The sequence below is a fragment of the Salmonella sp. NW1250 genome (assembly GCF_051812965.1).
GTDB lineage: Bacteria > Pseudomonadota > Gammaproteobacteria > Enterobacterales > Enterobacteriaceae > Salmonella > Salmonella enterica.
In genome coordinates this window covers 1-53,784 of the sequence record NZ_JAMNDD010000020.1, presented here as the reverse complement: position 1 = coordinate 53,784, position 53,784 = coordinate 1, and the positions used below count along the sequence as shown (strand labels likewise).

Annotated in this window: 59 protein-coding genes and 3 pseudogenes; 32 read left to right on the top strand and 30 right to left on the bottom strand. The window is 51.8% G+C overall.

From position 1 onward, the window contains the following. Positions 1-384: 384 nt before the first annotated feature. The 7 genes from NBA72_RS23260 (at position 385) to NBA72_RS23230 (ending at position 3,919) form a co-directional block, all read left to right on the top strand. Positions 385-1,176, top strand: coding sequence for an LPD29 domain-containing protein (locus NBA72_RS23260; RefSeq protein ID WP_439005032.1), 792 nt, complete (start codon positions 385-387; stop codon positions 1,174-1,176). 169 nt (positions 1,177-1,345) lie between these two features. Then, positions 1,346-1,615 (top strand): hypothetical protein, encoded by a 270-nt coding sequence (locus NBA72_RS23255; RefSeq protein ID WP_001108408.1) that lies wholly within the window; start codon positions 1,346-1,348, stop codon positions 1,613-1,615. Positions 1,616-1,656: 41 nt separating this feature from the next. Next, a complete protein-coding gene (locus NBA72_RS23250) occupies positions 1,657-1,857 on the top strand; it encodes a hypothetical protein (RefSeq protein ID WP_000668241.1) in 201 nt (66 codons plus the stop codon). 54 nt (positions 1,858-1,911) lie between these two features. After that, positions 1,912-2,409 carry a MucR family transcriptional regulator gene (locus NBA72_RS23245; protein WP_063131941.1) on the top strand — a complete coding sequence of 166 codons (498 nt, stop codon included), beginning with the start codon at positions 1,912-1,914 and terminating at the stop codon, positions 2,407-2,409. A gap of 780 nt (positions 2,410-3,189) precedes the next feature. After that, positions 3,190-3,396, top strand: a complete 207-nt coding sequence (locus NBA72_RS23240) for a DUF905 family protein (RefSeq protein ID WP_000809161.1) — start codon at positions 3,190-3,192, stop codon at positions 3,394-3,396. Between the two features lie 22 nt (positions 3,397-3,418). Next, on the top strand, positions 3,419-3,673 hold the full coding sequence (locus NBA72_RS23235; RefSeq protein WP_000705249.1) for a hypothetical protein: 255 nt from the start codon (positions 3,419-3,421) through the stop codon (positions 3,671-3,673). Between the two features lie 63 nt (positions 3,674-3,736). Beyond that, positions 3,737-3,919: a hypothetical protein gene (locus tag NBA72_RS23230; RefSeq protein WP_000170167.1), complete on the top strand. Its 183-nt coding sequence runs from the start codon at positions 3,737-3,739 to the stop codon at positions 3,917-3,919. A 58-nt stretch (positions 3,920-3,977) separates the two neighbouring features. On the opposite strand, the gene NBA72_RS23225 is transcribed toward NBA72_RS23230, so the two are convergent. The 4 genes from NBA72_RS23225 to stbA form a co-directional block, all read right to left on the bottom strand. Beyond that, positions 3,978-4,328, bottom strand: coding sequence for a hypothetical protein (locus NBA72_RS23225; RefSeq protein ID WP_014014961.1), 351 nt, complete (start codon positions 4,326-4,328; stop codon positions 3,978-3,980). 61 nt (positions 4,329-4,389) lie between these two features. Next, complete coding sequence (gene stbC / locus NBA72_RS23220; protein ID WP_000360828.1) at positions 4,390-4,758, bottom strand: plasmid stabilization protein StbC; 369 nt, start codon at positions 4,756-4,758, stop codon at positions 4,390-4,392. Positions 4,759-4,760: 2 nt separating this feature from the next. Next, complete coding sequence (stbB, locus tag NBA72_RS23215) at positions 4,761-5,477, bottom strand: StbB family protein (protein ID WP_000861579.1); 717 nt, start codon at positions 5,475-5,477, stop codon at positions 4,761-4,763. Between the two features lie 8 nt (positions 5,478-5,485). Further along, the gene (stbA, locus tag NBA72_RS23210) at positions 5,486-5,917 is read right to left on the bottom strand and encodes a plasmid stabilization protein StbA (protein WP_063131940.1); all 432 of its coding nucleotides are present in this window, start codon (positions 5,915-5,917) and stop codon (positions 5,486-5,488) included. 415 nt (positions 5,918-6,332) lie between these two features. On the opposite strand from stbA, the gene NBA72_RS23205 reads away from it, so the two are divergent. The 8 genes from NBA72_RS23205 to NBA72_RS23170 all read left to right on the top strand — a co-directional run bounded on the left by NBA72_RS23205 (position 6,333) and on the right by NBA72_RS23170 (position 19,025). After that, on the top strand, positions 6,333-6,809 hold the full coding sequence (locus NBA72_RS23205) for a hypothetical protein (RefSeq protein WP_001238978.1): 477 nt from the start codon (positions 6,333-6,335) through the stop codon (positions 6,807-6,809). Beyond that, positions 6,809-8,341: a type IV secretion system DNA-binding domain-containing protein gene (locus NBA72_RS23200; protein WP_000139145.1), complete on the top strand. Its 1,533-nt coding sequence runs from the start codon at positions 6,809-6,811 to the stop codon at positions 8,339-8,341. Before NBA72_RS23205 ends, NBA72_RS23200 begins: the two co-directional genes overlap by 1 nt. Before the next feature lie 4 nt (positions 8,342-8,345). Next, a complete protein-coding gene (mobF, locus tag NBA72_RS23195; RefSeq protein WP_024561907.1) occupies positions 8,346-11,564 on the top strand; it encodes a MobF family relaxase in 3,219 nt (1,072 codons plus the stop codon). Beyond that, complete coding sequence (locus tag NBA72_RS23190) at positions 11,561-12,226, top strand: DUF6710 family protein (protein ID WP_000971716.1); 666 nt, start codon at positions 11,561-11,563, stop codon at positions 12,224-12,226. The genes mobF and NBA72_RS23190 overlap by 4 nt, the downstream gene beginning before the upstream one ends. After that, positions 12,219-12,629 (top strand): hypothetical protein, encoded by a 411-nt coding sequence (locus NBA72_RS23185; RefSeq protein WP_000504460.1) that lies wholly within the window; start codon positions 12,219-12,221, stop codon positions 12,627-12,629. Before NBA72_RS23190 ends, NBA72_RS23185 begins: the two co-directional genes overlap by 8 nt. A 405-nt stretch (positions 12,630-13,034) precedes the next feature. Continuing rightward, positions 13,035-14,591 carry a type I restriction-modification system subunit M gene (locus NBA72_RS23180; protein WP_000202812.1) on the top strand — a complete coding sequence of 519 codons (1,557 nt, stop codon included), beginning with the start codon at positions 13,035-13,037 and terminating at the stop codon, positions 14,589-14,591. After that, a complete protein-coding gene (locus NBA72_RS23175; protein ID WP_148636102.1) occupies positions 14,588-15,781 on the top strand; it encodes a restriction endonuclease subunit S in 1,194 nt (397 codons plus the stop codon). Before NBA72_RS23180 ends, NBA72_RS23175 begins: the two co-directional genes overlap by 4 nt. A gap of 121 nt (positions 15,782-15,902) precedes the next feature. Continuing rightward, positions 15,903-19,025: a type I restriction endonuclease subunit R gene (locus NBA72_RS23170; RefSeq protein WP_148636101.1), complete on the top strand. Its 3,123-nt coding sequence runs from the start codon at positions 15,903-15,905 to the stop codon at positions 19,023-19,025. 497 nt (positions 19,026-19,522) lie between these two features. Here NBA72_RS23170 and intI1 read toward each other — a convergent pair whose 3' ends face one another. Beyond that, on the bottom strand, positions 19,523-20,536 hold the full coding sequence (intI1, locus tag NBA72_RS23165; protein WP_000845054.1) for a class 1 integron integrase IntI1: 1,014 nt from the start codon (positions 20,534-20,536) through the stop codon (positions 19,523-19,525). On the opposite strand from intI1, the gene NBA72_RS23160 reads away from it, so the two are divergent. Next, positions 20,466-21,713, top strand: coding sequence for a glycerophosphodiester phosphodiesterase family protein (locus tag NBA72_RS23160; RefSeq protein ID WP_439005031.1), 1,248 nt, complete (start codon positions 20,466-20,468; stop codon positions 21,711-21,713). The two genes, intI1 and NBA72_RS23160, sit on opposite strands and share 71 nt — an antisense overlap. A 201-nt stretch (positions 21,714-21,914) precedes the next feature. Here NBA72_RS23160 and NBA72_RS23155 read toward each other — a convergent pair whose 3' ends face one another. The 4 genes from NBA72_RS23155 to NBA72_RS23140 form a co-directional block, all read right to left on the bottom strand. Continuing rightward, positions 21,915-22,538 carry a recombinase family protein gene (locus NBA72_RS23155; protein WP_003155741.1) on the bottom strand — a complete coding sequence of 208 codons (624 nt, stop codon included), beginning with the start codon at positions 22,536-22,538 and terminating at the stop codon, positions 21,915-21,917. Positions 22,539-22,599: 61 nt separating this feature from the next. Continuing rightward, positions 22,600-23,817 (bottom strand): TniQ family protein, encoded by a 1,218-nt coding sequence (locus NBA72_RS23150; RefSeq protein WP_006122485.1) that lies wholly within the window; start codon positions 23,815-23,817, stop codon positions 22,600-22,602. Next, positions 23,814-24,365 (bottom strand): TniB family NTP-binding protein, encoded by a 552-nt coding sequence (locus NBA72_RS23145; protein WP_439005030.1) that lies wholly within the window; start codon positions 24,363-24,365, stop codon positions 23,814-23,816. Before NBA72_RS23145 ends, NBA72_RS23150 begins: the two co-directional genes overlap by 4 nt. A gap of 48 nt (positions 24,366-24,413) precedes the next feature. Next, positions 24,414-25,985, bottom strand: a complete 1,572-nt coding sequence (locus NBA72_RS23140; RefSeq protein ID WP_039026336.1) for an ATP-binding cassette domain-containing protein — start codon at positions 25,983-25,985, stop codon at positions 24,414-24,416. A gap of 426 nt (positions 25,986-26,411) precedes the next feature. On the opposite strand from NBA72_RS23140, the gene NBA72_RS23135 reads away from it, so the two are divergent. Both NBA72_RS23135 and NBA72_RS23130 read left to right on the top strand, forming a co-directional pair. Next, positions 26,412-26,972 carry a recombinase family protein gene (locus NBA72_RS23135; RefSeq protein ID WP_039022047.1) on the top strand — a complete coding sequence of 187 codons (561 nt, stop codon included), beginning with the start codon at positions 26,412-26,414 and terminating at the stop codon, positions 26,970-26,972. Positions 26,973-26,975: 3 nt separating this feature from the next. Beyond that, positions 26,976-30,008 carry a Tn3 family transposase gene (locus tag NBA72_RS23130; protein ID WP_039022048.1) on the top strand — a complete coding sequence of 1,011 codons (3,033 nt, stop codon included), beginning with the start codon at positions 26,976-26,978 and terminating at the stop codon, positions 30,006-30,008. A 22-nt stretch (positions 30,009-30,030) separates the two neighbouring features. On the opposite strand, the gene NBA72_RS23125 is transcribed toward NBA72_RS23130, so the two are convergent. The 3 genes and pseudogenes from NBA72_RS23125 to NBA72_RS23115 form a co-directional block, all read right to left on the bottom strand. Beyond that, positions 30,031-30,438, bottom strand: a complete 408-nt coding sequence (locus NBA72_RS23125; protein ID WP_439005029.1) for a TniB family NTP-binding protein — start codon at positions 30,436-30,438, stop codon at positions 30,031-30,033. A 2-nt stretch (positions 30,439-30,440) separates the two neighbouring features. Then, positions 30,441-32,120 (bottom strand): Mu transposase C-terminal domain-containing protein, encoded by a 1,680-nt coding sequence (locus NBA72_RS23120; RefSeq protein WP_000179844.1) that lies wholly within the window; start codon positions 32,118-32,120, stop codon positions 30,441-30,443. A 74-nt stretch (positions 32,121-32,194) separates the two neighbouring features. After that, a pseudogene (locus NBA72_RS23115) lies at positions 32,195-32,263 on the bottom strand (EAL domain-containing protein); the annotation flags it as partial. Between NBA72_RS23115 and NBA72_RS23110 the strand changes: the two are divergent. Together NBA72_RS23110 and NBA72_RS23105 are read left to right on the top strand one after the other, a co-directional pair. Beyond that, positions 32,237-32,815, top strand: coding sequence for a recombinase family protein (locus tag NBA72_RS23110; RefSeq protein WP_194428374.1), 579 nt, complete (start codon positions 32,237-32,239; stop codon positions 32,813-32,815). The pseudogene NBA72_RS23115 and the gene NBA72_RS23110 sit on opposite strands and share 27 nt — an antisense overlap. A 15-nt stretch (positions 32,816-32,830) precedes the next feature. Then, positions 32,831-32,971, top strand: a pseudogene (locus NBA72_RS23105) (Tn3 family transposase); the annotation flags it as partial. Between the two features lie 672 nt (positions 32,972-33,643). Here the strand turns inward: NBA72_RS23105 and NBA72_RS23100 are convergent. The 14 genes from NBA72_RS23100 to NBA72_RS23035 all read right to left on the bottom strand — a co-directional run bounded on the left by NBA72_RS23100 (position 33,644) and on the right by NBA72_RS23035 (position 44,763). Beyond that, positions 33,644-33,955: a hypothetical protein gene (locus NBA72_RS23100; RefSeq protein WP_000570332.1), complete on the bottom strand. Its 312-nt coding sequence runs from the start codon at positions 33,953-33,955 to the stop codon at positions 33,644-33,646. Continuing rightward, entirely contained in the window at positions 33,952-34,479 is a 528-nt protein-coding gene (locus NBA72_RS23095; RefSeq protein WP_000715148.1) for a phospholipase D family protein, read from the bottom strand. The genes NBA72_RS23100 and NBA72_RS23095 overlap by 4 nt, the downstream gene beginning before the upstream one ends. Further along, positions 34,476-35,477, bottom strand: coding sequence for an ATPase, T2SS/T4P/T4SS family (locus NBA72_RS23090; protein ID WP_001076634.1), 1,002 nt, complete (start codon positions 35,475-35,477; stop codon positions 34,476-34,478). The genes NBA72_RS23095 and NBA72_RS23090 overlap by 4 nt, the downstream gene beginning before the upstream one ends. Before the next feature lie 50 nt (positions 35,478-35,527). After that, positions 35,528-36,661, bottom strand: coding sequence for a type IV secretion system protein VirB10 (gene virB10, locus NBA72_RS23085; RefSeq protein WP_000101920.1), 1,134 nt, complete (start codon positions 36,659-36,661; stop codon positions 35,528-35,530). Continuing rightward, positions 36,661-37,548, bottom strand: coding sequence for a TrbG/VirB9 family P-type conjugative transfer protein (locus tag NBA72_RS23080; RefSeq protein WP_000758230.1), 888 nt, complete (start codon positions 37,546-37,548; stop codon positions 36,661-36,663). The genes virB10 and NBA72_RS23080 overlap by 1 nt, the downstream gene beginning before the upstream one ends. A 10-nt stretch (positions 37,549-37,558) precedes the next feature. After that, positions 37,559-38,254: a type IV secretion system protein gene (locus NBA72_RS23075; protein ID WP_001208352.1), complete on the bottom strand. Its 696-nt coding sequence runs from the start codon at positions 38,252-38,254 to the stop codon at positions 37,559-37,561. A gap of 10 nt (positions 38,255-38,264) precedes the next feature. Next, positions 38,265-38,396, bottom strand: coding sequence for a hypothetical protein (locus NBA72_RS23070; protein WP_032493177.1), 132 nt, complete (start codon positions 38,394-38,396; stop codon positions 38,265-38,267). A gap of 76 nt (positions 38,397-38,472) precedes the next feature. Further along, positions 38,473-39,510, bottom strand: coding sequence for a type IV secretion system protein (locus NBA72_RS23065; RefSeq protein ID WP_101972614.1), 1,038 nt, complete (start codon positions 39,508-39,510; stop codon positions 38,473-38,475). A 16-nt stretch (positions 39,511-39,526) separates the two neighbouring features. Continuing rightward, positions 39,527-39,769, bottom strand: coding sequence for an EexN family lipoprotein (locus tag NBA72_RS23060; protein WP_000858958.1), 243 nt, complete (start codon positions 39,767-39,769; stop codon positions 39,527-39,529). Between the two features lie 9 nt (positions 39,770-39,778). Continuing rightward, positions 39,779-40,492: a type IV secretion system protein gene (locus NBA72_RS23055; RefSeq protein ID WP_000644929.1), complete on the bottom strand. Its 714-nt coding sequence runs from the start codon at positions 40,490-40,492 to the stop codon at positions 39,779-39,781. A 15-nt stretch (positions 40,493-40,507) separates the two neighbouring features. Then, positions 40,508-43,081: a VirB4 family type IV secretion/conjugal transfer ATPase gene (locus tag NBA72_RS23050; protein ID WP_032493176.1), complete on the bottom strand. Its 2,574-nt coding sequence runs from the start codon at positions 43,079-43,081 to the stop codon at positions 40,508-40,510. Continuing rightward, positions 43,082-43,399: a type IV secretion system protein VirB3 gene (locus NBA72_RS23045; RefSeq protein ID WP_000462629.1), complete on the bottom strand. Its 318-nt coding sequence runs from the start codon at positions 43,397-43,399 to the stop codon at positions 43,082-43,084. A gap of 38 nt (positions 43,400-43,437) precedes the next feature. After that, on the bottom strand, positions 43,438-43,734 hold the full coding sequence (locus NBA72_RS23040) for a TrbC/VirB2 family protein (RefSeq protein ID WP_015060075.1): 297 nt from the start codon (positions 43,732-43,734) through the stop codon (positions 43,438-43,440). A 246-nt stretch (positions 43,735-43,980) separates the two neighbouring features. After that, the gene (locus NBA72_RS23035) at positions 43,981-44,763 is read right to left on the bottom strand and encodes a lytic transglycosylase domain-containing protein (RefSeq protein ID WP_001642193.1); all 783 of its coding nucleotides are present in this window, start codon (positions 44,761-44,763) and stop codon (positions 43,981-43,983) included. A 99-nt stretch (positions 44,764-44,862) separates the two neighbouring features. Here NBA72_RS23035 and NBA72_RS23030 point away from each other — a divergent pair, with 99 nt between their 5' ends. From NBA72_RS23030 to NBA72_RS23010, 5 genes are all read left to right on the top strand, one after another. Next, entirely contained in the window at positions 44,863-45,180 is a 318-nt protein-coding gene (locus NBA72_RS23030; protein ID WP_000960955.1) for an H-NS family nucleoid-associated regulatory protein, read from the top strand. Positions 45,181-45,183: 3 nt separating this feature from the next. Continuing rightward, positions 45,184-45,534 carry a hypothetical protein gene (locus NBA72_RS23025; RefSeq protein ID WP_000528713.1) on the top strand — a complete coding sequence of 117 codons (351 nt, stop codon included), beginning with the start codon at positions 45,184-45,186 and terminating at the stop codon, positions 45,532-45,534. Next, positions 45,531-45,869 (top strand): hypothetical protein, encoded by a 339-nt coding sequence (locus NBA72_RS23020; protein WP_000040982.1) that lies wholly within the window; start codon positions 45,531-45,533, stop codon positions 45,867-45,869. Before NBA72_RS23025 ends, NBA72_RS23020 begins: the two co-directional genes overlap by 4 nt. A 3-nt stretch (positions 45,870-45,872) precedes the next feature. Further along, complete coding sequence (locus NBA72_RS23015) at positions 45,873-46,181, top strand: hypothetical protein (RefSeq protein ID WP_000733764.1); 309 nt, start codon at positions 45,873-45,875, stop codon at positions 46,179-46,181. A gap of 284 nt (positions 46,182-46,465) precedes the next feature. After that, entirely contained in the window at positions 46,466-46,651 is a 186-nt protein-coding gene (locus NBA72_RS23010; RefSeq protein ID WP_000138818.1) for a ribbon-helix-helix domain-containing protein, read from the top strand. Here NBA72_RS23010 and NBA72_RS23005 read toward each other — a convergent pair. Together NBA72_RS23005 and NBA72_RS23000 are read right to left on the bottom strand one after the other, a co-directional pair. Further along, positions 46,648-47,256, bottom strand: a complete 609-nt coding sequence (locus tag NBA72_RS23005) for a recombinase family protein (RefSeq protein WP_000275218.1) — start codon at positions 47,254-47,256, stop codon at positions 46,648-46,650. The two genes, NBA72_RS23010 and NBA72_RS23005, sit on opposite strands and share 4 nt — an antisense overlap. A gap of 165 nt (positions 47,257-47,421) precedes the next feature. Beyond that, positions 47,422-47,754 (bottom strand): hypothetical protein, encoded by a 333-nt coding sequence (locus tag NBA72_RS23000; RefSeq protein WP_000140165.1) that lies wholly within the window; start codon positions 47,752-47,754, stop codon positions 47,422-47,424. A 139-nt stretch (positions 47,755-47,893) separates the two neighbouring features. Between NBA72_RS23000 and NBA72_RS22995 the strand changes: the two genes are divergently transcribed. The 3 genes and pseudogenes from NBA72_RS22995 to ssb all read left to right on the top strand — a co-directional run. Next, positions 47,894-48,778 (top strand): replication protein RepA, encoded by an 885-nt coding sequence (locus NBA72_RS22995; RefSeq protein ID WP_000807122.1) that lies wholly within the window; start codon positions 47,894-47,896, stop codon positions 48,776-48,778. A gap of 674 nt (positions 48,779-49,452) precedes the next feature. After that, complete coding sequence (locus NBA72_RS22990; RefSeq protein ID WP_000101624.1) at positions 49,453-49,782, top strand: TrfB-related DNA-binding protein; 330 nt, start codon at positions 49,453-49,455, stop codon at positions 49,780-49,782. 116 nt (positions 49,783-49,898) lie between these two features. After that, positions 49,899-50,189, top strand: a pseudogene (gene ssb, locus NBA72_RS22985) (single-stranded DNA-binding protein); the annotation flags it as partial. Between the two features lie 70 nt (positions 50,190-50,259). On the opposite strand, the gene NBA72_RS22980 reads toward ssb, so the two are convergent. Then, complete coding sequence (locus NBA72_RS22980) at positions 50,260-51,045, bottom strand: SprT family zinc-dependent metalloprotease (protein WP_000174710.1); 786 nt, start codon at positions 51,043-51,045, stop codon at positions 50,260-50,262. 179 nt (positions 51,046-51,224) lie between these two features. Between NBA72_RS22980 and NBA72_RS22975 the strand changes: the two genes are divergently transcribed. The 4 genes from NBA72_RS22975 to NBA72_RS22960 are packed head-to-tail and all read left to right on the top strand — an operon-like array spanning position 51,225 to position 52,913. After that, positions 51,225-51,647, top strand: a complete 423-nt coding sequence (locus NBA72_RS22975) for an antirestriction protein (RefSeq protein WP_001642212.1) — start codon at positions 51,225-51,227, stop codon at positions 51,645-51,647. 50 nt (positions 51,648-51,697) lie between these two features. Continuing rightward, a complete protein-coding gene (locus tag NBA72_RS22970; RefSeq protein WP_225935018.1) occupies positions 51,698-51,955 on the top strand; it encodes a hypothetical protein in 258 nt (85 codons plus the stop codon). A gap of 3 nt (positions 51,956-51,958) precedes the next feature. Continuing rightward, positions 51,959-52,510 carry a hypothetical protein gene (locus NBA72_RS22965; RefSeq protein WP_000863238.1) on the top strand — a complete coding sequence of 184 codons (552 nt, stop codon included), beginning with the start codon at positions 51,959-51,961 and terminating at the stop codon, positions 52,508-52,510. After that, positions 52,503-52,913 carry a hypothetical protein gene (locus NBA72_RS22960; RefSeq protein ID WP_000254015.1) on the top strand — a complete coding sequence of 137 codons (411 nt, stop codon included), beginning with the start codon at positions 52,503-52,505 and terminating at the stop codon, positions 52,911-52,913. The genes NBA72_RS22965 and NBA72_RS22960 overlap by 8 nt, the downstream gene beginning before the upstream one ends. A 49-nt stretch (positions 52,914-52,962) precedes the next feature. On the opposite strand, the gene dqlB is transcribed toward NBA72_RS22960, so the two are convergent. After that, complete coding sequence (dqlB, locus tag NBA72_RS22955) at positions 52,963-53,058, bottom strand: DinQ-like type I toxin DqlB (RefSeq protein WP_274611345.1); 96 nt, start codon at positions 53,056-53,058, stop codon at positions 52,963-52,965. Positions 53,059-53,784 lie beyond the last annotated feature (726 nt).

Genomic DNA, 53,784 nt, shown 5'->3' with positions numbered 1-53,784 from the left:
CGCTGACCCACCACGGACCCGGAAATCACGCCCTGAGCGTCGCAGAGCGCCGCCCAGCCCGCTCACCGGGACAGGGCTTATGTCTGGCCGTGGCGTGGTGTTGGGAGCGGTGGAAGGGATGGCTTAGCAGGAAGGGGGATTATTACGGCTAAAGCCGTAATGCTTTTTGAGTCCTCGCGCTTTGCGCTGCGGGGCTTCCGGCGCGTAGCGCCTCCCATGCGCTTCGCGCATCTTTTTAACTGCTGTAGTCGCATGAAATATATGTAATAAATGTATTTACTAATATTGACTTTGAGGCCAAAAAAGGCGATACTTATATTCATCGGGAGGCAATACCGCCGCCCGGTAACACAGCCCAAAGCGGCGATTTTCAGGAGTAATATTATGACTACTTTAACTGTCGGCCAGTGCCTCACCTCTTTTAACAACGAGTATGTAGTAAGCACGGTTAATCTGGCTGACGGCAAAATCAGCTATACCATCCTCGGCCTGAATGCCCCGACCAGCGCCCCGCTGCTGGAAACCTCCCTGCGCTTTTACCGGGTGATCGACAAGACCCTTTCACTCGATGAACTCCGCGCCCGCCGTCAGGTTGTGCAGAACGTTACCGACCAGCGCGAAGCAAGACACCAGGCACAAGAAGCCGCCCGCATTGCTGCGAACGAGCAGGAAAGCAATAACCCGGATAACGCCGGACTGCTGACCACCGACGCGGAAAGCAACACCACCAACCTTGCCGCAAAAAATATCCGCATCCTGCTGAAAAAGCATTTTCCGGGCGTGAAGTTTTCCGTTCGCAAACGTGATTACACCTGCATTAACGTTTCCTGGACGGATGGCCCCACTCGTGAGGCTGTAGAGGCGATTGTGGACAAGTTTCAGGAAGGTAGCTTTAACGGTATGGAGGATATTTACGAGTACAACCACAGCGCGTTTAACCGCGTTTATGGCGGCGTACAATACCTGTTTTGCTCGCGTGATGTGAGCGACGAACTGATCGCGGAGTCTATCGATCTGCTTCGCCAGAAATACGGCGAAACCACTATCCCCGCAGATGTGACGCTGGAAGCCTACAAAAGCGGTACGTTAAGCGGGCGCGGGCATGACTGCTTTACCTACGGGTTGGCCTCCGAAATCCGTACAAACGCACTGAAGGTGGATAAATCCAAGCGCTGAAATTAGCGCCCTTCGGGGCGCTTTTTTGTTGGTAGAACTTAATGAAATATATGTAATAATTGTATTTACTAATATTGACTTTAAGGCCGAAAAAGGCGATACTTATTTCATCGGGAGGCAATACCGCCGCCCGGTAACACAGCCCAAAGTGGCATCTAAGGAGTTATCTATGAACTATCTGATCATCATCCCAATCGCGTTTATTCTCGCCGCAGCCGCGCTGGCCCTTCCGTGGTTTATGGTTCGCCAGGGCTACCGCGAGCAAGTCCAGCTGGGCGGCGCGTGTACTACCGTGCTGGGTCTGGCCGCATCAACGGGCGTTTTCAGCTATGCCGATAACGTGCCGTTGGCGCTGCTGTATGGTTCTGCGTCGGTAGTCTCGTTCCTGTACGCGCTGGACTGTTTCCTGCCGCTTTATCTTTCCCGTAAATCTCGCTAACACACAGGCGGGGGGAAGCCCCCGCCAGCAAGGAGAAAATCATGAAATTTGGAATACTCGCACAGCAACAGGGTTTTGATCTGGAGTTGCAGATCCTGAAAAGCCAGCGCGGTTTTTACATCGGTACGGCCACCAATGAGGGCTACCCGGTATCAAGGGAATCCGCTGAATACTTCCCGGATAGCAGCACCGCGCAGCAGGCTTTGACGGATAACCGCTGGACACAGCGGGAGGATTGTTAATTAAATTGCAGGGCGGCTATTCGCCGCCCTGCATAACGAAAAGGAGGCCGGACGATGGTAGACCATGACGACGCACCGGAAAAAATTAAGTGCCTGGAGTGCGGGAAGGAGTTTTCTTTCCTGGCTCCTCATTTGAGTAAAGCCCACCAGATGAGCGCCAGACAGTACCGGGAACGCTGGGGCATACCACTACACACGCCGCTTGCCAGTGCCGGGCATTCCCGCCAGTGTCGGGAAAATGTTTTGCGCCGTATCCGGCGGGGCGAAATTCGCCCCGCTGACCAGCTCGCGCTCATGGCCGAAGGCCGGAAGAATGCTCCTGAACGAGCGACCAGCACCAGGTTGCATAAAGTGGCGGCGGCGAACGTCGCGCGGGTGCATCAGATATGGAAGCATTCTCCGGTGGTGAAGGTCGTTCCTGATACGCTCAGGGATGAAGCCGTGCAGAGAATGACGGCCAGAAAGGTGACTGGTGAGAAAGTTAAGGATATTGCCGCCGATCTGAATCTGTCGGTTGGGTGTCTGTACAAATGGGTGGCGAACGCTAAATAGGGCGTCTCCCTCCGGGCCGCTACGTCGTGCTGCGCATCGAGCCAGCCTTGCTGTCTCGCCCCTTCGGGCTTCCATCGCTGACGCTTGTGATAAACATGGATTGTGCAGCTCAACGGGTATCAGCTCGTTAAGCCCGGCGCTTGCAGCGGCCACAGGCCGCGCCGCGCCAACCGCCCCGCAACGGGGCTATAAGGCATCAAAAAAACTGAATACCTGATTTTCCCCCTGCCTGTAGCTAACTCACTGAAATAACGTAAATCCCGAAATGGGCGCCCGCCAGCTGCAGCTGCTTCTCAGCTGCTGCCGGCTACGAGTGTCGTTCAGCAAATTTGATCGTATCGGCCCACGTCACCAGCGGCGCTGTAAGCCCGCTTACAGCCCATCCGGGCGCGTCAGCTACGCTGACCCACCACGGACCCGGAAATCACGCCCTGAGCGTCGCAGAGCGCCGCCCAGCCCGCTCACCGGGACAGGGCTTATGTCTGGCCGTGGCGTGGTGTTGGGAGCGGTGGAAGGGATGGCTTAGCAGGAAGGGGGATTATTACGGCTAAAGCCGTAATGCTTTTTGAGTCCTCGCGCTTTGCGCTGCGGGGCTTCCGGCGCGTAGCGCCTCCCATGCGCTTCGCGCATCTTTTTAACTGCTGTAGTCGCATGAAATATATGTAATAAATGTATTTACTAATATTGACTTTGAGGCCAAAAAAGGCGATACTTATATTCATCGGGAGGCAATACCGCCGCCCGGTAACACAGCCCAAAGCGGCACCTTCGGAGTCTCAAATGAAACAACATATCGCTGCAATTATCCGCGAATACAACACCCCTACAGTAACCGTCGAAGTAGCCAATACAGACCGCTACGATAGTGAGCAGATCGAGATTCGCCAGATTGTTGATGGTCGTCTTATCTGGCGGGCGTGGGACTATGAGGCAGGTTTTGAAAACGACCTGCACCGCGAACTGGCCTATTACCATATCCCGGCCTGAATTGAGCTACGAGGAAACCACCATGAAAATCACCAATGATGCACAATTCAGCGCCGCATACGATTTAACTCATGCCCTTAGCCAGAGCGCGGGGCGCATTAAATATGGCTCGGAGTCGTTGAAGGTTGAAAAAGCGCGGGTAGCGTATTACTACCCAGATGTATTCAACGCGCTGACGCTGGGAAGCGTTACCCGCAAAGCCGAGTTTGTGAAGCGCATAACGGCCCACGTTGCGGAAGTGGATAGCGCCATCGCTCACTACCGGAAAACAAGATAAATAACCCGCCCGGTGAAAGCCGGGCAATACAGCCCAAAGCGGCACTTATCAGGAGTTAGCCTAATGACAAAAGTCACAACACCGTCCCAGCTGAAAGCAGAGCTGGAGAGCCAGAAAACCTACCTTCTCGAAGCCTGCCTGATGGCCTTCAATCAATTGCCGAACCAGCGAACAAAAGGCGCGTTCCCGTCAACATATGCGCTTGCAGCAAAGATTGATCACCTGTTGCAGCAGGAAAAAAAATAAGCCTCCCTACAACGACAAAGCCCGGTTAATACCGGGCTTTTCTGTATTGCACAATACACTAAAGGTTAAGCGCGTTTGCGTCCTGCGCCAGCCAGCATTGGTATGTTTCCTTTTGAAACTCCCCGCCGCAGCCGCCACCGGCTTTTGATTTTCCGCAGTGCTGGCATGTACCCAGCGCGGCTTTTTCTTTCTCCCACTGTTGCCAGTTGCGGATCAGCAGCAGCTGGAAAAACTCATTTGGTGAATAGGGTTGTTTACCCATCCGGCGTACCTGCCGTAGTTCTTCCAGTTGCGCGGCTTCATCGTGCGTTAGCGTGACTGTCACGCTAACGCCTTCGGCGCGTAACCGTTCGCGGCGGCGGGCTTGCCGCCGTCTGGCTAACATCCTCTCGCGTTCTGTTTTGTCCATATTTATCACCGTAACTGTCACGATTGAGAAAAGAGAAAAGGCCGGGAGTCCGGCCTTGTGGTTACTTCAGGATCAGTAAGGTCAGCGCCGCGCCAATGGCCGCGCCGACGATGGAACAAACAGCCGTCATGATCACGACGCGGTTAACGATGGTGCTGGCGTTGTTGTGCTGGAGTGATTGCCAGCGCGTCAGAAAGTCTGACCGCGCTTTGTTTTCCTCCTTCATCGCTGCCTGTATGTCTCTCAGGCTGCCGATGATTTCCGCTCTCGAATCGTCTGCCGTCAATTCAAGTGCGCTTTTGAGTTCGCCCAGCTGCTGAAGCATGTCGGCTTGTTCAACCTTCACTTGCTTCATGGCTTCTACAATTTCCTTCGCGTCTCCCAAAAACCAGTCCATCAATACGTCTAATTTATCGGGCTGCTTATCCATGCTTAATCTCCGATTAACAGGGAGAATGTTTTATCCAGGTTACTTTTAACCGGAATAGCCTGTTTCATGTAAGTATAACGACGCGCCATTTTGCGGCGTTCGTCTGCGTCAGCTGATGCTTTAGCGCGGGCTTTAAATTCTTCCGCATCTTCAGCGGTCAGCGTTTCAAACGAAATTTTGTGATGCGCAAGATATTCGTACACCTCACTATTATAGATCGCAGAGTTTTTATTAATGCGGCCTACTTTAGTTTGCTTCACGAAGTCGAAAATCGGGCTGAAAACATTTTCAACATCATCACCCGGATTAACGCGGTTTGGAACAAAGATAATCTTTTTGTTATCCACGCCAGCCTTGCTTAACGTGTGCGCCGTTTTCATACTTTCTTTGATGGCTTTATCTTCCGGTGTTACTGGAATGAAATACATATCAAATTCATTTGCGCCGCCATCGAAGCGGGACATTGCCATTAAAAACGGTTCCACGTTTGACGCGCCAATATCAATAATCGCTGCATCTTCAAAAACCACATCCTCAATCAGACGGGAGAAATCATCACCTTTAAAACTGGTGACATTTTCAATCCCTAAATCAGACGCTGACTGGTTAATGGTTTCGACCGCGAAAAATTTCGCATCTTTCAGGCGCGGGGCGAGAAGGTAAGTTGAAACTAAAGTTTTGCCAACGCTGCCACTGTAATTAATAACCGCTACTTTCATTGCACACCTCAATATTTTTTGATGAACTCATTAGGATCGAACTCGGCTCTTGCCTCGTCAAAAAATTCCTTTCCGATGATACCCGGTGACTGTTTCGTTTCGTCTCCCTCGGTCGCACTTTGTGTATTGTGCAATACATCTTTTTTCACCTGCTCAGACTTCGCGGGGTTTTCTGTATTGTGCAATACAGGTTTCTTCTGTTGCTCACTGGCTCCGGCTGATTCTGTATTGTGCAATACAGAATCAGGGGCGGTATGTTTCGCCCGGTTTTGCCTGGCCCGATACAGGGCAGTATCAAAACTTCGGACGTTCACATTCTCCAGGCCGAAGCGTTCAGATACCGCCTTGAAAACCTCCTCTCTGGAGACTCCCAGCGACAGCATTTCTTCTACTTCCGGCAACATCATCTGAATTGCTGCCCTGATGCTTTTGGGCTTCATAGTACCCTCATGTAGAATGATGTATTATTGATGTAATAGTGATGTATTTGTGTCGTATCAACTATCCCATGACGTAAGAGTGATGTAATTGTGGTGTAATGTCAACCATGAATTGACGTAATAGTGGTGTATTTGTGGTGTATGGGTATTCATGCAAGCATGAATACCGGGGTATTGAACGCTTTTTCACCAAAATACCCCTTAACCTCCGTAGATCGCTCCCACCAAACTGATTATTTTTTAGCCCTTAACCTGCTATACACCTAACGCAGTGCGATGAATCGCACTAACTAACTGATTAAAAAAACAAAAAATGAAATATTTAGGATCGCGTGTATTAAAAAGGTATTAAAAAAACAGCATAAGAGCATGGTTTATATGGAAATTCAGGTATTACTTTGTTAATACTTACCTCATGCGGTTAAACTACCGCCAGATTGAACACGAAAAATCACCAGTTGAGGACATGATGCCGATCATCACATGCAAGGTAACGGACGAAGAAAAAGAGCTTATCGACAGGCTGGCCGGAACGAACAGATCGGACTATATGCGCCGTTGTTTGTTGGCCGGATCAGGTGGCCGGATAGGTGGATTGAGTCAGGTTACGGAACAGATAAACGAAGTAAATCGACGCCTCGATATTCTGTTTGACCAGGTATCAGAGACAGATATGAGCGCGTTTTCCTCGGAGCTGAAAGGTCTGGTCAAGCAGCTGTCACAACTTAAGTTGCCGCCTCCCGGTCAGATGATGCTGCACGAATCCCTGGCAATCGAGACGGTGATCCTGCTGCGTTCGATGGCGACCCCGGCCAATATGAAATCCGCCTGGGGAGAGCTGGAACGTAACGGATACAAGGTATGGGAAAGTAAACAAGAGAGGAAGGAATAATGACAGAACAAGAAAGAGGACTTATATTTTTATGCTCGCTGCTGGGACCGATACCCTTTGTGTGGTTTATTACTGCAAAGTTTGTTTATGGTATTAATAGCGAAACGGCTCACTACCTTGTCCCCTATTTGCTAAAAAACACGTTCAACCTGTGGCCGTTATGGGTGGCGATTATTGCAGGTGCAGTTATAGGTTTGTGTGGCTTTATAGGATTCATTATTTACGATAAGGGTCGGGTGTATAAAGGACCACGTTTTAAACGCGTACTCCGTGGCACTAAATTAGTAAGAGCTTCATCTTTAGCCGAGAAAACAAAAGAGCGTGGTCATAAGCAATTAACGGTTGCAGGTGTTCCTGTGCCTACTGAATATGAGACTCTTCATTTTTCAATCGGCGGGGCTACTGGTACAGGTAAATCAACGATTATCAAGGAAGCTATATATTCAAGCCTGAAAAGAGGCACAGATAAGCGTATTGTTCTTGATCCAAATGGCGAATATGTTGAGACGTTTTATCGTCCCGGTGATGTGATTCTTAGCCCCTATGATAAACGTTCTCCCGGCTGGTCAATGTTCAACGAGATACGCGATGACTTTGACTATGATCTCTATGCTGTATCTATTATTCAGGAAAGTAAGGAGCGTTCAGCAGAGGAATGGTATAGATATGGTCGTCTTATTTATCGTGAGGTATCAAAGAAGTTACTCACGCTTAAACGTAGCCCAACAATGGAAGAAGTCATGCACTGGTGTACCATTGTTGAGAATGAAAAATTAAAAGAGTTTGTGAAAGGTACACCTGCGGAAGCCCTGTTTATCAAAGGCGCTGAAAGGGCCACCGGGAGCGCCCGTTTTGTCCTGGGTGACAAATTAGCCCCACACCTGAAGATGCCCGCAGGCGATTTCTCGCTGCGTGACTGGCTGGAAGATGATAAACCCGGCACGTTGTTTATCACCTGGCAGGAGCAGATGAAAAAGAGCCTCAATCCGCTGATCTCATGCTGGCTGGATATTATGTTTTCAAGCCTGCTGGGTATGGGTAAGCGCGACCAACGCACGTTGTTTTTTATCGACGAGCTGGAATCACTGGAATATCTGCCAAACCTACAGGATTTACTGACGAAGGGCCGCAAAAGCGGCGCGTCTGTATGGGCGGGCTACCAGACGTACTCTCAGCTGATTGAGCGCTACGGCATCAACATAGCGGAAACACTGCTGGGAAGTATGCGTTCCGGCATCGTCATGGGTAGCAGTCGATTAGGTAAAGAAACCCTTGAGCAAATGTCCCGCGCATTGGGCGAGATTGAGGGCGAAGTGGAACATAAACAAGGCAACCCATTCCAGGCGGGCATTGGTAACAGGCCACGCATCGAAACGCGCACCGTCAGAGCCGTTACTCCTACGGAAATATCAGAGCTGAAAAACCTCACTGGATACGTCTATTTCCCTGGTGATCTGCCTGTCGGCAAGTTCAAGACTAAACATGTGCAATACACGCGTAAGAACCCGGTTCCGGGCATCATCATGAGGTAGCGCCATGCTTGATATTACGACTATCACCCGTATCGATATTGCGTCAGTTGTAGGCTACTACGCTGATGCAAAAGACGATTACTACAGCAAAGACAGCAGCTTTACCGCGTGGCATGGTCAGGGTGCTGAAGCGCTGGGCCTTTCCGGCGAGGTCAGTTCCCAGCGCTTCAAAGAACTGCTTGTCGGGGAGATTGACCCTTTTACACAGATGAAGCGCTCCAGCGGTGACGCGACGAAAGAACGGCTGGGATACGACCTCACATTTTCCGCGCCTAAAGGCGTATCGATGCAGGCGCTGATCCACGGCGATAAGGCTATTATCGCCGCCCATGAAAAAGCGGTTGCCGCTGCCGTCCAGGAAGCGGAAAAGCTGGCTCAGGCCCGCACGACCCACGCAGGGAAAACCATTACGCAGAATACCGGTAATCTGGTTGTTGCTTCCTTCCGGCATGAAACATCACGCGCCCTTGACCCGGAGCTGCATACCCACGCCTTTGTCATGAACATGACACAGCGCGGGGATGGTCAATGGAGGGCGCTTAAAAACGATGAACTGATGCGGGCCAAGATGCACCTGGGGGATGTCTACAAGCAAGAGCTGGCGCTGGAGCTGACAAAGGCCGGGTATGAGCTGCGCTATAACAACAAAAATAACACCTTTGATATGGCGCACTTTACGGATGAACAAATCCGGGGATTCTCGCGGCGTTCTGCTCAGATAGAAGAAGGGCTGGCGGCTATGGGGTTGACCCGCGAAACCGCTGACGCACAGACCAAAAGCCGGGTATCGATGGCGACCCGCGACAAAAAAACAGACGACTATTCGCGTGAAGATATTCATAAAGAGTGGGTTAACCGGGCTAACGAGCTGGGAATCGACTTCAATGATCTGTCCTGGGCTGGCAAAGGCAAGGACGGCCCGCAAACGTCAATGAATACCGTCCCTAACTTCACCAGCCCGGAGGTAAAAGCCGACCGGGCGATTCAGTTTGCGCTTAAATCCCTTTCAGAGCGCGATGCGTCTTTTGACCAGTCCCGATTGCTGGCCGTGGCAAATAAAAAGGCTATCGGCCAGGCATCAAAGCAGGATATTGAAGCCGCCTATTATCGCGCTGTGGCAAAGGGGGCCATTATCGAAGGTGAAGCGCGATACACCACCACGACTGACCAGAGAAGCAAAGACGCGCCACCGCTACCAGCCATGACGAAAGCGGAATGGCAGGCGCAGCTGACCGACAAAAAAGGGATGAACAACGACCAGGCGAAGGCATTAGTTGCTGAAGGTATCAAGTCTGGCCGCCTGAAAAAAACCAGCCATCGGGTAACGACCGTTGAAGGTATCCGGGTAGAGAAAGCGGTGCTGAATATCGAGGCTCGCGGTCGGGGCAAGGTGATCGCCGCGCTAACAAGCGAGCAAGTTACCGCGCAGCTGGTCGGCAAGACCCTGAAGGCCGAGCAGCAGAAAAGCGTCGTAGATATTTGCACCACGACAGATCGCTTTGTTGCGGCCCACGGCTTCGCCGGAACCGGGAAAAGCTATATGACCATGAGCGCGAAGGCCGTTCTGGAGTCGCAGGGCTTTAACGTCACCGCACTGGCTCCCTACGGTACGCAGAAAAAATCCCTGGAAGATGAAGGTATGCCCGCCCGTACCGTTGCCGCTTTCGTGAAGGCAAAGGACAAAAAGATAGACGAGAAAAGCGTGGTCTTTATCGATGAAGCGGGCGTGATTCCGGCCAGACAGATGAAGGTGCTGATGGAAACCATCGAGAAGGCCGGGGCCAGAGCGGTATTCCTGGGCGACACCTCACAGACAAAAGCCGTAGAGGCGGGCAAGCCATTTGAACAGCTGATCAGCGCCGGAATGCAGACCAGCTACATGAAGGATATTCAGCGCCAGAAAAATGACGTGTTGCTTGAGGCGGTGAAGCTGGCCGCAGAGGGCCACATATCCGGCTCGCTGGCCCGACTCAGCAATATTAGCGCAGAGAAGGACCAGGATAAGCGGCTGGAGGCTGTAGCGAATCGCTGGCTGTCATTCTCCCCGGAGCAGCGCGAAGGTACGCTGATTATTTCCGGCACAAACGAATCAAGGGTAATCCTCAACAGCCAGATTCGGGAGGCGTTGCAGCTGCAAGGAAAAGGCGTGGAGGTGAATTTTCTGGAGCGCGTTGACTCCACGCAGGCCGAACGCCGGGACAGTAAATACTACCAGGTAGGGCAAATTATCATCCCCGAAAAAGACTATAAAAACGGACTTCAGCGGGGCGAGTCTTACCGGGTGCTGGATACAGGTCCGGGGAACCTGCTGACCGTGGCCGGGAGCGACGGCCAGAAAATCAGCTTCAGCCCGCGTACCCATAAAAATTTATCTGTTTATACCAGCGTGGCCGCCGAGCTGGCCGTGGGCGATAAAGTGATGGTGACGCGTAACGATAAGACGCTGGATGTGGCGAACGGCGACCGCTTCACCGTGACCGGGACTACCGAGAAAGGCACTTTTACGTTAACCAACGCGAAGGGCCGGGAAATCGAGCTGGACCAGAAGCAGGCCGCCTATCTTTCGTATGCCTATGCAACGACCGTCCATAAAGCGCAGGGGCTTACCTGTGATCGGGTACTTTTTAACATCGATACCCGTTCTCTGACGACTTCCAAAGACGTTTTTTACGTTGGGATTTCCCGCGCCCGTCATGAAGTCGAGATCTTCACCGATGACAAAAAGCGTTTGTTGAGTAGTGCCAGCCGCAACAGTCCTAAGACCACGGCCAGCGAAATAGACCGATTCTTAGGGATGGAAGAACGTTACAAAGACGTAAACCGGAGCTATGGCCATAGCGATGGCCAACAGGAAAAAAGTTATGGCCATGATGCTGGCCATCAAACCGAAGAGAAGGAAAACACCATGAAAAACGCGACAGAAGCCGCGCATGATGGCCCTGATACTTCAGGTACTGAAAACACGTCTCAGGATTTGCGCCAGCGTGAGCAGGAGGAAGTCAACGCAGCTATCCGGTACGAGCAGAGGCAAGAAGCTACACCGGAAATGGAGGCGAACCCCTACCACGACTATGAGCGGTATGCTGACGAAGGGCCGGACTATGGCGACATGCAGGACTACAGCACGTATGAAGAATATGAACGTGCGCGTGACGTGGAACTACCGCAGCATGAGCACGAAAATCATCAACATGATCATGACAAGGAGGGCTACGGCCTATGATGTTCTGGAACCGAAATAAGAAAGAAAAAGCCGCTGCCGGCAATGAAAAAAATCGCTTCGATCACCTGCTTTCGGTGGCCGAAAAATTACCCGTTAAGGCGCTACCTGATCTCATTCGCGCCATCGTGCGGCCAGTACAGAGTGATTTCTTGCTGGCGGTAGCCGAGGAAGGGACTGATGCCCGCCCGGATATGACCCCGCAGGAGTTCTTCTTTGAAGGGCTTATCCAGGTGCAATCTTACGAGAAGATGAAAGAGGGTGAACTGGACGGCGCTGATTATCCGTTGTCGCTGGCAAGTGAAATGGTGCTGCCGTGGCCCTGGAGCCTGACACGCTATATCGATAACGTTTCGCACATTGGAACCCATAAGGGCAGGCCGTGGAAGCAGGATAAAATCAACCACTATGTTGACTTGTGGTTGCCCTGGCGCATTGGCTTTGTGCGCGGTGGCAACCATTCCATAACGGCGGGCATTCTGGCCGGAGAAGGGACCGTGATACCGGATCACGTTTACGATATGTCCTACCTTTTTGAGCTGGTCCGAACGGACGGTAATCACTGGTTCGTTGACGGCCAGAAGGTTGAGGCGGTGAAATCCGGGCGGTCAGCGGCTGTTTTCGAAATTGGCCGTTTACTTACGGAAGGAGCAAAAAATGGGTGAGCAAATTACTAACGCGGAGTGGGAAAAAATCTCACCTGATAATTTTGAAACAGCCTCTTTGTTGCGAGCTGTTGATGCTATTGATGATTTACGCGGGGATTTTAATGATGGCGAGTATTCAGCGCCGCCGCAAATCAGAACTGATTTACTCAGGCTTCATGAGATAGCAATGGCAGTGATTAACGAAGGTTCACGTAGCCGGGTTTCAGCATTGTTCGAGCTGGCGAGTGACCTGGACGAACAAATATCCCATCTGGTAAATCGGCTGGATGAAGTGCAGGACACGCTATCTCAGCTAATGGAGTTGTATCCAGAAAGCCTTTACTACGATGATATTGAAGGAGTCAGTTTGGGTATAGAAAAATTTTGTGCGTTAAGTGATAACAGGTGTCTGGAAATATAGGGGCAAATCCAGAGAGCATATTCAAAATCGGCGCCCGGCAAACATGGGGTGATTCCCATACCGGCAGCGCCCGGCGAACATGGGCCGATTCCCACGCGGCGCCCACTACGCACCCCCGTGGGGGACGTGCGGCAGTTGCGTGGCGGTGAGCGAGATTAGGGCTTTGCAGGGAGGTGCGTAATTGCATCTGATTTGGAGCCACTTTCACATTTTATCTGATCAGCGTTCGCAAATTACCTGATTGCCCAACAAAAATTCAGTCACCTGCTCAAAAATCATCAATGATTAACAGTCGACTCTATAGTTCTCACAATGTCCGCATAATCGTAATATACTAATCCTATTAGTGATTTAATCTACCTACCAAACCGTGGGCAACACATTCTATTAATCAGGAAAACGCAGATGACCAGCCTGCAACAACGCGCCGAATTACACCGTCAGATATGGGCTATTGCGAACGAGGTTCGCGGTGCCGTTGACGGATGGGACTTTAAACAATACGTCTTAGGGGCGCTGTTTTACCGTTTTATCAGTGAGAACTTCACCAGTTACATCGAAGCCGGTGATGACAGTGTTCAGTATGCCGGAATGGCTGACAGTGATATTGGTGATGAGATTAAGGACGATGCGGTCAGAACAAAGGGGTATTTTATCGCACCAAGCCAGCTGTTCTGTAATGTGGCGAAGCGTGCCAATACGAATGACCACCTGAATGCTGATTTAAACAGTATCTTTGTCGCGATTGAAAGCTCTGCATCCGGTTATCCGTCAGAAGCCGACATTAAGGGGTTGTTTGCTGATTTTGATACAACCAGTAACCGGCTGGGCAGTACCGTTAAAGAGAAAAATATCCGGCTTGCTGCGGTACTGAAAGGGGTTGAGGGGCTGGCTCTCGGGGATTTTGATGCCCATCAGATTGACCTGTTCGGTGATGCCTATGAGTTTCTGATATCCAATTATGCCGCCAATGCGGGTAAGTCCGGCGGGGAGTTCTTTACCCCGCAGCATGTCTCTAAGCTGATTGCTCAGCTGGCCATGCACGGACAGACCTCCGTCAATAAAATCTATGACCCTGCGGCCGGTTCAGGTTCTCTGCTGCTTCAGGCCAAGAAACACTTTGATAATCACATTATCGAGGACGGTTTCTTTGGTCAGGAGATTAACCATACGACCTTTAACCTGGCGCGTATGAATATGTTCCTGCACAACATCAACTACGACAAGTTTGATATCCGGTTAGGGAACACATTACTGGCTCCTGAATTTAAAGACGAGAAGCCGTTTGATGCGATTGTGTCTAACCCGCCGTACTCCGTGAAATGGGTGGGCAGTGATGACCCGACCCTGATTAACGATGAGCGTTTTGCTCCTGCTGGCGTACTGGCCCCGAAATCAAAAGCTGACTTTGCGTTTGTACTACATGCGCTGAACTATCTTTCTGCAAAAGGTCGTGCAGCGATTGTCTGTTTCCCCGGCATTTTTTACCGTGGCGGCGCAGAGCAGAAAATCCGACAGTACCTGGTCGACAACAACTATGTTGAAACCGTGATATCACTGGCCCCGAACCTGTTCTTCGGTACCACCATTGCCGTGAATATTCTGGTGCTGTCGAAACACAAAACCGATACTAACGTGCAGTTCATTGATGCCAGCGCATTGTTTAAGAAAGAAACCAACAACAACGTGCTGACTGATGCCCATATCGAACAGATTATGCAGGTCTTTGAGAGCAAGGCCGATACCGACCATCTGGCGAAGTCTGTTGCGGCTGAAGATGTTGCCAAGAATGACTATAACCTGTCTGTCAGTAGCTACGTTGAGGCTGAAGATACCCGTGATGTTATCGATATTACGGTACTCAATGCAGAACTGAAAACCACGGTCAGTAAAATTGACCAGTTACGCAAGGATATCGATGCGATTGTGGCTGAAATTGAAGGCTGCGAGGTGCAGAAATGAGCGAGATGAGTTATCTGGAAAAATTGCTGGATGGAGTTGAAGTTGAGTGGTTGCCATTGGGGGAAATAACCAAATATGAACAGCCAACAAAGTATTTGGTAAAAGCAAAAGATTATCACGACACATATACCATACCGGTTCTTACTGCCGGAAAAACATTTATTCTTGGATACACAAATGAGACTCATGGTATTTATCAGGCATCAAAGGCACCTGTAATAATTTTTGATGATTTCACCACCGCTAATAAATGGGTGGATTTTGACTTTAAGGCAAAATCATCGGCCATGAAAATGGTTACATCATGTGATGATAATAAAACCTTACTGAAATATGTTTACTATTGGCTCAATACATTACCAAGTGAATTCGCAGAGGGAGACCATAAACGCCAATGGATTAGTAATTATTCTCAAAAAAAAATCCCAATTCCCTGCCCGGATACTCCGGAAAAGTCCCTTGCTATCCAGTCTGAAATCGTCCGGATTCTGGATAAATTTACCGCCCTTACCGCTGAGCTTACCGCTGAGCTTACCGCTGAGCTTACCATGCGTAAAAAGCAGTACAACTACTATCGCGAGCAGTTGCTTTGTTTTGACGAGGCCGAAGTTGAGTGGAAAACGTTGGGGGAGATTGCAGCATATTCTAAATCACGTATTAGCTTTGACAAACTTGATAAAAATAATTATGTAGGCGTTGATAACCTTCTACAAAATCGTGCAGGAAAGATGCAATCAAATTACGTACCAACTTCAGGCAATCTTACTGAGTTTCGTGAGGGTGACATATTGATCGGTAACATCCGACCATATTTGAAGAAAATTTGGCAAGCTGATTCGACTGGTGGAACAAATGGTGATGTATTGGTTATTCGCAGTTGCCATAAATCGATTTTATCAAGATATCTTTATCAGATTTTGGCTGATGACAATTTTTTTGAATACAACATGCAACACGCCAAAGGTGCAAAAATGCCCCGTGGAAATAAAGACGTAATAATGAAATATCGAGTACCCATTCCATCATTCGACGAACAAACCCGTATAGTTACCATTTTGGACAAGTTTGATAGATTAACAAACTCCATCAGCGAAGGCTTACCTCGTGAAATCGAGCTACGTCAGAAACAGTACGAATATTACCGTGATTTGCTGTTCAGTTTCCCTAAACCTGATTCCGTAACGAACTGACATCAGCGACACTGCCGGTGAGAACCTCTGACTGGCAGTGCTTTTGCACAGATATTACCCGATGCTCAAGCCCTAAGTGCATCGTTTCACCCTTCGCAGTACAACGACAGCAGGGAGCAGTATGACGCAGCAGACCAGAACCATCGCCGAATCCAATAACTTCATCGTGCTGGATAAATACGTCACGGAATGGGAAGCGAGTGACCGCTACCAGAGTGAATCGGAGTTAGAGCATGAACTGATTCAGGATTTACGTAATCAGGGTTATGAGTTTGTGCCTGATTTAACCTCTCAGTCGGCGATGCTGGCCAATGTGCGGGTGCAACTTCAGGCGCTGAATCAGGTGGTATTTAGCGAAGGGGAGTGGCGGCGCTTTACTGAGGGTTATCTCGATAACCCCAGTGATACTCTTATCGATAAAACCCGTAAGATTCATGATAACTACATTTGTGATTTCACTTTTGATGATGGTCGTCTTGAAAATATCAGTCTTATCGACAAGAAAAATCTTATCCGTAATAAGTTGCAGGTTATCCAGCAATTTGAACAGACGGGAACGCATGCGAATCGCTATGATGTAACAATACTGGTCAATGGACTACCACTGGTACAGGTTGAACTGAAGAGGCGTGGTGTGGCGATTAGGGAGGCCTTTAACCAGATTCATCGCTACAGCAAAGAGAGTTTTAATAGCGAAAATTCGTTATTCAAATTCCTTCAGGTGTTTGTGATATCTAACGGAACAGATACCCGTTACTTTGCCAATACGACTAGACGGGATAAAAATAGTTTCGATTTCACCATGAACTGGGCGCGGTCTGACAATACACTGATTAAAGACCTGAGAGACTTTACGGCCACGTTCTTCCAGAAACATACCCTGCTGAATATCCTGTTTAATTACTCGGTATTTGATACCAGCGACACACTGCTGATTATGCGCCCCTACCAGATTGCAGCCACTGAACGTATCCTCTGGAAAATTAACAGTGCGTTTCAGTCAAAGAAATGGAGCAGCACTGACGGAGGCGGGTTTATCTGGCATACGACAGGCTCAGGAAAAACCCTGACCAGTTTTAAAGCCGCCCGACTCGCAACTGAACTGGATTTCATCGATAAAGTCTTCTTTGTGGTTGACCGCAAAGACCTCGATTATCAGACCATGAAAGAGTATCAGCGTTTCTCACCGGACAGCGTCAACGGCTCTGACAGCACCGCAGGACTGAAGCGTAATATCGATAAAGATGACAATAAAATCATTGTCACGACTATCCAGAAGCTGAATAACCTGATGAAGGGGGATGCAGATTTAGCCGTCTACCAGAAACAGGTCGTCTTTATTTTTGATGAATGTCATCGCAGCCAGTTCGGGGAAGCCCAGAAAAACCTGAAGAAGAAATTTAAACGTTTTTATCAGTTTGGTTTCACAGGCACACCGATTTTTGCCGGTAAAAATGCGCTGGGTGCGGAAGATACTGCCAGTGTATTTGGTAAGGAATTGCATGCCTATATCATCACCGATGCCATCCGTGATGAAAAAGTCCTGAAATTTAAGGTGGATTACAATGATGTGCGCCCGCAATTTAAGGCGATAGAAACCGAGACGGACGAGAAGAAAATTACTGCGGCAGAAAACAAACACGCCCTGCTGCACCCTAATCGGATTGAGGAAGTGACAAACTACATCCTTCAGCACTTCCGGCAAAAGACCCATCGGGCTTTCCCCGGCGCTAAGGGCTTTAACGCTATGTTCGCCGTCAGTAGCGTCGATGCCGCCAAAGCCTACTATGAATCCTTCAGACACATCCAGAAGTTAAGGGCTGAGCAGGACAGCAGTTATAAGCCCCTGACGGTTGCGACCATTTTCTCGTATGCTGCCAATGAAGCACAGGATGCTATCGGTGATATTAACGATGAGAGTATTGATACCTCAGAGATGAACCCAGGCTCCCGTGAGTTTCTGGAATCTGCCATCGCTGACTATAACGCCGCCTTTAAAATGAATTTCAGCACTGATGGCAACGGTTTTCAGGATTACTACCGCGACCTGGCTAAACGGGTTAAGTCTCAGGAAGTGGACCTGCTGATTGTAGTGGGTATGTTCCTGACCGGCTTCGATGCTCCGGCACTGAACACGTTGTTTGTCGATAAGAACCTGCGTTATCACGGGCTGATGCAGGCATTCTCGCGTACCAACCGGATTTATAACGCCACGAAAACCTTTGGTAATATCGTCACGTTTCGGGACTTAGAGCAGGCCACCATTGATGCCATTACCCTGTTCGGGAAGAGCAACACCAAAAGTGTGGTCATGGAGAAAAGCTATACCGAATACATGGAAGGCTTCACTGATGCAGTCACGGGTGAAACACGTCGTGGTTTTATCGATATTGTCCGTGAGCTGGAGACCCGCTTTCCTGACCCGGCAGATATCACTTCTGAAAAAGAGAAAAAAGCCTTCATCAAACTGTTTGGCGAATACCTGCGGGCTGAAAATATTCTGCAAAACTACGATGAGTTCACGGCACTGAGAGCGATTCAGACAGTGGATATCAGTGACCCTGCCGCCGTTGACGCTTTTAAGGCTGAACATTTCCTTGATGATGAAAAACTGGCAGCACTCCAGTCCATCCGGTTACCTTCCGAACGAGAAGTACAGGACTATCGTTCAAGCTACAACGATATCCGTGACTGGCAGCGCAAGGAGCGCGAAAGTAATGTGAAGGGCAATACGACAGTCAGCTGGGATGACGTGGTGTTTGAAGTTGACTTGCTGAAGTCTCAGGAAATCAATCTCGATTACATTCTTGAACTGATTTTTGAATACAACAAACAGCACCCGAACAAAGAGACACTGAAGGAAGAGGTCACCCGGCTTATCCGTGCCAGTCTGGGGAACCGGGCGAAAGAAGGGCTGATGCTGGAATTTATCGGGCAGACAGATATAGATAACCTGCCGAATAAAGAGTCCGTGATAGAGCAGTTCTACACCTTCGCTCAGGCCGCTCAGCAGCGGGAAGCGGAGGCATTGATTCAGGAAGAGAATCTCAATCACGATGCTGCCAGGCGTTATATCAGTGCGTCACTCAAGCGTGAATATGCCACTGAAAACGGGACGGCTCTGAATGAAGCGTTACCGAAACTCAGTCCGCTAAATCCACAGTATAAAACCAAGAAAAAGACGGTGTTTCAGAAGGTCTCAGCATTCATTGATAAGTTCAAAGGGGTGGGTGGAAGGATCTGATGTTGTTCAGGAGGCTGCGGCCTCCTGATTTTTGTAAAAGACATGAATTACAACACCCTGCGACAACAGGTACCTGAGATACAATTATTCGCTCCCTGAAGGGGTAGTGACCGGGTAGCTGCGATAACTGCCAACTTTTCTCCCCTCCCACCTTCGCGCATAAACGAACGTTTGTGCAACTATCCCTGTCCCAACGTAACGATGCGACCTTGTGCATTGCAAAAATGTATTGCAATATAAAATCAAATGGCAACAGGAAATCGCAATCATGCTTATCGGTTATGCCCGGGTTTCGTGTCGTTTTCAGAAGACGGCTGCACTGAACGTCAGAAGCCGACTGCACTATAGCAGCGGAGGGGTTGGATCCATCAGGCAACGACGGGCTGCTGCCGGCCATCAGCGGACGCAGGGAGGACTTTCCGCAACCGGCCGTTCGATGCGGCACCGATGGCCTTCGCGCAGGGGTAGTGAATCCGCCAGGATTGACTTGCGCTGCCCTACCTCTCACTAGTGAGGGGCGGCAGCGCATCAAGCGGTGAGCGCACTCCGGCACCGCCAACTTTCAGCACATGCGTGTAAATCATCGTCGTAGAGACGTCGGAATGGCCGAGCAGATCCTGCACGGTTCGAATGTCGTAACCGCTGCGGAGCAAGGCCGTCGCGAACGAGTGGCGGAGGGTGTGCGGTGTGGCGGGCTTCGTGATGCCTGCTTGTTCTACGGCACGTTTGAAGGCGCGCTGAAAGGTCTGGTCATACATGTGATGGCGACGCACGACACCGCTCCGTGGATCGGTCGAATGCGTGTGCTGCGCAAAAACCCAGAACCACGGCCAGGAATGCCCGGCGCGCGGATACTTCCGCTCAAGGGCGTCGGGAAGCGCAACGCCGCTGCGGCCCTCGGCCTGGTCCTTCAGCCACCATGCCCGTGCACGCGACAGCTGCTCGCGCAGGCTGGGTGCCAAGCTCTCGGGTAACATCAAGGCCCGATCCTTGGAGCCCTTGCCCTCCCGCACGATGATCGTGCCGTGATCGAAATCCAGATCCTTGACCCGCAGTTGCAAACCCTCACTGATCCGCATGCCCGTTCCATACAGAAGCTGGGCGAACAAACGATGCTCGCCTTCCAGAAAACCGAGGATGCGAACCACTTCATCCGGGGTCAGCACCACCGGCAAGCGCCGCGACGGCCGAGGTCTTCCGATCTCCTGAAGCCAGGGCAGATCCGTGCACAGCACCTTGCCGTAGAAGAACAGCAAGGCCGCCAATGCCTGACGATGCGTGGAGACCGAAACCTTGCGCTCGTTCGCCAGCCAGGACAGAAATGCCTCGACTTCGCTGCTGCCCAAGGTTGCCGGGTGACGCACACCGTGGAAACGGATGAAGGCACGAACCCAGTTGACATAAGCCTGTTCGGTTCGTAAACTGTAATGCAAGTAGCGTATGCGCTCACGCAACTGGTCCAGAACCTTGACCGAACGCAGCGGTGGTAACGGCGCAGTGGCGGTTTTCATGGCTTGTTATGACTGTTTTTTTGTACAGTCTATGCCTCGGGCATCCAAGCAGCAAGCGCGTTACGCCGTGGGTCGATGTTTGATGTTATGGAGCAGCAACGATGTTACGCAGCAGGGCAGTCGCCCTAAAACAAAGTTGGGCGTCATGATTAGGATGCTATCTACCCAAAAGAGAACTAATTTTTTCCGCCTATGCATCGCTGGTGGGATGGTTCTACTACTCAGTGGCTGCGCCTCCGAGCACAGTCTGCACTTCGTCAAGACACAGAGGAATACTCCTGTTCTTCTGGCACATAGAGGCATATCGCAGACCTTCGACCCAAATGGAGTTACCAATTCAACATGCACTGCCACTCGCATTTACTCTCCGAAGCACAGCCTGCTGGAAAATACCCTTGAATCTATAAGCGCGTCGATCAGGCTTGGTGCGAGCGTCGTCGAAATCGATGTTCACCCCACGACAGATGGGGAATTTGCTGTCTTTCACGATTGGACTCTTGAATGTCGCACGAACGGTAGCGGCCGCACGAGAGATCAAACGATGTCGTATCTGAAGTCGCTAGACATCGGGTACGGATACACGGCAGATAACGGAAAGAGCTTTCCTTTCAGAGGAAAAGCTATCGGACAAATGCCGTCTCTACGGGAAGTCCTTGCCGCATTCCCGAAGCAGCCGTTGCTGGTCAATATAAAGAGCAACGATCCTCTAGAAGGCGAGCGCATAGCCGCTTATCTTGCAGAACTGCCGGAAGCACGCCGACAACTCATTGCAGTATATGGAGCTGAATTGCCAATCAATGTAGTTCGCGAGCGAGTACCCGACATCCTCACCATGAGTCGTGACTCGCTGAAATCATGCTTAATTGGCTATCTATTGGCCGGCTGGTCTGGGGCCATACCGAAGAGTTGCGAACGAACCTTGGTGCTAGTGCCCATCAACTACACAAGGTGGTTGTGGGGGTGGCCAGAGACTTTTATCCGCAGAATGGAGTCAGTTGGAAGTGCGGTTTTTGTCGCTGGCAACTATCACGGTGGTGCGTCCCAGGGGATCGACTCAATCGAGGAACTATACAAACTGCCCCAGGGATACAAAGGTGGGATTTGGACTAATGAGCTTGAGTTGATTAGTGGCGCATTGTCGAAGAGCAATAGTTCATTACCTAATTCCTACCCATAGCAAGGATAGACACTCAATGGGTATTTCTCGCACATCGCCCAACCCATCATTCCACCGGACCTTGCGCATAAAGCCGCGCAAGGCCGGTGAATTCAGACGTTGAACGACAGCTTTCCCAAAAGCTCTACGGCTGCTCTGGGTCGACACCGGTAATCGGATCGTTGCCGCACTGAACAGCGCCCCGTTCCAGGTCGCCTCCATTTATGCGGCTGAACCGAGGGAGAGCAGCTTTACGCCGTCTGGCCGCAGTTCGCCCTTGGGCGACACGTGCCGGTAGAGCGTCTGCCGGGTAATCCCGAGTTCTTCGCAGAGATCGCCCACCTTGGTTTCCGGTTGCCCCATGCTGGCCATCGCCAGGCGTAGCTTGGCGGCGGTCATCTTGAAGGGGCGCCCCCCTTTCCTGCCGCGAGCGCGCGCCGAGATAAGTCCAGCGACTGTTCGCTCGGAAATCAACTCACGCTCGAACTCGGCCAGCGCGGCAAAAATACCGAACACAAGCTTGCCGGCGGCAGTCGTCGTGTCGACCGCCGCACCGTGACCGGTCAGGACCTTCAGGCCCACGCTACGCGCAGTTAGGTCGTGCACGGTGTTGATCAGGTGGCGCAGATCACGGCCAAGCCGATCGAGCTTCCACACGATCAGCGTGTCCCCTTCACGAAGCGCCTTCAGGCAAGCAGCCAACCCTGGGCGATCATCGCGCCTGCCCGAGGCCAGATCCTCGTAAAGGTGCGCAAGGCTCACACCAGCGGCGATGAGCGCATCGCGTTGCAAATTGGTGGACTGGGATCCGTCCGCCTTCGATACCCGCATGTAGCCGATCAGCACCTTTTCACCCGTCACGTATACGTTCGATTATGTGACAGTGTGAGCCGGAAAGCTCTATCCGTCAAAATTTGTCACTTAACCCGTCATTTTGTTTAAGACATGCAAAGGGTGCATCAGGCAGGTAATGTGACAGAAATTCCGGCGGGATGCCTTCCTTCACGAAGGTGGCGCGCAACCGTTCCAAGGAAGCGGGATCGCGCCGACCATAGGAAGCCAACGCGAACAGCGAGCGTGCCGTCTCGGGGTTGTGTCGCGCTTCAATGATGGCCTCGTCGATGGCCTGGACTGCACGCTGCCAGTGATTGATGGGCTCGGGCTTCGGCGCTTTCGTCGGCAGGCCACTGGTGAACCCGGTTTGGGGCTCGGACCAGAATAGCTTTGCCTGCTCGCCTGGCGGGCTGATGTCCCTCACCTCAATCAAGCTGATTGCCGTTGCCGCCGCCTCCAGCATCTGTAACCGTACTATCGGATTCAGGGTTTCATACGGTCGCCACAGACTTTGCCCAGCACGCAGCGGATGCCCGCAGCCTTCCCAGACTTGGCGGGGATACCCCGCGCAGGTTCCGCACGCGGAAAGCGGGGTGTTCAGCTCATCGAGCAGCGTGCGAAGAAGTCGAAACCACAATCCGGCGTGGATGCGTCGGCGCGGCAGCTCCACGTGACCGGTTGTCAGTGCCTGCCAGGTACGCTGGTCCATCGCCGCAATCGCGTCGCTGGCGGTGCGCGGTTCGGCGTCGGCGTTCTCCCAGCCGAGAAACCGCCCTGGCACGCCCCAATAGGATTCCAGCCAGCAGCCATGCAGCGGGCAGCTCAGCATCAGGGGCAGCTTCCACGCGAGCAGTACGGCTTGGTTCTCCGGATCGCTCAGGCAGAGCGGACAGGCGCGGTTTATCGGCTGGCTGGGCAGCCAGGCACGCCAGCTCGTGATGGATCGCGTCTTACGGCGGAGTCTTGGCAGCAACACCGAGAGCTGAAACGCATAGGTTTCCAAGGCGTCTGGAATCTGGTCATCAAGGCTGTCCAGTAGCCAAGGCACCCATCCGGCGAAACTCATACAGCGCAGCCGGTCCAGCTCGATGCCGCTCCGCTGGGAAAGCAACGCCAGCAGCGAGAGTGGTGGCGCGGTGTCCAGGTCATCGACCTGGCCGTGACCAAGATCGTGCTCCAGCAGGTCGGGCTCCTCCATGTGATAGCAAAGGGCCACGCGGTTGAGCCATGAGGACAGCGCCTCGCCTTCTTTCGGGGCGGGATGCAGCGGCCAGCGCGGCGCAGGCTTCACATCAGTTCCCGCTCGAATTGCCGCCGCCGCTCGCTGGGTCCGGTGTAAACGGCCATGCTGAGTGTGCGATGGTTGATCGCTTCCTCGCCGCTCTCCACGGCGACGATGGCCGCCGCCATCAGCAAGTGCGCCAGTTCCCCTATGGTGCCCTCGCTGCGTGTGAGCAGGTAGCGAGCCATGTCCAGCGTGGCAATTGGGGAAGGCCGGCGCAGCGGGAGCGAAGCGGCGAAGCTGGCCAGCAGTGAGCAGCAATCGTCGTTGGCCTCCCATACCGGCAGCATCATCGGCTCGAAGCGATTTTCCAACTGGTCATCGGAGCGGATGGCTAGGTAGGCGTCGCGCGTGCCTACCCCAACCAACGGGATGCGCAGTTCGTTGCCGAGGAAGCGCAGCAGGTTGAGGAATTCCCGGCGGTTGACGCTGTTGCCGGCCAGCACGTTGTGCAGCTCGTCGATCACCAGCATGCGCACGCCGACCTTGCGCAGCAGTGCCAGAGCCAGTTGCTCCATTTCGGGGTTGTAAGCCGGAACCGCCGAAATTTCCGTCAACTCCTCTAACCCCCTGCCACAAGGGCATCTAGGTCAATCATCTTGCGGTCACTCTGAAAGATTTAATTCTTTACCAACCCCAACCCCTGCAACGAAGTCGGGATCGTGAGAAACCAATAGCAGAGTGCCTGGGTAGTCCGCCAGGACCTGAGTGAGCAACTGACGCGAGGGGTGATCCAGATGGTTGTCCGGTTCATCGAGCAGCAGCAGGTCGGGCAGTTGCGCCAGTACCATCAGCAGACCCAGTTTTAACCTCTCCCCCCCACTCAGACCATGACAAGGCGTCAGAGCACGATCGCCGCGCAGGGCTATGCCCGCCAGCCGTGTTCTCGCATCACTCTCGGCCAGTGTCGGAGCCACTGTCAACAGGTTGGCAAGCGGGCTGAGATCCCGCGCAATCAGGCTGAGCCCCTGATCGAGGCAAGCCATCTTGCCATTGATGCGAAAGCTGCCCGTCTCGGGCTCCAGCACCCCACGCAACATCTGCAGCAGACTCGATTTGCCGCAGCCATTGCGACCGCCGAGCAAACAGCGCTCACCCCGTTGCAGCACCAGATCAACCCGCTGGCCATGCCAGCGCACGTGAGACGCAGCCGTAATCACCAGCGGCTGGGCAGCCCCCTTGCGCTCGATCTCCTCCGGCCACTGCATGATGAGCGGCTGCACCGCCGCCAGCGCGGCTGCTGCCTCGGTGCGGGCCTCCACTTGCGCACTGTGGCCCCGCTCGTGGCGGTCCAGCACTCTGCCAAGGGATTTGCCTGCCTGTTCCGCCTTGAAATCAAGCAGGATTTTGGCTTGGGAGCCGCGCTCACGCCGCCCCTGACTGGCTCGTCTGGCCGCCTGTTCACGCACTTTTTGCAAGCTGCGCGCCGCCGCCTTTTCGCTTCGCACCGCTTGCGCCAAACTGGTGCTGCGGGCAGCCTGTACCTCGGCCTGCTGTGCCAGAAACTCGTCAAACGAGAGGCGGGCACTCTGCAACCCCTGCTCGCTCAGCTCCAGAATATGACTGGTTTGATTGAGCAGGCGCCGGTCGTGGCTCACCAGCAGGTAACCTCCGCGATGTCTGGCCAGTTGCTGGCTTAGCCAGTCGATGCCAGAGGCATCGAGGTGGTTGTCTGGCTCATCAAGCAACAGAAAGTGAGCAGGCCTCGCAAACAGCGCCAGCAGGCGCAAACGGGTGAGCTGGCCACCGCTCAGGGTGCTGACCGGGACATGGGGATCGAGTCTGAGGCCTGCTTCTGCCAGCAGGTCGGCAAGATCGCTGCGCAGGTTCCAGCGATCAGCCAGCAACTCGAAATCGTCCTGGGCGCAGCTCCCCTGCTCGATGCGCTCAAGGGCCCGTAGCGGCTCGCCCCAGCCGATAAGGTCGGCCACACTGGCTGCGCAGTCATGATCTTGAGCCGGTGCAAACTGGGACAACCAGCTGATGGGGGTCAACCACTCGATCTTGCCAGAATCCGCGCGGCGCTGGCCCGCCAGCAGTTCCAGCAGCAGGCTCTTGCCGATGCCGTTACGGCCGATCAGGGTGCAGCCCGCAGCGGGCAAAGTGAAGGTAAGGGGCACAGTACAGGCGACGAAGGGCAGCTGCAAAGTGTTGATATGACATGCGATATGGGTCATCTGAACTCCTGTAGGCCAATGCGGAAGCCGCAGGCCAAGAGCTAAACCAAATGACAGGGACACGTGTCCACTAGTGGGAAAACAGCAGAGGAATCAGCATCAACCTGTCACGGTGAGACGCACCCGCTCTCCCTGGCGGGAGAAGAATCAAAAGTGGGGTGCGGACAGGTTAAATGCGCATCGGCGAAATACTCTTTACTGATGAAAGTAAAATCATACTTCAGATAGTAAAAAATGCCAAATGTTCCGGTATCACTCACTTGCATGTTGTATCAATAAGTCAAGTGTCAGTCTGGGCTATACCCTATCCTGATGTCAGATCGTTCGGTTAAAAAGTGTCAGAATAAAGCAGTTAAATTAATTTATTGACACACATAAGGCAAGGTCATAGATTTCTTCCTGACACTTTTAAGCTCTGGAGGTCTCTTGCAGGGACAACGCATCGGTTACATCCGTGTCAGTAGCTTCGATCAAAACCCAGAACGGCAACTGGAACATATCCAGGTGGACAAAGTTTTCATCGACAAAGCCTCTGGGAAAGACACTCAGCGCCCGCAGCTTGACGTCTTGCTCTCCTTTGTACGTGAAGGTGACACGGTCGTGGTACACAGCATGGATCGCCTTGCTCGCAACTTGGATGATCTGCGCCGACTTGTACAGGGACTAACCCAGCGCCGCGTCTGCATTGAATTCGTCAAGGAGCATCTGACTTTCACCGGCGAAGATTCACCGATGGCAAACCTTATGTTGTCTGTCATGGGGGCATTCGCCGAGTTCGAGCGAGCGTTGATCCGGGAGCGTCAACGTGAAGGTATTGCCTTGGCAAAACAGCGTGGCGCTTATCGGGGTCGAAAGAAATCGCTGTCTGACCCAGAGATAGCGGAAGTACGGCGGCGAGTCATTGCTGGCGAAAAGAAAGCGACGCTTGCCCGTGAATTCGGGATCAGTCGAGAAACGCTGTACCAATACTTGCGGGTGCCGGAGTAACTCATGGCGATTGCTAAAAGCGAGCGACTAACAGTTCTGTCGGACGCCGAGCAGGAGGCGCTGTATGGCTTGCCGGACTTTGACGATGCGCAGCGCCTGGAATACCTGGCCTTGACCGAAAATGAACTGGCGCTCGCCAGCAGCCGGCCAAGCATCCATGCTCAGGTCTATTGCATTCTGCAGATCGGGTATTTCAAAGCCAAGAACGATTTCTTCCGTTTCTACTGGCGTGACGTCGAGGATGATTGCGCTTTCGTGCTCAGCCGATATTTTCAAGGTGAGGCATTCGAGACCAAGCAGATCTCCAAACACGAGCACTACAGCCAACGCGGTAAAATTGCCGCACTATTCGGTTACCAGCCGTGGGCCTCCAGCTACCTGCCATCGCTTGAGCATCAAGCCTCGCTGATCGTGCGGCGTGATGTGACGCCCAACTTTGTTGCTGCTGAGCTGATCGTCTGGCTCAACGAACAAAAGATCATTCGTCCAGGCTATACCACCCTGCAAGCGCTGGTCAGCGAAGTCCTGTCCGCTGAACGTCGACGACTGGGAGCCCTGCTTGCACAGGTGTTGGATGAACCAGCCAAGACTTCCCTGAGTCAGCTCCTGGTGCGCGACGATACGCTGTCGCAACTGGCTGCTCTCAAACAAGACGCCAAGGATTTCGGGTGGCGTCAGATGGCCCGAGAGCGTGACAAGCGTACCCTACTGGCGCCATTACATGGGATTGCCAAAGGGCTGCTGCCCAAACTTGGGATCTCTCAACAAAACCTGCTGTATTACGCGAGTCTGGCTAACTTTTATACCGTCCATGATTTGCGCAACTTGAAGCCAGAGCAGACCCAGCTCTATCTGTTGTGCTATGCTTGGGTACGCTACCGGCAGCTCAGCGATAACCTGGTCGATGCGATGGCGTTCCACATGCATCAACTTGATCACGAAAACCGCGCGGGTGCCAGGGAGTCTTTCGCCGAAGAGCAGGTCAAACGTCATCAGGAAACGCCCCAGGTTGGTCGCTTGCTGTCCCTGTACGTGGACGACAGTGTCGCGGATCCGACGCCATTCGGCGAGGTGCGCCAGCGCGCCTACAAGATCATGGCCAAAGACGTGCTGCAAAACACGGCGCAGCGCATGAGTGTCAAGCCATTGAATAAACTGACATTGCACTGGCAGGCGGTGGATGGCCAGGCCAAACGTATCAGCCGTCATCTCCGACCGTTGTTTGTCGCGCTGGAGTTCGCCGCTACCGATCCGGACAGCCAGTGGCTGGCGGCACTAACCTGGGTTAAAAGCGTGTTCGCCAAGCAGCTGCGTCTGTCACAACGCCCACTCGCTGAATGCCCGGCAGCCACCCTACCTAAACGCTTGCGGCCCTACCTGCTGAGCTTTGATGCAGATGGAGAGCCGACAGGGTTACATGCCGACCGCTACGAGTTCTGGTTGTACCGCCAAGTCACAAAGCGTTTCCAATCTGGCGAGCTTTATCTCGATGACAGTTTGCAACATCGGCATTTCTCCGATGAGTTGGTGTCTATGGAAGAGCACGCTCAGGAGCTGGCACAGATGGACATCCCATTCCTGCGCCAACCGGTTGAAACACAGCTTGATGCCTTGGCCTCCGAGCTGCACAAGCAATGGCGGGCATTCAACCGTGAGCTGAAACAAGGCAAGCTGACACACCTCGAATACGACAAAGACACGCAAAAACTGACTTGGCGCAAGCCCAAGGGGGAAAACCAAAAGGCGCGGGAGCAAACCTTTTACGATCAATTGCCATACTGTGATGTCGCCGACGTGTTCCGCTTCGTCAACAACCAATGCCAGTTCCTATCGGCACTGACTCCGCTGCAACCACGTTACGCCAAGAAGGTTGCGGATACCGATAGCCTGATTGCGGTCATCATCGCCCAGGCCATGAACCACGGCAACCTGGTCATGGCGCGTACCAGTGATATTCCATACCACGTCCTGGAGAGCGCCTATCAGCAGTACCTGCGGCAAGCATCGCTACACGAGGCCAACGACGGCATCAGCAATGCCATTGCCGCGCTGCCTATCTTCCCGTATTACTCGTTCGACCTCGATGTGCTGTATGGCGCTGTCGATGGGCAGAAATTCAGCGTCGAGCGGCCAACCGTGAAAGCGCGCTACTCGCGCAAGTATTTCGGGCGAGGCAAGGGCGTGGTGGCCTATACGCTCTTGTGCAACCACATCCCGTTGAATGGATACCTGATTGGTGCCCATGATTATGAGGCCCACCATGTGTTCGACATCTGGTATCGCAATACCTCTGACATTGTGCCAGAGGTCATTACTGGCGATATGCACAGCATCAACAAGGCCAATTTCGCTATCCTGCACTGGTTCGGGCGGCGTTTCGAGCCACGGTATACCGACCTCAACGCCCAGTTGCAGGCGTTGTATTGTGTGGGCGATCCAGCACGGTATGAGAAGTGCCTGATCCAGCCAGTTGGCCAAATAGATCGGCAGTTGATTGTCAGCGAAAAGGCGAACATTGACCGGATCATCGCCACCCTGGGTTTGAAGGAGATGACGCAGGGAACGTTGATCCGCAAACTGTGCACCTACACCGCGCCAAACCCGACGCGGCGGGCCATCTTCGAGTTCGATAAGCTCGTGCGCAGCATCTACACGCTACGCTACCTGCGCGACCCCCAATTGGAACGTAACGTCCATCGCTCGCAAAACCGGATTGAGTCATACCATCAGCTACGTTCAAGCATTGCGCAGGTGGGAGGCAAGAAAGAATTGACGGGGCGGACCGACATTGAGATCGAGATCTGCAACCAGTGCGCCAGGCTGATCGCCAACGCAGTCATCTACTACAACTCGGCCATCCTGTCGCGGTTGCTAACGAAGTGCGAAGCAACAGGTAACGCCAAGGCGCTCGCGGCGCTCACCCAGATATCGCCGGCAGCCTGGCGACACATTTTGCTGAACGGACACTATACCTTTCAGAGTGACGGCAAGGTGATTGATCTGGATGCCCTTGTGGCAGGGGTGGAACTGGCGTGACGGAAATTTCGGCGGTTCCGGCTTACAACCCCATTTCCGGCAACCGTGGGCGTGGGCGCAGCGGCGCGCCCATCGCGGCGAGCAGCGCGACGTAGAAGCGGATCACGGACGGCTCGGACGGCATCTGCACGACCAACACCGGGATGTGCTCCTGGTCGGCGTCGGAGCTGGCCGGGTGGGTGCGGCGGAACTTCTCGACGATCATCGACTTGCCATTGTTGGTCGGGCCAACCAGCAGCAGGTTGGGCATGCGTTGCTTGTTTGGCCACGCATAAAGGGCTTCCAGCCGGTTCAGCGCCTCGACTGCGCGCGGATAGCCGATCCAGCGGTCGGCGCGAAGGCGCTGGATGCGCTCGTCCGCCGGAAGACGGGCCAAGCCCTGGGCCGCCGGCAGCAGGTGGGACAGGTCGATGATGGGATATTCGTCCACGGCTACCACTCCTCAATCTGGTCGAACGGTTTGGCGGGTGGCAAGTTGTCTGCCTGCGGGTCGGCAATATCCGTATCCGGCGGAACGGGCTTGTCCGGCCGAGCTGATGTCTTGAGGTGCTGGCGGCGATCCGCGTCACGCCGCGCCTTGCGTGTGGCCTTCTGCGCGCTGGTCACAATCTCACGCATCTGGCCGATCATGCGGAACAGCGCCGACTCATCCACCTGTTCGCGCCCTTGCTGCCGCAGTTTCGCCAGCGCCTGCCGTTGTTCCCAGAGGGTGACAGCCGGATGCGACAAGGTACGGTAGGGAATTTCCAGGTAATGCTGTCCCTCCGGTTCCAGGACCCAGATACGGCTGATGTCGCGCGGATCGCGCCGGATCAGAAAGGACGGCCAGCGTTCACGCCGCGCAATCCACGGCTTGAGCGCATCGGCGTAGTAGTGGATGTGGTCGATGACAAAGCCGGTGCGGGTCAGCGTGCGCCGGAGGATCGGCAGAAAATCGACCAGGAACGAAGTAGCGCGTGTGACGACGGCCGGTACGCCGACACGCGCCACGGCCTCGGCCCAGCGCGCGGCCGGCGGTTGGAGCAGGCCGTTGTGCACCGAACCGTGGTAGGTGCCGACCGCCAATGTGAGCCAGCGCTCTAGCTCGCGCAGCGTCAGGGCGGCCTTGTTTTCGGAATCGTAGTCGCCGCGCTGGTCAGGGTTGGAGAAGGTCGTTCCCGGCAGTTCGTCGTGAATCATCTGCATCGCCGTGCCGATGATCCGTTCCACGATGCCGCCATAGTGCGGCTGTCCCAGCGGGCGATAGTCCAGCCGGATGCCATGCTGCTCGCAACCCCGGCGCAGGGCCTCGCTCTTGAACTCGGCCGCGTTGTCTAGGTAGAGCAGCAAGGGCTTGCCGCTCATCTGCCAATCCATTTCCACGTTCAGTCCTTCCAGCCAAGGGCGCTTGTCGCAGGCGACATGCACGAGGCACAGGCCAACCGAAACGGCAGACGGCGCTTCCAGCGTGACGACCATGCCGAGCACGCAGCGGGTGAACACGTCGATGGCGAGGGTCAGGTACGGGCGGCCAATAGGTTGCCGGTCGCGGTCATCGACCACGATCAGGTCGATGACCGTATGGTCTATCTGCACCTGCTCCAGCGGCGCGGTCACGGCAGGAGGCTCGCCGCCCACACCTTGTAGGTCACGAGCGGCATCCTGGCCTTCCCGCCGGCGGATGACCTTGCGCGGGTCAAGGCTAGCGATCCGTAAGGCCACGGTATTGCGCGCCGGCACTCGCAGTTTTTGAGCCTTGCACACCTGAGTGACTTCGCGGTGAAAGGCCGCTAGGCTGCGCTTCTGCTTGGTCAGGAACCGCTTTTGCAGTAGCTCGTGGATGACGCGCTCGACCGGTTCCGGCAAGCGCCCCTTACCTTTACCTCCACCGGACTGGCCGGGCACCAGATCCGTCACGAGGCCGCTGCCTTGCCGGGCACGCCGGATCAGAACGTATACCTGGCGCCGAGACAAGCCCAGCGCCTGAGCCGCCATATCGGCCGCTTCGTGCCCGACCGTCTCCGACTGCGCCAACGGACTGATGATCTCCGCACGACGGCGCGCACGCTCCCAAGCCTCATCAGGCAGAGTGGCCACGCCTTGTTCTGGAATCCGTGGGGTGTCCGTCGCCATGCTCACCTCGCTTTGGTGCACACGAGTATTGAGCATAGTCGAGATTGGTGCAGATCACTTCTGATATTGAACTGTCAGGAGCTGGCTGCACAACAGCCATTACGCCCAATCAACTGGTGCAGTCGTCTTCTGAAAATGACATTTCGACACAGGAACAGGATACTCAGGCTCAGATATCAGCACTAAAGTCAGCCGGGTGTGAACTGATTTTCCAGGAAAAAGCTTCGGGAGGGCGATGGGATCGACCCGAACTACAACGTCTTTTACAGCAACTGCGCAAAGATGATCAGGTTATTGTATGGAAACTGGATCGCCTTTCCCGTTCGCTGAAGGATTTATTGCTGACGCTGGAGAAGATTGAAAACACGGGAGCTGATTTTCGCAGCATTACCGAAAATATTGACACATCCACTCCGGCGGGCAGGATGATGATGCAGATCGTTGGCTCCTTTGCTGAATTTGAACGCGCCATGCTTCGTGAGCGGACAAAGAGCGGGCTTGCGGCGGCACGCCAGGATGGCCGGGTTGGTGGGCGACGCCCTAAGTTAACCCCCCAACAGCAAAAAGAGATTGTCTCGCTCGTCACATCGGGGCAAAAAACGGGCGCTGATGCTGCACGTTTGTTCCGTGTTCATCCTTCCACCGTGGTGCGGCTTCTTGCCAGACACCGGATGACTGAGATCGGACAGACATAAATCGATGCGGGGGTCCATCTTGGTCATGCCGTCACGGAGCGGCGGAACGAAGGGTTGGATGTTCCCCCTGAATTTCTTCCCCACATATCCCCATTGGGCTGGGCGCACATTCTACTGACTGGCGAATATCTTTGGCCCAAGGAACCGAAAGCTTAGGGTGTCATTTCGCCCTCAGCCGGAACCGACCCCTTGAAGGCGATGAGGAATAACGGAAGATCAAAGATCGTTGATCGATCCTCTGAAGATCCTGTACTCTCTTGCTCAGAAACGAAAAAACCACCCGGCAAGGTGGTTTTTTCGAAGGTGATAAGAGCGTCAACTCTTTGCACCTGGTAACTGAATCCGAAGCAGGGAGAACAGTCACCGTTAAATTCAAATGTAGTGTAGCAGTCGTCATGGCTGCAATTCAAGTCCCATCTCCCTGCTCGAATGACGTTACCGCATTGGCTGTTACCAATGGCGGCGATTTGCCGCGCCTGACGAACTGGAAATCGTGTGTTTGTCATAGTCAGGCGTAACGGCAGCGGGAGACGGGGAGTCTGGTTAAAACCCGCAGCGTTGGAGCGAACTGTCTAAGTCGAGCCGAGAACTTTAAGCGTGAGCTATGAGAAAGCGCCACGTTGCCCGAATGGGCTAAAGGCGGTCAGGTTTCGGTAAACGATATGACAGGAACACAGGACGTAACCAGGGGGAGCGATGCCAACGAAAGGCGGCAGATCTCTAAGCTGTGTCGGGTTTCGCCTACTTCTGACTTGTAGCTTTTTTTTGAAGCTCGTCAGGAGGGGCGGAGCCTTTGGAAAAAGGCGACTTACGCCGCCTTTCATGCTTTTATCGCTCATAAATCGGTATTAGTAGCAGGACTACAACGGACATAGATTGAAGTCCTGTTATGGCAAAATGCATCCATCTATAGGAACTTGAACGATCTTTAGTCTCGTACACACCTCTTATCATTATCGGCTTTTGCATTAACATGATTATCAAAATACCGAGCATATTTGTAATGAAAGAGGTAAAAGCGGGTATACCTATGAACATTAATCCTCTGCGCGATAGCTCCGCAGCTATTGCTACCACAGCAACTAATTTCAGTGGCTGTACGGCATGTTTGAAAATATAGCGTTCAAATTTTTCTATCATTTATAGTCCTCCCCACGATTCCAACGGTCCTCCCAGTGCTCAAGATAAGGTTTTGCCAGCTGGGGCATGTTCCAGATCACCACCGCGTTTTCCGAGTTTTTAGATTCTGCTGCTTTGGTGTAGTTGAAGCTGCCCGTCTGAACTGACCGTTCATCAATAATCATCACCTTGTCATGCTGGATAGGAAAGTCGCTATCCACCCGCAGCGGGATCTCGTTTTTCACAATGTACTTCATCGCACGGTGGCTTACGTCATTACGATTGCCGCGTTCGTCGATAACGATTTTCACATCGACACCGCGATTTTTAGCTTTGACCAGCGCCTGCATTATATCCATCGCGGTAAAGCTATAAGCCATCATTCGGATCGAGGATTGCGCGGAGTCGATAGCGCCAATTACCAACGTTTGAGCGCTACCTTCAGGAGAAAACCCGACCTGTACCGATGGCGAATCGGCGGCTATTGAGGGCAGGGAGGAAAAGGCCAGAACCCCCGTCAGGAATATGATTGCTCCTTTTTTCACTTTATCCCTCCATTCATGCACTCATACTTATATTCTGGCGAATAGTAGATTTCGCGAATCTTCCTTTTCGCCATGAAAACGACCACATCAATAGTGGAGTGCAGCAGGCGCATAATGTCAGAAATATCCAGCATACGGCCCACTTCGGTAGCTTTAACCATCAACCCTATACGGGTGAAGGCATCCATCGCCGAGTTAGCATGTGTGGAGGTTAAGCCGCCAGGGTGTCCGGTATTCAACGCCTGAAGGTAATCCCATGCAGCATCATCCCTCAGCTCTGTCATGAAGATACGATCTGGTGTCAGGCGCATACAGGCTTTAAGGCACTGCGTCGGCGTAGCCAGCCCTGGTTTATCTTTACCGCCATATTTCATATAAACGGCTTCTTCCAGGTGGGTAGCTTCAACTTCGTGAGCATCCTCCATGATTATCACGCGTTCCTGCGGGCTAATGGCTTTGAGCAGGGCGCGGGTGAGTACCGTTTTCCCTGACCCGGTTTCTCCCACAACGACAACGGTTCGCTTTTTCCGTACCGCAGTAAGCAAAAATTCTTCCCGGCGTTTAGCCCGGTATAACTCTTTCAGCAGGAGATCGTCGTCGTCCAGCTCGCGCTTATGGCTGTCAATTTCCCGGCAAAACTCAAAGATACCTTCCTGGCTTAACGTCGCCAGGTCTTTATCCAGCGCGATATTTTTACGAAAAGCGATAGCGGCGGTGTTATCGATCACCGCAGGCGGTAAACAGATAATTCCCCTGGAACCGTCCGGTAACACCACGTCATTAATCATCTGGCGCGAAACGTTATTGGCGCTGGTTAATGCCGCAGTCAGGTTATCGATAAACGCGCCGGTAATGCTGTCGTTCTGGATGATTTTGCGGCCTTCGAATGTGTCACAAACCACCTCGTTATAACGGTTGATTCGGACTTCAAATACGCCCGGATCTTCGAAATACTCCCGCAGCGGCCCCAGCTGGTAATAAGCCGATGATTGATTCATGTAAGTTATCTCCTGCTACAAAGAACAGTGGGCCTTCCGGCCCACGTTGATTAGTTGTCTGCCAGTGAGTAAATATCACTGAAATCGAGGTCACGAACGACGTAGATACTGATTGCGTCGCCCTGCTGGTCGTAGAGTGTTGGCGGGATGTTAATCGTGGCTCTCAGTGCTTCAGAGGCCAGTTCCTGCGAGTTGTTTTGCGTATTACTAAACTGGATATTATTGCCGTTTTGAGCTGCGGCCACGCCAGCCTGAAGCGCGTCAGACAGGACGGAAATGAACACGGCCCCTTCGAAGCGATCCCAAAAGTGGGAGTCAACCTGTCCGGGAACACCGGAACTACCGAGAGAGTTGGTCCCGGCGCTATCCAGATTAACGAATGTGCCATCCGGGTTTACCACTCGCTCCCACAGCACAAAGACGCGAGCCTGACCATTTTTGAGGCCACCGTTCATCTGGCCCGTAACAAATGCGCCTTTGTCGATCAGCTTCACCAACCCATCGAGGGAATACACATCACGCGTCACCCGGCAGGACACCATGCCGGGAACGGTCGTATCCAGCTCCGTAGACGTGCCACACGGTATCATCGTCCCTTTAGCAATGGTCATGCTCATATTTTGCATTACGCCCGCTCTGCTGCCTTTCAGGCGGGCAGGTGTAAGCTCTTTTGCTAACGCGCTGCTGCCTTCGCTGCCTTCGTCGCTTTGCTGCTCTTTTTTGGCCGGAGTCTGGCTACCGCCCTGCTCGCCGGAAAGATCGCCATCAAGACGGCGCTGCATGGCGACTTCTTCCGGTGTCAGCTGCTTCTTCCCGTTGCTGGCCCGGCCCGTGTTGCTATGACTGGCTTCATATTCCGCTCTGGCTTTATCCTGCATCGCCTTCTGATTAGCGTCAGGGGCCGCTGCCCCGCCAACGTTCGGGTTAGTGTTGAACTGATAGTTAGGCAGACTGCTAACCCCATCATTTTTATTACCGCTGTCAGCTTTGGCCGTGTCCGGCGCTTTGCGTGTGTGCGTGTAAATAGTGACGCCAACGAAGCACATGGCGATGATAGCCAGGATAGCAATAAAGGCTTTTAGCCCTGGTGCGGTGCGGCGTTTCTGTGCGGGCATTCCCCCGCGTTCATCGTTGAAGCTGTTGTTGTTATCCAGCTCGCTATCAATATCGACTTTACGGGCCATTAGTTATCCCCTCCTTTTTGCACCCTTCTTACATCCGGGGAGGCTGTGCCAGTGGAAATTGCGCCAGCTGAAGGCACGTAGTTGATATTTTTAATACCAACAACCTTTGTCCAGCCAAGCCTTACACGCCATTCTTTCGCTACGTTCTGGCATTCCAGAATGTTGTTATGTTCACCAACCGGGCGACAGTTAGGGAGCGTCTCTTTGCCGCTGGACGATATGTAATAAACCTGCGGTAAGTCGGCGTTTTCCGGGAACTCAAAGCGCGTGAAACGGTAGTTATCCCAAACATGGATCGGCTGAATATCTGCCATTTCCGGCTCGTCGCTCATTTCATACTGGTAGTTTTTAGGACCAGCGAAAGCAGACTCCCGTAGCTTCTCCGTCAGGCGCTTTTTCTCAGCCACGCTGGAGGCTTTTTTCTGCTCGTCAAACGGGTATTCATAGGTCAGCTGAAGCGTGGCCTGTTTCATTGACCACGGCGTTTTGATAAACGATTTTGTTTCTGTGCCGTCAGCGTTCTTTGTTGTCGTCTCACCGATATAGTGAAGCACGATGTTATAAGACCGTTTATCAGTAACGATGGTCAGGTTGGTATCACTCATTTCGGTCTTAGGTTTCACGAAATAGTGATTAAGTTTGTGTGAGAAAATCCAGCCAGCAGAATCACCGAAAGCGTGAGTGATATAGCTTTCATCCGGGGAAACGACGATATGCGTAAACAGGCCCGCTACCGCATCAATTCGCACCACATCGACCGGGTTATAAACTACCGTTTTGATACGGAAGTCATACGGTGAACTTTTCGGCGCTTGAAGCGCCGCTGCGTTAAATGTGGTCCCGGCCAGCGCCATTGCGATCACTGCGGATAAGACTACTTTTTTCATAGTACAGTCCTCAGTTCGACTCAGGGTTAACGCGGTAACTGGTGACGCGGAAGCCGAGCGGGTTGATGTAGCGCTGCGAGGCGTTCATAGCCAGCGATTTGTACTCGTAGCCCAGGATGGCAATCCAGCGCTTCGGTGGATCGTCAAAGTTATTGCTACGAGAGCGGCGAACGGTCGTAAAGCGAATGGTCGCCACGCCATGCTCTCTATCGAGAATGGTTGAGTTGATGCTTACTCGCGTTGTCTCGCTGTCACCCAGGACCTTATCAATCCCTTGCTTACCCTTGAACCGGGAAAGGTAGGCTTCCGCCACGTTCGGCGTGGACATTAAACCTACGGCGTCATAGTCCACTTGCAGGGAATAAAAATCGTAGGATTCTCGGTGGATAACGTATTGAGTCAGGAAATACTTATCAATTTCGTCGCCATAGGTGGCATCGTCACGCGTCAGCTTAACCTGTGATACCTCGTGATTGCTGGGGTTCAGCGTCAACAGGAACGGCGGTATTGGCTGGCTGTAGCGGTAATTCACAAAGGTAGCATTACCGATTGCCACAACCGCTACAACGGATGCGACCGCGGCGACTATCCACGCCGTGCGGCGTGAAGATAACACTTCGTTCATAACGTCCACTTCCAGCCCTTTACGGCTTTCGTTGAACTCTTTGATGGCCTCTTTGGTCAGCCCTTTCTTTTTCTCTCTCATAACAACCACCTTATCCCTGTGTATCTACTGGAAGCGTTTTATTGACTGGCACAGTGTGGCTCCAGTCCGGCTCCGGCGGTGGCTTGAAACTGCTGGAACATGCCCCTAACAACAACACCCCTAAAAGTACGATTGCGCGCATAGTTTCGACCTCATTTGTCCATTGCGTTCTATTATCTTATATCCGTGAAATTGCAATTTCAACGACTTTTGTTTATTTATGCTGCTTTTCCCCGGCTACCACGCGCCTTTCCTGTCAGACCTGAACCGCCAGCCCCTGCATTGCCGCTACTGCTGGCGCTTTGTCCACCGCCGCCGCCAGCTGCTGAAGGTCTTGCTGAAGGCTTCGCTCCACCAAAAATCCCATTAGAGGCAACATTACCCATCGTATTCATCGAGTGGCCCGCATGGCGGGCCGCAGAAGCTATATCAGCAGAAACACCGCTACCGAAATTCGACGCTACCGCTGGAACCTGGAACAACACATAGACGGAAACAATGGTGAGAATGACCAGTCCAATAGCCGTTGATAAGGCATCAAAGCCTTCGCTGCCGTTAAGACCGGAAATCATTTTTGTAAAGAGGCTCATTAACAACCCAAATACGAGAGCCAAAAGAACTATGACCAAGCTGTAATTAATAACGGTCCCCATCCACTTAGCAAATATGCCTTTTGTTGGATTCCACAGGAGACAGAATATAGCTATTGGACCTAAACACAGGCTTATAGCCAGTAGCACTTTAGCCATAATTATAAAGGCAGAACCCAACCCACAAAGAACTACGGTCGCTGCTATTAGAATGAGTCCGATTACTGCGCTCATTATGCCGTTAGCGCTAATGCCAGCCCCTTCGAACGCTGTTTGTATTGCCGTTATAGACTGGTCTACCCCAGTATCAATAATGGCTGCCATCCCTGTAATTGAGGTTTTATTTTGAGTCACCAATATTGAAGCAAAATTATCAGGCAGGGTTAAAGCCAAATGCACAAGGTCGGTTTGATATAACCCGCCAGCCGTTGCAAAACTCAAAACAACAGCCGCTTTCATATATTGTGTAATTAAATCCCCAAGCGCCTCCCCGCCCCCTCCGGGGCTAAGAGCGGAATATGCACCTTGAGCCATAAACTTGATGGTCAAAAATATTGCAACCGTTGGTGTGACGGTTGCAATGATGGTTGTTACGTTGGTATCAACCATCATATTTATCAGATCATCAATTATGTCAAATATCTGCTGAACAGTATTAAATGCCATAACTACACCCTGAAATTTAGTTTAACTTCGGCACGCTATGAGAGTTATCTTTCCCATGAACAAAAAGTTCAGTCTCTGCGTCTCTTGCATTTTTACAATCAGCATCCTGCAAGGATTCAGCGTTCTTTTTGCATTCAACAAGCATTTGTTTTCGCTCTGTCTCATGCGACTTATACCAATCTTTGTCATGCTCAGGCTTACAACCAGCGAGAGCGGAAACACCGATAAAAACTAAAGCTACTTTTAAAGTCGTTTTCATATAATCACCTTATTTCAACGGAGCGGGGTTATGACCACCATCAGAACCATAAATAAAATTACCTACGGCGCGTTCTCTTTGAGCTTCATACAACTTATCTTGTGATTCCTGAAGCATACTCATGAGCTTCAGTTTCGCTTGCTCGCCCTGAATTGCGCCTTGCGCGGTTTGAATGCGAGCCTGAAGATCAGCAACTTCCTTTACATCTTTAGTTGTGGAAATCTGCTCGGTTAGTGCTTGCATATCACTTAATTCCTGCATCTGATTGTTATATGCCTTTTCAGCTATAACACGGTCATATGCTCCTTTCTCGGCCAACTTTTTATTTAGAGCTTTAATTGCATCAGAAGGATTCATATCATCAACTTCCGAATTAAAGTCACCAACCATACTTTGAACATCACCAGTTACGGACGATGATGAGTTCATGGCATCGCTATAAACTTTCTTCCAGTCGTCAGGAAGGTTATTAGCCAAGCTGCTTGTTGATGTGTCCAGCAAATCCCCAATATTGGTTGTCTTTGCCAAGCTCTCATATGTCGCTTTTTGGGTAGCCAGCTGCTGTTTCAGTTGGTCAAGCTGGTTTGCCATTTCCTCAAGCGTTTTAGCAAGGCTGGTCGGATCGTAGACCACAACACCAGTACCCTCTATAGCAGAAGCCGTACCAATGGTTCCCGCACCTAACAGCCCAGCCAGTGCAATAGCAATTAACTTCGCTTTCATAACATCATCCTCTAATTAATGACGGCAAAGACGCCAATATTCTTCGATCCAGTTTTCGGGTTCTGGACCATATTTACCTATCAATTCCTCGGCCAACTCGGCATTTTGCGGCTCACCGGAAAGGATGCTGATAATGTTGTTCTTCTCGATTTCATCCCGTTCAGGCGTATTACTACCGTTGATATTCAGGTTGAATGTAGCGAGCGCTGACTGTGACCCTTGCTTAACCAAAAACTGGCGCGAGTGCTCAGGGATTTTGGACATTACTTCAAACTCCGCATCGGTCAGGAAGGAGTAGTCCTTACGGCTGGCATCAGGATCGCGCAGGCAGATTTTTGATGGCGTTTGCGACATCACCGTTTTACCAATGCTGCTTGCGAGCGCGTCATTTGGCTCTTGCGTGGAAAACAAATAAATCGCATCTTTCTTACGGTCTGTTTTAATGCCACGCTTTATTTCCAGCTTTAAAACAGGATCGTCAAGATAAGCATGAAATTCATCGAAACACTGAATAACACGGCGCTTTCCGTCAATTGAATTACGAATACGATAAAGCAAGTACATTAACAATGGCGTTCTGGCCGGGCTGGGAATCTCACCTTCCGCAGCAATAAACTCCGTCAGGTCGAAGCCGAAAATATCATGAGCATCGAGATCTAACGCATCTTCACCATTATCAAAAAGCCAGCCGTATTGGCCGTCATTCGTCCAGTCATTAATCAGGTCTTTGAGATATGGGTGCGTGATGTACCCTTTCAGTCGGGTAATATCTCTGGCCTCAACAGGGATTAAAGAGTGTTCGCCCATGACAGCATCCACAGCCTTATTGAGTTCCATCCCCATATCTTTATCTAATGGGCCGTTATTTGTAATTTCAGCACAGACACGCATAATATTTTTAGTGGTCGCAATATTACGCGGTGTGCCTTTCTGTTTGAGCGGTGAGAAGTTAGTTTTTACGCCCTGCTGTAAAACTTTATAGTAGCCGCCGACACTGCGAATAAACGGCTCCATTCCCCGGTCACGGTCATAGCAGAACATACGCGGATTAAACTTCATGCACTGGCATAACAGGAAATCCAGCAGCGTAGTTTTACCTTCACCAGACGTACCTGTAAGCAACATATGCCCCAGCGGGCGCTTTCCGATTGAGCGTTCTTCCAGTGGGGTGACGTGGAAGTTAAAATACAGCGGTGTACCGTTCGCGGTGCGGAACATCGTCACAGCCGGACCCCACGGATTATTGTCCGGTTTGCCGCGCATAAAATTATGGTACGGGGAGAAATGGAAGAAATTCCATGAGTTAATCGGCGTCGGGCGTGGCGCCCATTTCTGATTACCCGGAATCTTCGCAAAGTAAGCCGCTTCAGAGGCCAGCCCTACGCCGCCCCCCACGAAGCCACACTGACTTAGCATGACTTTAGCTTTACGGGCCTTGCGCTGCACTGCTCGCTGATCGGTATCGAAAACGTGAATAGTGGCATGGTGATAGCCCATCACAATTTCTTTAGAAAGCAGCATATCCAGCGCTGTATTCAACTGTTCAAGCTGGGACTGGCTTCTGTCGCCAGTTTCCATCATGGACTTCTCCTGGCGCTCCAGAAGCGTTTTAGCTGAAGCCTCGGATATGCAAGAAAATGTTTGAGTCAGCAGATATTCAAAATCAGCTTCTTTCAGCAAATTAAACTGACCCGGTTCCGTGTTTTTTTCGTAATCACGGATTTCGATAGCTGTAGTATAAAAATTGCTGTCCAGCGTTCTGACCTGAACAATATCCCCCCATACAGAACTGACAACACGGTTTTCCATGATGTAAGAACCGATACGGTCACGGCAAACAGGAACAATGGACCATTCCAGATTTACCAGAAAATAAAGAAACTCCAGCGCTTTAGAATAAGCGTGAGCAGTCGGCGGGACGGTATCAGCGACGTTGAGCATTACCGGTTCGTCGAAAATATCTGCTTCGTCTACTTCAAGCAGCGACTGTTTTTCTTCAGCGTCAGTTAGCGCTATTTCCTCACCGTTTTTATCCCGGTAATAAATACCCAGGCGCTTGATGCCATAGCCCTTCATCCCCTCCATGATCTGCTCACAGACTTCTTCCATTCCGGTGAAGGCTTCAGCCTGCATTTGAGCCAGCTCGTCAGCTGACGGTCGCTCAAACTTAGCCAGGAACTTCTGCGTCTTATCGCCTATCTGGCGATAAAGCACCGTCAGGTACAGGTCATTAACCATCTGGTTAGACCCCGTTTGCAGGCGGCGGTTGTATTCATCCAGGTAGCGTGGGAAGAATTGAGTAAACTCAGAGTCAGGATACTCTTTAGACTGGTGATGATACTCGTGTGACCAGACCTCTACGTGGTCAGTCCCGAAGGATTTAATCAACGTATTAAGATCATCGTTCCATGTAATCAGCTCACGGTCAGAGGCACAGTCATGTGTCCGGCCATCGACTTTAAAGAATGCAAGCAGATCGCCATTACGCATCGAGATAATATAATCATCAAGGTGCTGGCTATGCTGCAAATACTTTTCATTAACGCTCGGCTCGTCTCTGAACGTTTTAGGTTTAAGCAATGCCACCATTTATTTCAGCTCCTTTTTCTTGTAATCCACAGGGGAATAACTTGAACCACTCCATTGTTTAAATGGCGTGTCGTGTGCATTACGAAACTTAGTCTGTAGCCATAATGAAAGGATGCGAAACATACGGTCGTCGTATTTAGTTAGCGCTGCTGCAATTGACCACAGAACCGCAAATACAAGGAGTGACCATAAATGTAACGTCATAAACAGCGTGGCCGAGATCATGAAGATAACCAGCGCCACAGTACGCGGAACGCCAGCAAGCCGGGGGACGCGTGTTGCACCTTTAAATAATGGCCGTTGTCCATTTTCAAACATAAAACCTCACTTAATGGGGGATGTACTCCCCCCATTAATCAGCTGCCGATACCAGTCAGGGATACCAGATATGATGCGGAGCCAATGCCAACCATTGCGATTGCGAGACGGAACATAAAACCAGCGGAAATAAGATGGAACAGCCAAACGAGGAACGACACGATCACGCCGATAGTACAGGCGATAGGAATCCAGGTATCCAGCCATGACTTGATGTTGTTACCTGTACTGGCCCCGGTGTCTGCCCCGCCAGCTGCGAGGGCCAGTTCTGGCGCTGCGATACATAACAGCGCAACCAGCAGCGCAAACCCGTTATTTTTGAAAAAAGTAACCATATATACCTCTACCTTTCCTTTGTTGATTTCAATATCAATCGGCACTCGCCGACATTGCACTTATCCAGAAGAAACTCCGTCAGGAGTCTCAGGTCTGCCCATGTGCGAAGTTCGTGATCTTTATTCAACCGAATGGAGCAACGAACCTCACCCAAATTTTCATCCTTTACGTCAAATATGGGATACCACTGCTTTAGTGAAATCCTTTCAATTACAACCTCCTGTATTTTTCCGGCTTCGCATAAATCAATTATTTGAGACTGCAAAAGGAGATAGATTTTTGTCATTCATAACCTCACTCCCTTTTTGCTCTGCTTTGGTCAGAAACGCGTCAGTGTTATCCTGCGAAAACACATCACCACCACTATCACTTTCACCCGTAAACGCATCGTGCTCACCCTCAAAGGTTGCGCCCTTCGCACTCACAGGCTGGCTCTCCGCTTCCTCGTTCTGCCCATCAGGTAGCAACGTAGGGATCTTTAAATCAGACTGTTTAGCCACGTTAATTACTTTCGTGACATACCCGTTTGAAATCCCCCGCACTTGCGACCCGGTGTTGTAGCAGGACAGCGCGTGTCTTAATGCTATCTGGCCGGGCGGGTTGGATTTCAGGGCCGTACTATAACAGTCTTTTAAAATGGTCTGACTGGCGCGGAGATTGATGCAGGGTTTAAATACCTGCTCAACCGTGATACCTAACGAACTCAAATTGTTAGAATTAATCATCGCAAGCCCCATATCGATGCTTTCATCTTTCTTGAGGTTTTTGATTAGCCGGTTGGCAACTTCTACCGCTTCAGCTTCGGTTTGCGGTTGGCGTTTCAGGTTTGCGCCACGGTTAACGTTAATAAAATACGGGTTGTTCCCGGATTCATGGCCGACGATATAGGCCATTGTCAGCGGTGAAACGTCTGGTGCGCATCGGGCAGCAAGGCTGGCGATCGTATCCGAGGCAGAAGCCGCGTGAGCGCCCCCCTGAAAAGAAAGGCCGGAGATACATACCGCTATCAAGCACCATGATTTTTTCATTTTTGTATGTCCGTGTAATTGTAATTTTGACGACTTTTATTTATCATAAGGGCCAATAGAATCGTGTCAAGAGAAAAAGACGTTAAAGGGAAGAAACCTATGCTTGTTCCTTTGCAGTCGGAGAAGCGACCAAAAGGGACGCCTGTATACCGTGACCCGGAGAATCCATTTAACACCTGGAGCGGGTACGGAAAGCGCCCTGTCTGGTTACAGGAACGATTGAGTGATGGGTATCTTCTGGATGAAATGAAGCTGCCTGGTGCAGTGGTGGATCGGGATACCAAATCCCCTCGATACCGTGACCCGGCTAACCCGGCTAATACGTGGACTGGCGTTGGCCGTCGTCCTAAATGGTTAGTTGAGCTGCTGGAAAAAGGTGTGGATTTGGACGATCTGAAGATTCGAGAAAGGGAGTGAACGATGGGCAATGTAATTGAGTTTAAGAGGCTGAAAGGCGAAAGAAACCAAAAAGACAAAATGCCTAAAAGGGGGGTACTGCTGTGGTTCAAAAAGACTGCCCTATCCCTCAAAAACAACCTCTTTACCTACTCTAAGTCATGTTGCTGTATTTGTTTGTTTTTTGTAAGCGCTGCGTTAAGAAAGCTATTGAAGTTGATCGCCACACTATCAATCGTGCTGTTTCTTGTCGAGTGGTTTATGGGCCGTTTGGGAGCGCCAGAGTTTTATAACCTGTTGTTCCTAATGGGATTGCTGTTGGTTATCAATGTGATTTCAACAAGCTGTATCAAATGGATAAGAGGGAACGTATGAGTAAGCTAAGAACCGTTGCAAAAATATTATTGATGTACTGCATCTTCAGTAGCGCCAGCGCCTTTGCGGAGGGAAATACTAAGGGTGATCCGTGTCTCGCGTTCACCTGTATGGCCGGAAAGTTACAAGGTAACGAGGCAACATCAGGGCCTGACTGTGTAATGGGCCGCCAGAGCTTCTTTGAGATACGAATTTACACCCCCTACTACAACCCCGGCGCGACAGCTGCTGCTCGTAAAGTATTTCTAAGCACCTGTCCTATGACCACTATTTCAGAAAACAAAAACACACTGGAGCTGATTATTCAGCGATACGGACGTTCATTTCAGGAGTAACACATGAAGAAACTAATCCCAGCTATCATTGCCGCCGCCCTGCTCTCCGGGTGCGCCACTCAGAACGACGCGGTAGCACTCTCAAATCGAATCAGCGATCAGCAGAAGCAAATCAACGCGCTTTCCGTTCGCCTCCAGTCTGCCGAGCATCGCTTGAGTCAGCAGGAGTCAGCTTTTCGCTCAGAACAAACGCAGAACAGCAGCTACTGCTACCTGAACGGCGTCAAATACTCTCAGGGATCGGTGTTCGCTGGCCGTATCTGTGATGGCAGTTCCGGCAGTGTAGCCTGGCGTCTTTACTCCCACCGCTAATAAGCAAGGCTTCCGGGCTTGCCCCGGAAGCGCTTCCTCCAGACATGGATATTGAGCTGCACAATCCATGTTTATCACAATAATCATATTGTTAAAGAGCATAAAAAAGTCGCCATGAAGGCGACTTAAATGAGCTTGAATCGTGCATATTTTATTTTTGTAAGTGCCCTGGTGCTGTATTCAGGGTGAATATTTGCACTATATAGGCACTATCTGAAACCACTTTAATCTATCTGACAGCCACATACACTGCTTGCACCTGTAACTGTGTGGAAACGGATGTAATGACCGAACCCTATTTAAAAAATCGCCGACGCTTCACCTCGTCCCTTGATAATCAACTTGTCCCATTGTTTGACGCGCTAGCGGCCAAAACGCGGATACCTAAAAGCCGCCTGCTCGATGAAGCTATAGAGGATTTGCTGGTCAAACACGGCGTTCCTGGTAAAAAGGTCGATAGCCAGAATTAACTTTTGCTCACCCGCGTAACCGTCCGTTCCGATACGCCAGCGAGTCTGGCCGTCTCGCTGATAGATTTCCCCTGGTGCCGCAAAGAACGGATCAGGTCATGCTTATTCTGGTCGGGCATCCGGCCACGATAAACCCCCTTCTGTTTGGCTTTCTTTACGCCTTCCTGCTGGCGACGGCGGCGATCTGTATAGTCTTTTCGGGCGATGGCCGCGAGCATATCAAGCATCATGCTATTGATGGCCGTCAGCATACTCCGTGTAAATTCATCGCTACCGTGGGGCATTAACGCCGCGTAGCTGGTTGGCAGGTCCAGACTGATAATCGCCAGGTTCTTTTCCTGCATCATTCGCTTCAGCTGCTGCCAGCCTTCATCATCCAGGCGTGAAAGGCGGTCTACCTGCTCAATCAGGATAAGATCGCCCTTCTCAGCATCACTTAGCAGGCGCATAAGCTCAGGGCGTTGCAGGGACGCGCCAGACGCATTCTCAACGTACCATCCGGCTACCCGGTGATTATGCTCAAGCGCAAAGGCTTTAAGCCTCTGCTGGGCGCGTGACGCATCCTGATCGTGCGCAGAAGCCCGGAGGTATCCAAATATGTACATGACCGCCTCTTATGTCATTAGGGTTATGTCACTATAACCTATGTCATTAGAGTTATGCCATTAAGGCGCGAGGGGAAGGATTCAGAGGGTGACAGAAGGGTATACTCATAAGACATAGCTGATAGTTGCTATCTACCAGCTATGCGTGACAGTCACGATATAAAATCAGAGGTAGTTTTGGATCTTGAACTGACGGATAAATTCACGCGATTTGAAATACTTTCCACGCGGTAGCTTTTCACCAACCGAGCGTTTATCTGCCCATGCTTCAAATGCTGGACATGCGCCTTTTAAAACTGATGGTAGATAAATCCGTGTTGCAACATTTCTCATTACTGTACGCAGAGACAAAGTAGCATCCTCAGTATTGAAGCTATCATCAATACTGATAACTCTTTCTGACACGTCCTCGATTTTGATTTTTGAGGTATCGATGGTCATTCCGTCTTTGACCTTCCCCACAACACAAATATTTCTATTCTGCTGGCGTTCTGTCATAGCTTCCTCCTGTTGAAATTAACACTACCGTACAGTCAATAATGCACAAAGTAAATAATAGTCATTCTTTTTTTTACTGGTAATTACTAAATCACCGTGCTAGTGTTTTCTCAGCGTTACATTACTACGGAAAATTGCAATGGCAGAGGAAAGCAAACAGCTAACCAAACGGCAACAAAAAGCCATTGATACAGCGGCGTTAATCCGGCAGGAGCCGCCGCAGGGTGAAGATATGGCATTCACCCACTCCATTCTGTGCCAGGTCGGTTTGCCCCGTTCTAAGGTGGCAGGGCGTGAGTTTATGCGCCGTTCTGGTGATGCCTGGCTCGTCGTACAGGCAGGCTGGATTGATGAAGGCAGTGGCCCGGTAGAGCAGCCTTTACCCTATGGCGCTATGCCGCGACTCACGTTCGCCTGGATTTCATCGTATGCACTGCGCAACAAAACGCGGGAAATCGCCATCGGCCACAGCGCTAATGAGTTTCTTCACCTTATGGGGATGGACTCACAGGGAACCCGTCATAAAACGCTGCGTACACAAATGCAGGCGCTGGCCGCGTGTCGTTTGCAGCTGGGCTTTAAGGGCCGGACCTATAACGGCCAGCCTGTCGAACAGTTTGACGCCTGGATCAAAGATGGTGACGCGAAGCAGCTCACGCTATGGCCGGGAACACTCACCCTGTCCGAAGGCTATTATAACGGCCTGATAGACAGCGCCGTTCCGCTCGACAACAGAGCGTTACATGTGCTGAAAGGTTCCGCGCTGGCGCTCGATATATACGCGTGGCTTGCTCACCGTCTCCACCGCATCGAGGGCCGCCCGGTCATGCTGTACTGGATGAAGCTGCGGGAGCAGTTCGCCCAGGAGTACAGCGGGAAGAATGCCGACAAGGATTTTAAACGAGCATTCATGCCAGCGCTGAAACAGGTGCTTTCAGTGTATCCGGCGGCAAAGGTCGAACAGGTTAAGGGTGGCCTGCTGCTGTATTGTTCCCCTCCCCCAATTCCATATAAACAGTCTTGAACTCACACATTCACCCCGGTTGATACCGGGGTTTTTTATCCACATATCCCGACCTACCCCGTCCTCAGCTGAATAACCACAACATACCCACAGACGGGATTTGCAATCTATCCACAAAAACACTTTTCTGTTAATAACCCTGTTTATTCAGCAAGTTATCCACGTTAAATTACCCCCCCTCAACTGCGTTAAATTACCCCCCCTGGCTACGTTAAATCGCCCCCCTCAACTACGTTAAATCACCCCCCCTAGCCCACGTTAGATTCCCCCCCCCCTAAACCTGTAAGGTGATCCTTTATGTTTTTCCTTTAATTTCTACCTGTACATATATCCTGTAATTAACAAAGCCTATCTGTGAGTAAGGCGCGTCCGGTGTACGACTTAGCAACAGTGGAAATTACGCTTCCTCGACCTGACAGACTCGCCGCGCTGCGGCTCCCTAATCAGGTCTTGCGGCGAGCGTTGCGGACTCTCTTTTAAATGCGATAACTTTCGCTATAATCCAGAGCTATCAGCATTTCCTTCGCTGATTCACCCGGAGGCCAGTTGCTGCCGCGACGGCCTCCCCCTCTCCTTCTCATTAGTTCAATAGAGTAAAATCATTATTTACTAACATTGACCGTTAGCGGTGGCCGCTATATCATGGGCTTAATCGTTATCAATCAGGAATGACTATGGCCCGCAAACAGACCCGCAGCATGACGCAGGAAGAATGGGATCGCCTCTTACCCGCAATGCAGACGTTTACCCACTTATCGACCGAAATCGGTCATTCAGTGTTGGTTAAAGGGGAAAGCAATAAAGACGTGGCCGAACGTGTCGGACGGACCAAACAGAACGTGGGTTCCACGGTGAAGCGCATTTGGGATCTGTACCAGTCGTTAGCCGTCGATATTGAGGGCGAAAAGCTACGCAAGGTTGATGTGTGGATACCTGAAAAATTAGCCCTGAAGGTGCTGAAGGAAGCAGAGAAGTACGCCATCAATCAGAGCAAAGTTGAATAATCCGAATAAGAAATAATAGTAAATATGTAATTTACTTAGATTGACTATAACCCTTCAAATTGCGATAATTATTTCTCCGGGAAGCTCACAGCTTCCCATTATCAGGAGGATAAATTATGGCTTCACGCGGTGTTAACAAAGTAATTCTCGTTGGCAATTTAGGCCAGGACCCCGAAATGCGCTATATGCCTAATGGCGGTGCGGTCGCTAATCTGCGCCTTGCCACATCCGAATCATGGCGAGATAAAGCCACTGGCGAGCAGAAAGAAGTCACGGAATGGCATACGGTGGTTATCTTCGGCAAGCTGGCCGAGATTGCAGGCGAATACCTCCGCAAAGGTTCGCAGGTATACATTGAAGGCCAGCTGCGTACCCGCAAATGGCAGGATAAGGACCATTCGCGCCGATCACACTTCCCTTCCCTAACCATGCGATTCACGCGCTGTAATGAAAATAAAGCCCCGTCAGGGGCTTTTCTTATGAGGGTTGAAGTTCGGCCTTCTCGCAATGCTCCCCGCCGCAGAACACGACCAGACCTGGCTTACCCCACAGATTCACATGACACACAGGGCAGGTGTATTTTGCGCGGTTGGACTTGTTTACCGGGGTTTCTGGCGGCGGTGAAACAAACTTCATTGCCTCGATGATTTCATCATCCAGTTCGCCGGGTTCGTCGGTGTAGTCGTCCTGCGGGTATTCACCATCATCATCTTCATCATCGATGTAACCTTTTCCGCTGGGTGACTGCGGCGCTCCGGGCTTCGGCTGGTACGGAGGAAAGCGGTCCATCCAGGACAGCTGAAAATTGCGCGTTAACAGTTCATCACACGCCCGGTCAAAAGCGCCGCCGGTGATGATGTAGTGCGTCATGCTTTGGCCTACTTTTCGCCCTCCGGGTTGCCCGGTATCCGATGGCATTAACCCTACCCGCTCCATTAGCGCGGCCCATTCTTTGTTGTGATAGCCACGTCTCCCGGCCTTGCCAAAATGAAACTGCCACTGGTGAACCATTTCATGCACCAGGGTAGATAACGTCGCCTTGATGGTGCGTATGGAGAAATACACCGGATTCATGGCTATTTCATCGACCATTTCCCCGTTCTCACGGCCCGCGAAGCGCTGAAACGAGCAATAGCCGTAAGTACGCTTTTCACGTTGCAGGGTGATCAGGCATGGCGGCAGCTCGTTATTAAAAAGCCGTTCATCAAAAAAATCGTAAGCGTGCTGGAGTTCTTCGTAAGTTTCGGGTGTTGGCAATGTCATGTGGCCTTCCTTCTGTATTGCGCAATACAGAAAATATACTGCTGACAGAGAGTAAAGTCTAACAAAATTTGTATTTACTAATATTGACTTTGTGGGCGAAAAGAACGATACTAATTTCATCGGGAGGCAATACCGCCACCGATAACACAGCCCAAAGCGGCAACCTCGGAGTAAACATCATGGCTAATACCGTCACCGCAAAAATCTATGGCCCCGCTCAGAAAATGCGTTTCCTTCCTTACGCGTTCGCGGAATTTTATCTTCAGGCAGAAAACTACGTTTGCAGCTTTATGAAAAAATACGCAGTTGGCTATGATGGCGGCTGCTGGGAGTACATCACCTATGAAAACGGTGCGTGTGCGTTCATCGCGCCGGATGGCTACCAGCTCACGCTTCCTAACTATTTTGATGAACCTGTTAGCGCGAAAGAAGCCGGGATTATCGTTGCGCTGTATGCCTACAGCCACTTTTGCTGCGTGGCGTTTGAGCGTGGCTGGCAGCGCGTGAATGAGACGATGGCCGAACGCTATCACACGCTGCGGGACTTTACCGAAACGCTCCCGCCGGAGTCACAGAGCCGTATTTTTCGGGCAATAGATTAACCAGGAGCGGCGGGCATTTGCCCGCCTTACTCGTTCAGGAAGAAATGCTGATGGTTACGACAGATGAAGTCTGGTTTCGGTATCACGACTATTCGGGCCAGCCAAAGGCGGTCCGGGTGGCATCCGTGCGGTTCTGGCCGGACATTCAGGAAACGATATTCCCCCCTTTCCAGGTGCCGGAAGGCAAGCGCCGCGTTGTGCGCTGCCGCTGCGGGAGTAATGACTGGAATGAGGATGGCCGCTGGCTGGGTGAATACTGCTGCGCCAGCTGCGGGCAATACATACAGGTATTTGAGAAAAAGGACTGACATATGGCTTTCGACTTCAAAAAAGAGGATGCGGCCAAGTATGGCCGCGAGGTTTACCGGGCGTTTCGTAGTAAGGGCAATCACCGCTGGGATACGTGCGTTTTCGTGAATGAATCCGGGGCTTACTCTGCCGTGTTCCGGCACTCGTTCCGCAAAAAGATTATCGAGGATGGCAAAGAGATCCGGCGCAATGTCATTGATGATGAAATCGTGGTGGCTGCGCCGGACGCGGGCAGTTTTACCAGGGCAAAATTCCCACAACTGGCCGACGCAAAAGAGCTGAAGCAATCCGGCTTTTTCGCCCGCTTACGGTTTCTTACTGAAGCAGCTGCTTACCGTGAAGCGTGGCCGGGGCATGATGGCGGCGTGGTACTGATATGGGAAGGGAAAGCCTATGGCTGGAAAAATTGCCTGCGTGATGCCGGGTGTGAGCGCCCTGGCGCGATAGCGATCGACACTGACGGCCATGTTTTTATTGCTGAAGGTGGAAACGAGTATGATGGTGCAAAATGCTGGGTTGCGATGATTGACAGGGAGAATGAAAAGAATGGTTAGTTTGTTTTATGCCGCAAGGGGATTATGGCGCATTGTTGCAAACTTTATTCGTGAAGCCGTCCGTAGTTCGCTACTTGCCGTTATGCACATGGTTAGTGTCCATATCCCCGTACTCATTTTTTTAGCTGTGTTCGTGTTGGCATTCAGTGGTTTTGGGCTTCTGGTGATCAAAGTATTAGCTATCGTGTTGCACCCTGTAACGCAGGGGCCAATAGTGGGAAGTATTGCAAACGTGCTAGATGCTCTGAATCAGGCTCTTTCGCCAATGGTATATTTTAAAATTGCCGTACCTGTCTTTTTTGTGGTGGTCCTTGCATCACTGTTTGGCTCGGTTAGAGTCAACTGGAAAAAGATAGTGACCAGATGGCAGAGGCTGGTTGAAATCGGGAAAGATAAGCGTTGATTTGTTAAAGGGCGGGGAGTGGTCCCCCCACCCTTACTTACGTTTCCGATCAGTCAAAAAACTGTCGAATCAGTTCCAGAACAGCTATCACAGCGTTAGACACCGCAACTACCGCCCGCAGAACGACGATTAACACGTTAATCATCCGTTTGCTCCATACAGAGCCGGAACGTCGCTGATTGCCCTTACATTGCCTGTCACAGCGACTACCCAACGTCAATTGTTTGGTCGTTCCCGCTCCAGCCTGGGCATTGAAACAGCACCACCTGTTTTTCAACCAGGACTTTAATCCGTTCATGCCGCATAAGCGGGGAGCTGGAGCGAGGACGTCAACAGATTGACCCGCGCAGTATACCCTATTCCGCGCCGTTTGCATTTACGCTACCCATGACGTAATATTTCGTTGTCAATTGTTTGGTCGTTCCCGCCTCAGTCTGGGGCAAAACATTAAAGCCCGATCTCACCAGTCGGGTTTTTTTGTGCCTGTCGTTTACCTTTCCACGCTGGGCGTCGCCCTCCGGGCCGCTACGTTGTGCTGCGCATCGAGCCAGCCTTGCTGTCTCGCCCCTTCGGGCTTCCATCGCTGACGCATCAAAAATACTGAATGCCTGTTTTTCCTGCCTGCTGTCGCTAACTCACTGAAATAACGTAAAACCCAAAATGGGCGCCCGCCAGCTGCAGCTGCTTCTCAGCTGCTGCCGGCTGCGGGTGTCGTTCAGCAAATTTGATCGTATCGGCCCACGTCACCAGCGGCGCTGTAAGCCCGTTTACAGCCCATCCGGGCGCGTCAGCTGCGCTGACCCACCACGGACCCGGAAATCACGCCCTGAGCGTCGCAGAGCGCCGCCCAGCCCGCTCACCGGGACAGGGC

Bases quoted from the DNA above. Each gene is read 5' to 3' on its own strand.
- NBA72_RS23260 (WP_439005032.1), top strand. From the start codon at position 385: ATGACTACTTTAACTGTCGGCCAGTGCCTCACCTCTTTTAACAACGAG.
- NBA72_RS23255 (WP_001108408.1), top strand. From the start codon at position 1,346: ATGAACTATCTGATCATCATCCCAATCGCGTTTATTCTCGCCGCAGCC.
- NBA72_RS23250 (WP_000668241.1), top strand. From the start codon at position 1,657: ATGAAATTTGGAATACTCGCACAGCAACAGGGTTTTGATCTGGAGTTG.
- NBA72_RS23245 (WP_063131941.1), top strand. From the start codon at position 1,912: ATGGTAGACCATGACGACGCACCGGAAAAAATTAAGTGCCTGGAGTGC.
- NBA72_RS23240 (WP_000809161.1), top strand. From the start codon at position 3,190: ATGAAACAACATATCGCTGCAATTATCCGCGAATACAACACCCCTACA.
- NBA72_RS23235 (WP_000705249.1), top strand. From the start codon at position 3,419: ATGAAAATCACCAATGATGCACAATTCAGCGCCGCATACGATTTAACT.
- NBA72_RS23230 (WP_000170167.1), top strand. From the start codon at position 3,737: ATGACAAAAGTCACAACACCGTCCCAGCTGAAAGCAGAGCTGGAGAGC.
- NBA72_RS23225 (WP_014014961.1), bottom strand. From the start codon at position 4,328: ATGGACAAAACAGAACGCGAGAGGATGTTAGCCAGACGGCGGCAAGCC.
- stbC (WP_000360828.1), bottom strand. From the start codon at position 4,758: ATGGATAAGCAGCCCGATAAATTAGACGTATTGATGGACTGGTTTTTG.
- stbB (WP_000861579.1), bottom strand. From the start codon at position 5,477: ATGAAAGTAGCGGTTATTAATTACAGTGGCAGCGTTGGCAAAACTTTA.
- stbA (WP_063131940.1), bottom strand. From the start codon at position 5,917: ATGAAGCCCAAAAGCATCAGGGCAGCAATTCAGATGATGTTGCCGGAA.
- NBA72_RS23205 (WP_001238978.1), top strand. From the start codon at position 6,333: ATGCGGTTAAACTACCGCCAGATTGAACACGAAAAATCACCAGTTGAG.
- NBA72_RS23200 (WP_000139145.1), top strand. From the start codon at position 6,809: ATGACAGAACAAGAAAGAGGACTTATATTTTTATGCTCGCTGCTGGGA.
- mobF (WP_024561907.1), top strand. From the start codon at position 8,346: ATGCTTGATATTACGACTATCACCCGTATCGATATTGCGTCAGTTGTA.
- NBA72_RS23190 (WP_000971716.1), top strand. From the start codon at position 11,561: ATGATGTTCTGGAACCGAAATAAGAAAGAAAAAGCCGCTGCCGGCAAT.
- NBA72_RS23185 (WP_000504460.1), top strand. From the start codon at position 12,219: ATGGGTGAGCAAATTACTAACGCGGAGTGGGAAAAAATCTCACCTGAT.
- NBA72_RS23180 (WP_000202812.1), top strand. From the start codon at position 13,035: ATGACCAGCCTGCAACAACGCGCCGAATTACACCGTCAGATATGGGCT.
- NBA72_RS23175 (WP_148636102.1), top strand. From the start codon at position 14,588: ATGAGCGAGATGAGTTATCTGGAAAAATTGCTGGATGGAGTTGAAGTT.
- NBA72_RS23170 (WP_148636101.1), top strand. From the start codon at position 15,903: ATGACGCAGCAGACCAGAACCATCGCCGAATCCAATAACTTCATCGTG.
- NBA72_RS23160 (WP_439005031.1), top strand. From the start codon at position 20,466: ATGCGCTCACGCAACTGGTCCAGAACCTTGACCGAACGCAGCGGTGGT.
- intI1 (WP_000845054.1), bottom strand. From the start codon at position 20,536: ATGAAAACCGCCACTGCGCCGTTACCACCGCTGCGTTCGGTCAAGGTT.
- NBA72_RS23140 (WP_039026336.1), bottom strand. From the start codon at position 25,985: ATGACCCATATCGCATGTCATATCAACACTTTGCAGCTGCCCTTCGTC.
- NBA72_RS23130 (WP_039022048.1), top strand. From the start codon at position 26,976: ATGGCGATTGCTAAAAGCGAGCGACTAACAGTTCTGTCGGACGCCGAG.
- NBA72_RS23120 (WP_000179844.1), bottom strand. From the start codon at position 32,120: ATGGCGACGGACACCCCACGGATTCCAGAACAAGGCGTGGCCACTCTG.
- NBA72_RS23100 (WP_000570332.1), bottom strand. From the start codon at position 33,955: ATGATAGAAAAATTTGAACGCTATATTTTCAAACATGCCGTACAGCCA.
- NBA72_RS23090 (WP_001076634.1), bottom strand. From the start codon at position 35,477: ATGAATCAATCATCGGCTTATTACCAGCTGGGGCCGCTGCGGGAGTAT.
- virB10 (WP_000101920.1), bottom strand. From the start codon at position 36,661: ATGGCCCGTAAAGTCGATATTGATAGCGAGCTGGATAACAACAACAGC.
- NBA72_RS23080 (WP_000758230.1), bottom strand. From the start codon at position 37,548: ATGAAAAAAGTAGTCTTATCCGCAGTGATCGCAATGGCGCTGGCCGGG.
- NBA72_RS23075 (WP_001208352.1), bottom strand. From the start codon at position 38,254: ATGAGAGAGAAAAAGAAAGGGCTGACCAAAGAGGCCATCAAAGAGTTC.
- NBA72_RS23070 (WP_032493177.1), bottom strand. From the start codon at position 38,396: ATGCGCGCAATCGTACTTTTAGGGGTGTTGTTGTTAGGGGCATGTTCC.
- NBA72_RS23065 (WP_101972614.1), bottom strand. From the start codon at position 39,510: ATGGCATTTAATACTGTTCAGCAGATATTTGACATAATTGATGATCTG.
- NBA72_RS23060 (WP_000858958.1), bottom strand. From the start codon at position 39,769: ATGAAAACGACTTTAAAAGTAGCTTTAGTTTTTATCGGTGTTTCCGCT.
- NBA72_RS23055 (WP_000644929.1), bottom strand. From the start codon at position 40,492: ATGAAAGCGAAGTTAATTGCTATTGCACTGGCTGGGCTGTTAGGTGCG.
- NBA72_RS23050 (WP_032493176.1), bottom strand. From the start codon at position 43,081: ATGGTGGCATTGCTTAAACCTAAAACGTTCAGAGACGAGCCGAGCGTT.
- NBA72_RS23045 (WP_000462629.1), bottom strand. From the start codon at position 43,399: ATGTTTGAAAATGGACAACGGCCATTATTTAAAGGTGCAACACGCGTC.
- NBA72_RS23040 (WP_015060075.1), bottom strand. From the start codon at position 43,734: ATGGTTACTTTTTTCAAAAATAACGGGTTTGCGCTGCTGGTTGCGCTG.
- NBA72_RS23035 (WP_001642193.1), bottom strand. From the start codon at position 44,763: ATGAAAAAATCATGGTGCTTGATAGCGGTATGTATCTCCGGCCTTTCT.
- NBA72_RS23030 (WP_000960955.1), top strand. From the start codon at position 44,863: ATGCTTGTTCCTTTGCAGTCGGAGAAGCGACCAAAAGGGACGCCTGTA.
- NBA72_RS23025 (WP_000528713.1), top strand. From the start codon at position 45,184: ATGGGCAATGTAATTGAGTTTAAGAGGCTGAAAGGCGAAAGAAACCAA.
- NBA72_RS23020 (WP_000040982.1), top strand. From the start codon at position 45,531: ATGAGTAAGCTAAGAACCGTTGCAAAAATATTATTGATGTACTGCATC.
- NBA72_RS23015 (WP_000733764.1), top strand. From the start codon at position 45,873: ATGAAGAAACTAATCCCAGCTATCATTGCCGCCGCCCTGCTCTCCGGG.
- NBA72_RS23010 (WP_000138818.1), top strand. From the start codon at position 46,466: ATGACCGAACCCTATTTAAAAAATCGCCGACGCTTCACCTCGTCCCTT.
- NBA72_RS23005 (WP_000275218.1), bottom strand. From the start codon at position 47,256: ATGTACATATTTGGATACCTCCGGGCTTCTGCGCACGATCAGGATGCG.
- NBA72_RS23000 (WP_000140165.1), bottom strand. From the start codon at position 47,754: ATGACAGAACGCCAGCAGAATAGAAATATTTGTGTTGTGGGGAAGGTC.
- NBA72_RS22995 (WP_000807122.1), top strand. From the start codon at position 47,894: ATGGCAGAGGAAAGCAAACAGCTAACCAAACGGCAACAAAAAGCCATT.
- NBA72_RS22990 (WP_000101624.1), top strand. From the start codon at position 49,453: ATGGCCCGCAAACAGACCCGCAGCATGACGCAGGAAGAATGGGATCGC.
- NBA72_RS22980 (WP_000174710.1), bottom strand. From the start codon at position 51,045: ATGACATTGCCAACACCCGAAACTTACGAAGAACTCCAGCACGCTTAC.
- NBA72_RS22975 (WP_001642212.1), top strand. From the start codon at position 51,225: ATGGCTAATACCGTCACCGCAAAAATCTATGGCCCCGCTCAGAAAATG.
- NBA72_RS22970 (WP_225935018.1), top strand. From the start codon at position 51,698: ATGGTTACGACAGATGAAGTCTGGTTTCGGTATCACGACTATTCGGGC.
- NBA72_RS22965 (WP_000863238.1), top strand. From the start codon at position 51,959: ATGGCTTTCGACTTCAAAAAAGAGGATGCGGCCAAGTATGGCCGCGAG.
- NBA72_RS22960 (WP_000254015.1), top strand. From the start codon at position 52,503: ATGGTTAGTTTGTTTTATGCCGCAAGGGGATTATGGCGCATTGTTGCA.
- dqlB (WP_274611345.1), bottom strand. From the start codon at position 53,058: ATGATTAACGTGTTAATCGTCGTTCTGCGGGCGGTAGTTGCGGTGTCT.